This is a genomic window from Pseudomonas sp. RW3S2 (assembly GCF_014268955.1).
In the GTDB taxonomy this organism is placed as follows: domain Bacteria; phylum Pseudomonadota; class Gammaproteobacteria; order Pseudomonadales; family Pseudomonadaceae; genus Aquipseudomonas; species Aquipseudomonas wayambapalatensis.
Genome location: NZ_JABWRM010000017.1, coordinates 55,618 through 112,574 on the forward strand (window position 1 = coordinate 55,618; position 56,957 = coordinate 112,574).

The following is a 56,957-nucleotide window of genomic DNA, read 5'->3' on the forward strand; positions in this document are numbered from 1 at the left end:
TACCTTCCTGGCTTTGCTCGAGCAACTGCCGGGCGGCGTTGAATACCTGCAGGCACTGGCCGCAGCGCACCACCCCACGGGCCACGCTCAACTGGTGATACGTGACGCGAAAACGCGTCTGGCAATGCGGGCACTGGGTGACGAAACTGTCGGTCATGCGGCGATCCGGGGGTTGTGCAGGGTTTGAGTCTGGCGCTTTACGAACTGTAGCCTAGCGACGGCGGCCGCTGATGCGCACCCAGCCATCGCGCACGACGATCGGGTCGAGGTCGAAGTCGGCGGCATAGGCTGCGGCCACTTCCTCGCCTTGCTCGGCAAGAATACCCGACAGCGCCAGCAGGCCGCCGGGACGTACCAGGCCGGACAATTGCGGTGCCAGGGAGACCAGCGGGCCGGCCAGGATGTTTGCGACCAGCACGTCGGCTTGCATCGCCGGCATGTGCTCGGGCAGGTACAGCGCCAGCTTCTCGTCGGCGATGCCGTTGCGCTGGGCGTTGTCACGCGAGGCTTCGATGGCCTGTACGTCGATGTCGGTCCCCACCGCTTCGCGGGCGCCCAGCAGCAGGGCGGCAATGGCCAGGATGCCCGAGCCGCAGCCAAAGTCGAGCACCTGGGTGCCTTCGAGCGCCTGGCCATCGAGCCATTCCAGGCACAGGGCAGTGGTCGGGTGGGTGCCGGTGCCGAAGGCCAGGCCCGGGTCGAGCAGCAGGTTGACGGCGTCTTTCTCCGGGGCCTCGTGCCAGCTCGGCACGATCCACAGGCGCTGGCCGAAACGCATCGGCTGGAAACCGTCCATCCAGCTACGTTCCCAGTCCTGGTCCTCGATGACTTCGGCCTGGTGCTCGGGGAGGTCGGCACCGGTCAGCAGCTGCAGGTGGGCGAACACCGCTTCGGGTTCGGCATCGGCTTCGAACAAGGCCAGCAGATGCGTGTGCGACCACAGCGGGGTGGTGTTGAGGTCCGGTTCGAAGATTGGCTGGTCTTCGGCATCCATGAACGTGACCGAGACGGCGCCGACTTCGAGCAGGGCGTCTTCGTAGGTTTCGGCTTGTTCCGGGCTGATGGCCAGACGTACTTGCAGCCAGGGCATGGCGGGCACCTTTGGTAAATCGACAGGGGCAGCGGGAGCTGCGCGAAAGGGCGTCAGTTTACGCGAGTGCGGGGGGTTTGTGGATGTTTCACCGCCCCTGTCGCAGGGCAATGAAAAACCCCGGCACAGGGCCGGGGTTTCGTGCATCACGCTAACGCGATCACTCCTGGTTGGCCAGTTTGTGCTCGAGGTAGTGGATGTTGATGCCGCCCTTGCAGAAACCTTCATCACGCACCAGGTCGCGGTGCAGCGGGATGTTGGTCTTGATGCCGTCGACGACGATCTCGTCCAGGGCATTGCGCATGCGCGCCATGGCTTCGTCGCGGTCCTTGCCGTAGGTGATCAGCTTGCCGATCAGCGAGTCGTAGTTCGGCGGAACCGAATAGCCGCTGTACAGGTGCGAATCGACCCGCACGCCATTGCCACCCGGGGCATGGAAGTGCTTGACGGTGCCTGGACTTGGAATGAACTTCTTCGGGTCTTCGGCGTTGATCCGGCACTCCAGCGAGTGACCGCGGATCACCACGTCTTCCTGGCGGAACGACAGCTTGTTGCCAGCGGCGATGCTGAGCATCTCCTTGACGATGTCGATGCCGGTGACCATCTCCGAGACCGGGTGCTCGACCTGGACGCGGGTGTTCATCTCGATGAAGTAGAAGCGACCGTTCTCGTACAGGAACTCGAAAGTACCTGCACCGCGGTAGCCGATCTCGATGCACGCATCGACGCAACGCTTGAAGACTTCCTGACGGGCCTTCTCGTCGATGCCGGGGGCCGGCGCTTCTTCCAGTACCTTCTGGTGACGGCGCTGCAGCGAGCAGTCGCGGTCGCCCAGGTGCACGGCGTTGCCCTGGCCATCGGACAGTACCTGGACTTCCACGTGACGTGGGTTGGTCAGGAACTTCTCCAGATAGACCATCGGGTTGCCGAACGCAGCACCGGCTTCGGTGCGGGTCAGCTTGGCCGAGGCGATCAGGTCTTCTTCCTTGTGCACCACGCGCATGCCGCGACCACCACCGCCACCGGCGGCCTTGATGATCACCGGATAGCCGACTTCACGGGCGATGGCCAGTGCAGTTTCTTCGTCTTCCGGCAGCGGGCCGTCGGAGCCCGGTACGGTCGGTACGCCCGACTTGATCATCGCGTCCTTGGCCGAAACCTTGTCGCCCATCAGGCGGATGGTGTCGGCTTTAGGGCCGATGAAGGCGAAACCGGATTTCTCCACCTGCTCGGCGAAGTCGGCGTTCTCGGCGAGGAAGCCGTAGCCTGGGTGGATGGCGGTGGCGCCAGTCACTTCGGCGGCAGCGATGATCGCCGGGATGTGCAGGTAGGATTCTTTCGACGATGCAGGGCCGATGCAGACCGATTCGTCTGCCAGACCCAGGTGCATCAGTTCGCGGTCAGCGGTGGAGTGGACCGCGACGGTCTTGATGCCCAGCTCTTTGCAGGCACGCAGGATCCGCAGGGCAATTTCCCCACGGTTGGCGATCAGGACTTTTTCGAGCTTCCCAGACATCGTTGGCTCTCCGCGATTCAAACGATGGTGAACAGCGGCTGGTCGAACTCAACCGGCTGACCGTCTTCCACCAGGATGGCGTCGATGACACCGCCGATATCGGCTTCGATGTGGTTCATCATCTTCATGGCTTCGACGATGCACAGGGTGTCGCCTTTCTTCACCGCCTGACCGACTTCAGCGAAGTTCGGCGAGGTCGGCGATGGCTTGCGGTAGAAGGTGCCGACCATCGGCGAGCGGACCACGGTGCCTTTGAGGGCAGGTGCTGCAGCGGCTTCGGCAACCGGGGCCGCGGCGACAGGGGCGGCGGCAACGGGTGCGGCGACCGGAGCAGGCGCTGCGAAGTACTGGGCGCCGGCAGGTTGCTTGCTGTTACGGCTGATGCGAACGGACTCTTCGCCTTCCTTGATCTCCAGTTCGTCGATGCCGGACTCTTCCAGCAGTTCGATCAGCTTTTTGACTTTACGGATATCCATTAATCAGCAACTCCCAAGGTTCGGTCGGGGACGTAATTGTTAAAACGTATCGAAAACGTTTCTTCGTAGTGCTTCGAGGCCCCGGTCGAAGGACCGAGGCCTTGCGTCATCAGGGCTGTGCGTTGGCAGCCAGGTGTTCCAGTGCAGACTCCAGGGCCAGCCGGTAACCGGTGGCGCCCAGGCCGCAGATCACGCCCACTGCCACATCGGAGAAGTAGGAGTGATGACGGAACGGTTCACGCTTGTGCACGTTGGACAGGTGCACTTCGATGAATGGGATGCTCACTGCGAGCAATGCGTCACGTAATGCGACGCTGGTGTGGGTGAAAGCGGCCGGGTTGATCAGGATGAAGTCCACGCCTTCGTTGCGCGCAGCGTGAATGCGGTCGATCAGTTCGTACTCGGCATTGCTCTGCAGGTACTGCAAGTGGTGGCCGGCGGCGCGTGCGCGCTGCTCGAGGTCCTGGTTGATCTGGGCGAGGGTGACGGCGCCGTAGACTCCCGGCTCGCGGGTGCCGAGCAGGTTGAGGTTGGGGCCGTGCAGCACCAGTAGGGTGGCCATCTGCGGTTTCCTTGGTTTTGTAGGGCAATTCGACATAGCGCGGCGACTATGCCGCAAGAGACTAGCGAGTGTCCAGTTCCCTGCAATAGCCAGCACGATGACCGAGATTCGCGCAAAGTATGTGACCAGATGATGAGCTCTGGTCACTTCATCGGAGAAAGTTACCGGTGCGCGGGAAGTTATAGACCGAGTTTGCTGCGCGTGCCCGTGAGAATTTTCGCAAATTCGTCGGCGTTCACCTCGCCTACCACCCGATCAGCGGTCATTTCGCTGCCGTTTGCGGCAAAAAACAACAAGGCGGGTGGGCCGAACAGTTTGTAGCGGTCGAGCAGGGCGCGTTGTTCGGCGTTGCTCTCGGTGATGTCGAAGCGCAGCAGTTTGAACCCACTCAATCCTGGCTGGACCTGCGCCGCGTTGAGCACCTCATGCTCGATCACCTTGCAACTGATGCACCAGTCGGCGTACCAGTCCAGCAGCACCGGCTGGCCTGCGGCCTTGGCCTGGGCCAGTGCGGCGTCCAGGGCGGCAGGGGTGGTGAGGGTTTGCCACGCATCCGCCTGAGCGTTGGCGCTGGCGGGGGCCGAGGCGCTGACGCCGGGGCCTGGCAATGGACGCAGTGGATCGCCCTGACCGGCAAGTGCGCCATACCAGCACGCCAGTGCATAGACCAGGCAGAGCAGCCCCAGCAGTTGGGCCAGGCGTTGGCGCGGGGTCTTGACCACGAATTCCAGCGCCCCGAGGAACAGCGCCACGCCTGCCGACAACAGGCCGATCAGCAGCAGTGTCACCGGCCCCGGCAGCACGCGGCTGAGCAGGCCGAGCGCAACGCCCAGCAGCAGGACCCCGATCACGTTCTTCACCGTGTTCATCCACGCCCCGCTCTTGGGCAGCCAGGCGGCACCGCCGGTCGCCACCAGCAGCAGTGGCGCCCCCATGCCCAATCCGAGCGCGAACAGCTTTAGTGCGCCTCCCAGGGCATCGCCGCTGGCGCTGATATAGAGCAGGGCACCGGCCAGTGGCGCAGACACGCAGGGCGAGACCAGCAGGCTGGAAAGCACGCCCAGCACCGCAGCACCCAACAGCGAACCGCCGCGGGTATTGCTGGCGACGCGGTCCAGGCGCTGGCTCACGGCGTGCGGCAGCTTGAGTTCGAACAGGCCGAACATCGCCAGGGCGAACAGCACGAAGAACAGTGCGAAGGGCACCAGTACCCAGGCCGACTGCAAACGTGCCTGCAAGTTGAGGCTGGCACCGAACAGGCCCATCAGCGCACCGAGCGCGGCAAAGCTGGCAGCCATCGGCAGCACGTAGGCCAGCGACAGGCTGAAGCCACGCCAGCCACCCACCTGGCCGCGCAGCACCACGCCCGAGAGGATCGGCAGCATCGGCAGCACGCAGGGGGTGAAGGTCAGGCCCAGACCGGCCAGGAAGAACAGTAGCAAGGTCTGCCAGCTCCAGCGCTCGGCCGTGCTGGTGGACAGGGTGCTGCCTTCGCCGGGAATCGACAGTCGCGCAGTTTCCGGCGGATAGCACAAGCCCTTGTCGGCGCAGCCCTGGTAGCCGACCAGCAAGGTGAAGGCGCGCGAGTCGGTACGCGGCACCTCGATGTCGACGATGCCATGGTAGACCTCGACATCGCCGAAGAACTCGTCGTGCTTGGCTTCACCCTGGGGGATCCGTGCGTTGCCGAGGGCGATGTCGGCTGGCTCGCTGCGGAACTGGAAGCGATGGCGGTAGAGGTAGTAGCCCTCGGTGGCGACGAAGCGCAGCTTGATCGACTGGGCATCGGCGCTGATCAGGTCGAGCTTGAAGGCTTCGTGGACCGGCAGGAAGTCGGCGCTGTTGGACAGCGAGGCGGCACCGAGGGTGGCGCTGGGGCGGTTGTCGAGCAGGCCCGAGGCGAAGGCGGGGCTGGCCAGCAGCAGGAACAGCAGGAAGAACAGGCGGCGCATGGCGGACTCGCGAGGCGGAACGTGCCCGGCATGATAGCGGAGTTGGCTGGAGGCGGGGATGACAGGTGGTCGCAGGTTCGGCTGTTTGCAGGCCTGGCCCGGGTGGGAGCGGCCTGGCCCGCGAAGTGGCCAGGCCTGCCGATCACACCCTGAAGGCCCGCACCGCGGTATTCAGCTCACCCCCCAGTTGCAGCAACTGCTCACCCTGCTCGCGCCCTTCGCCGATGCGTTGCAGGTTGTCTTCCCCGAGCGCATGAATCCGCTCGCTGTGGTCGCGGATCTCGCTCACAGCACCGCTCTGCTGTGCGGTGACGTCGGCAATCCTCACCGCTGTATCGGAGATGGTGCGAATCGCGCTGACAATCTCATCCAGCGCACCGTCCGCCGCCTGGGCCTGGCTGGCGGTGGCCTCGGCGTGTTCGAGCTGGGTGCGCATGCCATTCACCGATTCGCGCGCCGCCTGCTGCAGGCGGTCGATCAGCGCCTGGATCTCGCCGGTGGCGCCGGTGGTGCGCTGGGCCAGCGAGCGCACTTCGTCGGCCACCACGGCAAAGCCGCGGCCCATTTCGCCGGCACGGGCCGCCTCGATCGCTGCGTTGAGGGCCAGCAGGTTGGTCTGCTCGGCGATCGAGCGGATCACCGTCAGTACGCCACCGATGGTCGCCGACTCCTCGGCCAGTTGTTCGATCAACTGCGCATTGCCCTGCACTTCATCGACCAACGCTCGCAGGCCGGAGAGGCTGTGGCCGATCACCGTCTGGCCGTGCTCCACGGCGCGCCCGGCGTCGCGGCTGGCATCCGCGGCCGAACTGGCATCGCCGGCCACTTGCTGGATGGTCGCCTCGAGCTCGCCCAGGGCATCGCGGATCTGTGCAGTATCGCCCGCCTGGCGCTCGGCACCGTCATGCAGCGCGCTGCTCATACCGGCCAGGGCATGGCTGCTGCCTGCGACCTGCTCGGCGTTGTGGCGGATCGTGCCGACCAGGGTCACCAGGTACTGGCGCAGCCGGTTGAGCGACTCCTGGATGTCGTGCAGTTCAAGGTTGGTCTTGCCAAGGGCGACGGGCTGGGCGAAATCGCCCTCGGCCCAACGCGACAAGGCTGGCGCAAGGCTGGTAAGGGTGCGCGTCAGGCGGCGCTGCAAGGTGTCGATGAGTAGGGCGATCAGCAGAATCAGGCCGATCATCAGGCCCTGGATGACCCGGACCTCGCCAGCGATCTTCGCGTGCTGACCGCGCACTTCAGGTTCCAGTCCGGCGATGGCCTTTTGCACAGCTTCGAGGCGCTCGCTGGTGCTGGCGGCCAACGCGGCGCGGCGTTCGATCTGTTCACGGGTGCGCCGCAGTTCGGCCGGATAGCGCCCGAGCAAGCTTTGCAGTTCACGCTTGAGGCCGACGGCAACGTCCTCCTTCTGCTCGCTGCCCTGGCTTTGCAGGCCCATCATCGCGGCGAAGTCGTCGGCGTTGGATTCGGCCGCGCGGGTCACCCCCAGCAACGGCAGGCTGTCGATGATCTGCGCCTGGGCGCGGATCTGCTGCAGTTCGCGCTCCACTTCGTCCGCCAGTTCCGCGCGACCGCTGCTGACCAGCTTGTCGCGGGCCAGTGCCAGGCGGCCCAGGTGCAGCGAGGCGTCCATCAGTGGGGCCAGGTAGCGACCCGCCTCGGCGTTGCCACTGTCGCGGGCATAGCCGGCCAGTTGCTCCAGGTTGGCGCCCAGTTCGCGCTCGGCCTGCAGCAGCAATGCCTGTGGGTCTCCGGCCAGCTTGCCGGCGGCCAGCAGTTCGTTGGCGGTAAAGCCCTGCAGGCTGTCCAGGCTCGGGCGCAGCTTGGCGGCCAATGCGTCTGGCCATTCTCCGAGGGCGCTGTGCAACTGCTTGTTGGCCTCCATGGCCGAGGCATGGCGCAGGGCGTCGCCGCTGGCCAGGTAGGCCTGGATATTGCCGGCGGTCTCGTTCTGGAACTGCTGGGACAGCCCCAGGTAGCGCTCCATCATCTGATAGGGACGCTCCAGCGCACGCTGCGACCACCACAGGGTTGCACCCAGGGCAAAGCACACGGTCACCAGCAAGAGGGTGTTGAAATTGGTCAGCCACTTCAGGCGCATAGCCGCGAACTTCCTGCGGGAATGGAGAGGTAGGTGCCTGAAGTTATTGCGATTTTGTGACCGGGTGATGACGACGACGGGGTGGCGCCATAAAAAAGTGGCAGAGTGCCAGTCTAGGGCTCGACCCTCACCACACAGTTGCGCCCCGCGTGCTTGGCCCGGTACAGCGCCTCGTCCGCCGCGCTGGCCATGGTCAGCGCATCCAGCGCGTCATCGAGTTGCACCACCCCGGCGCTGAAGGTGCACTGCAGGTCGTGCGGCTGGGCGGGATAGTGGATTTCGGCAAAGCGCCGGCGGATCTCGTCGAGCACCTTGTGCGCAGCTTCCAGGCCGGTGTTGGGCATGACGATGGCGAATTCCTCGCCGCCATAGCGGCCGATGAAATCGGTCTTGCGCAGGCGCTGCTTGAGGAACAACGCCAGGCTCTTGATCACCCGGTCGCCCATGGGATGGCCATGGCGGTCGTTGATCTTCTTGAAGTGGTCGATGTCCAGCATGGCGAAGCTCAGTGGTTGTTCCTCGCGGCGGGCGCGGAAACTGCAGTCTTCGAGCAGTTGCAGGATGTGGGTGTGGTTGTACAGCCCGGTCAGGCTGTCGCGCACCATGCGCGCCTTGAGATGACGGGCGCGGGCGGCGCGGTTGCGCACGGTGGTGACCAGGTGACGGGCGCGGATCGGCTTGGTGAGGAAGTCGTCGCCACCTTCGCTCATGGCATCGAGCTGCTTGTCCAGGTCGTCCTCGGCCGACAGGTAGATGATCGGTACGCTGACATAACGGTCGTTGTGGCGGATCACCTTGGCCAGTTCGGTGCCGGTGCAGTCGGGCATGTACATGTCGAGGATGATCAGGTCGGGCTGGAAGTCAGCGAGCTCGGCCATGGTGCGGATCGGCTCGGTGAGCGTGCGGGTGATGATGCCGGCGCCGTTGAGCATGCGCTCGGTGTGCATGGCCTGGGCGCGCGAGTCATCGATGATCAGCACCCGGAACGGGTCGTATTGGGTGGCGCTGGTCAGCAGTTCGACCTTCTCCAGCAGGCTGGATGCCTCCAGGGTGCCGGTGAGGAACTCCTGGCCTCCGGCGCGCACGGCGGCGAGGCGGGTCGGGGTGTCGGTCTCGTGGAGGCTGAAGAACAGCAGCGGGATGTGCAACTCCAGCCCTTGCTGGGCGTCGGCGGCCAGTTTGAGGCCCTGGCCGGGGCCACTGAAGTCGACATCCATGACGATGGCCGACGGCAGGCGTTCGCTCATCGAGGCACGGAAGGCTTCGGCGTTGCCCAGTGCCTGCACGCCCAACCCGAAGAACTCCAGCTGTTGCGCCAGGCGTTCGGCGCGGTCATGGTCCTGCAGCAGGATGTACACCGGCTTGCGCAAGGGTGGCAGAGGCACATGATCGAGCTGGTCGCCCTTGCGCAGGCCGGTGCGCGACAGGCGTTGCATCAGGCGATTGAGCTCGCCGATCAGCTCGGAGTTGAGCCGCGTGCTGTTCGCTTCGATGGTCCTCAGCGTCTGTCCGATGGCAATCGACAGGCTGCCGTGCTCGGGCTGCTCGAAACGGTCGGCGTAGCGTTGCAGGCGCAGATTGGCATCGCCCAGTTCGCTCAGCCCTGCGCTCGACCACTCGCCACGCTGCAGGCGCTGCCAGATTTCGAGAATCTGTCGGGCCTGGTGAATGACCCGCTGGGCGAAATGCTGCTTCAAGCGCTCGTGGCTGGGCTCGGCTGGCTGGGTCATGTCCTGACTGCTTGTTGGAGGTTGGTGTGCAGGTTCAATGATGGCTCTATGCTAGCAGGTCTTTTCCTGCTCGCGAGTGCTGTGGGTCAACAAAGCGTTCAGGCCCGATTATTCAGTTCCCGACCCATTGGTCGCTTATGCGTATGGCGGCGTCTGCTTTATAGTGCTGGGACGCGGGCTTGTCGTGGCACCCTGGCCGAGGCCTGTGGTCCAAGCCCCTGAACCGTCATGATTGATTAAGGACAACGCCATGCTGGACTGGAAAAACCGTGAGGCCAAGGCCGAGCGCCCCGAGCGCGTCGATGGCCGTGGCGCTGCCACCCGTAGCTACCTCGGCGGCCTCTGGAGCCGCGCCCTGGGCACCCTGATCGGCCTGTACCTGCTGGTGTGCATCGGCCTTGGCTGGTACTGGAGCGAAGAGCCTGATCTGTTCCCGGTGCAACAGAATGCCCAGGCTGCGGCCGAGCGTAACGGCCAGCAGATGGTGGTTGGCTATACCACCATCGAAACCCTCAAGACAGTGGCCGGCACCCTGCTCGACAAGCCGGGTGGGTATATCTCCAACGACCGCTTCCCGCCGGGGCTGTGGATGGACAACATGCCGAGCTGGGAATATGGCGTGTTGGTCCAGGTGCGCGACCTGTCGCGTGCGCTGCGCAAGGACTTCGCTCGCTCGCAGTCGCAATCGACCGAAGACGCCGACCTGGCCAAGGCCGAGCCGCGTTTCAACTTCGACAACAAGAGCTGGATCCTCCCTTCCAGCGAGTCGGAGTTCGAGGAGGGCATCAAGTCGCTCAACCGCTACCAGGTGCGCCTGGCCGCTGGCGACCAAGGCGCGATCTTCTATACCCGCGCCGACAACCTGAACAACTGGCTGGGCGACGTTGCCACGCGTCTGGGCTCGTTGTCCCAACGCCTGTCGGCCAGCGTCGGCCGGGTCAAGCTCAACAGCAACCTGAAGACTGAAACCGTCCAGGCCGGCCAGGCACCGCAGGTCGACGAGGAGATCGTCGAGACGCCATGGCTGCAGATCGACAACGTCTTCTACGAAGCCCGCGGCCAGGCCTGGGCGCTGTCGCATCTGCTGCGCGCCATCGAGGTCGACTTCGCCGACGTACTGGCCAAGAAGAACGCCACCGTCAGCGTGCGTCAGATCATTCGTGAGCTGGAAGCTTCGCAGGAGCCGCTATGGAGCCCGATGGTACTCAACGGCAGTGGCTTCGGCATGTGGGCCAACCACTCGCTGGTGATGGCCAACTACATCTCCCGGGCCAACGCCGCAGTCATCGACCTGCGTCAGTTGCTCTCGCAAGGATGACCATCAATCCCGCCGAGGTCGCGCACCGCGCGGCCTCCGATGCCGAGCTGGTGGCCTGGGTGGACGAACACGACCAGCCGCTTGGCGCCCTGGCGCGGGCCGAGTTGCGCGAGCGAGGGTTGATCGGGCGCTGTACCTTCATCCTGCTGTTCAACAGCCAGGGCGAGCTGTGCGTGCACCGGCGCACCTTGAGCAAGGCGCTGTATCCCGGGTATTGGGATGTGGCGGCCGGTGGCATGGTCGGGGTGCACGAGGAGTACGCCGAGTCTGCGGCCCGCGAGCTGGAAGAGGAACTGGGCATCGCTGGCGTCGCGTTGCGTTTTCACGAGAAGTTCTACTTCGATCAGTTGGGCAACCGCTTGTGGTGCGCGGTGTTCTCGGCGGTGTCCGACGCGCCGCTGCGGCTGCAGCCTGAAGAGGTGATCGAGGCGCGCTTCGTCACTGTGGAACAGGCAGAGGCCGAGAGCCGGGAGAAGGACTTCTGTCCGGACTCGCTGGAGGCGTTGCGCCGGTACAAGGCGAGCCTGTAGCCGTCAGCGCTCCCCCACGTCGCAAAACATTCGCAAAATGCCGCAATCCAGTACTTAGCAAGCCAGGAATTTATCGTTACACTGCGCGCCCTTTTCGGGCTGTCGCAACACCTGCGACAGTAGCGCCGCCCCTGCCAGAGTGGGGCTTCGCGGTCGGTCCAGTCCCCCTGTGGTCCGACCAGTTTTTGTCCTCAGCAAGAGGAACAAAAGTGGCCAAGAAAGCTTCTTCCTTCTCCGCCCTCGGCGGTCTCGTGTTTTCCACCGACGCTGGTCGGCACTGCCCCGACTGCAGCCAGCCGGTGGACGCGTGTGTCTGCAAGCAGCAACTGATCCCCGAAGGCGATGGCATTGCCCGGGTACGCCGTGAAAGCAAGGGGCGTGGCGGCAAGACCGTCACCACCATCACTGGCGTACCGCTGCCGCTCGAGCAGCTCAAGGACCTCGCCAGCACGCTCAAACGGCGATGCGGCACCGGTGGTGCCTTGAAAGACGGTGTCATCGAGATCCAGGGTGATCACGTCGAACTGCTGCTCGCCGAGCTGATCAAGCAGGGTTTCAAGGCGAAGAAGTCCGGCGGTTGAGTGTTGCCCGCAGGCATTTTTGCCGAGCGCTTTCTAAACTCGTTTCCGTTGCCGGGGTCTACCCGAGGACGGACGAATCGTCATTTTCAGCTTCTACACTGCGCCCGCACCCACCGCGGGGCAGTGTCTTGACTTATCTATAGGGGACTTGAATGTCCGTACGACGCACACGCAAAGACGATGGCAGCCAATGGACCGTGGCCGACAGCCGCAGTGTTTATGGTATCCGCCATTGGGGCGCTGGTTATTTCGCCATCAATGAAGCCGGGCGTGTCGAAGTGCGCCCCAACGGCCCCGACAGCGCGCCGATCGACCTCTTCGAGCAGGTCGACGAGCTGCGCCAGAGTGGCCTGTCGCTGCCACTGCTGGTCCGTTTCCCGGACATCCTGCAGGACCGCGTACGCCAACTGACCGGTGCCTTCGACGCCAACATCGCGCGCCTGGAGTACCAGAGCCAGTACACGGCCCTTTATCCGATCAAGGTCAACCAGCAGGAAGCGGTGGTCGAGAACATCATCGCCACGCAAAACGTCTCCATCGGCCTCGAAGCCGGCTCCAAGCCCGAGCTGCTGGCCGTGCTGGCGCTGGCGCCCAAGGGCGGTACCATCGTCTGCAACGGCTACAAGGACCGTGAGTTCATCCGCCTGGCACTGATGGGCCAGAAGCTGGGCCACAACGTGTTCATCGTCATCGAGAAGGAATCCGAGGTCGCCCTGGTGATCGAGGAAGCCGCCGAGCTCAAGGTCAAGCCACAGGTCGGCCTGCGCGTGCGCCTGTCGTCGCTGGCGTCGAGCAAGTGGGCCGACACCGGGGGCGAGAAATCCAAGTTCGGCCTGTCGGCTGCGCAATTGCTGTCGGTGGTCAGCCGCTTCCGTGATGCCGGGCTGGACCAGGGTATCCGCCTGCTGCACTTCCACATGGGCTCGCAGATCGCCAACCTCGCCGACTACCAGCACGGCTTCAAGGAAGCCATCCGCTATTACGGCGAGCTGCGCGGCCTGGGCCTGCCGGTCGATCACATCGACGTCGGTGGCGGGCTGGGCGTCGACTACGATGGCACCCACTCGCGCAACGCCAGCTCGATCAACTACGACATGGATGACTATGCCGGCGTGGTGGTGGGGATGCTCAAGGAGTTCTGCGACGCCCAGGGCTTGCCGCACCCGCATATCTTCTCCGAGAGCGGTCGCTCGCTGACTGCGCACCACGCCATGCTGGTGATCCAGGTCACCGACGTCGAAAGCCACAACGACGAAGTGCCGACCATCGAGAACAAGGAGGCGCTGCCCGAGACCGTGCAGTGGCTGGCCGACCTGCTCGGCCCGACCGACATCGAGATGGTCACCGAGACCTACTGGCGTGCCACCCACTACATGGGTGACGTGGCCGCGCAGTATGCCGATGGCAAGATCAGCCTCTCCGAGAAAGCCCTGGCCGAGCAATGCTACTTCGCTGTGTGCCGTCGCCTGCACAACTCGCTCAAGGCTCGCCAGCGTTCGCACCGCCAGGTGCTGGACGAGCTCAACGACAAGCTCGCCGACAAGTACATCTGCAATTTCTCGGTATTCCAGAGCCTGCCCGACACCTGGGCCATCGGCCAGGTGCTGCCGATCATCCCGCTGCACCGCCTGGACGAAGAACCCATGCGCCGCGCGGTGCTGCAGGACCTGACCTGCGACTCGGACGGCAAGATCAACCAGTACGTCGACGAGCAGAGCATCGAGACCAGCATGCCGGTGCATGCGGTACGCGAAGGTGAGGACTACCTGCTGGGCGTGTTCCTGGTCGGCGCCTACCAGGAAATCCTGGGGGACATGCACAACCTGTTCGGTGACACCGACTCGGTGAACATCTACCAGAACGCCGACGGCAGCGTGTACCACGCTGGCATCGAGACCCACGACACCATCGAGGACATGCTGCGCTACGTGCACCTGTCGCCGGAGGAGTTGATGACCCACTACCGCGACAAGGTCGCCAGCGCCAAGATCAGCGCCCGTGAGCGGACCCAGTTCCTCGACGCGCTGCGCCTGGGCCTGACTCGGTCTTCGTACCTGTCGTCGTGATCGGCGGGCCGCTCCTGCAAGGTTTGCGGGAGCGGCCCTGCTTCAATCGATCCACGCTCCCCGCTGCTGCAACCGCCACCCCACCCACCCCAGCGTCACCGCGCGCAATCCCATGAACCCGAGAAACGCCAGCCACAATCCATGGTTGCCGAACCCTCGCAGGGCGAATGCCAGCGGCAACGCGATCGCCACCGATACCAGCATCGCGTTGCGCATCTCGCGCGCTCGAGTAGCGCCGATGAACAGTCCATCCAGCAGATAGCTCCACACCGCTACCAGCGGCAGCAGCGCCAGGTAAGGCAGGTAAGGGTAGGCTGCGTCACGCACGCTCTGGATGTCGGTCTGCAGGTCGATGAACAAGTGCCCACCCAGCAGAAACAGCCCGGCAAAGACCAGACTGACGATCAGTGACCAACCACAGGCGACCACCAGCGAGCGGCGCAGGGTGTCGCGCTCACGTGCGCCGATGGCGTGGCCGCACAGGGCCTCGACCGCATGCGCCAGGCCGTCCAGGGCATAGGCAGTCAGCAGCAGGCCGTTGAGCAGCAGCGCGTTGGCCGCGACCGTCGCTTCACCCAGGCGCGCGCCCTGCACGGTGATCAGCAGGAACACCAGTTGCAGCGCTAGGCTGCGCAGGAAGATATCGCGGTTGACCGCCAGCAGCGGGCGCCAAGCCTGCCAGCGTTTCAGCGCAGCCCAGGCGATGCGCCCTGGATAGGCAAGCAGTGCAGGGCGGGTCAGGGCAAGGCCCAGCAGCGCCGCGCTCCATTCGGCGATCACCGAGGCCCGCGCCGAACCGAGTACGCCCCAGTCCAGTCCGAGCACGAACCACAGGTTGAGGACGATGTTCAGCAGGTTGGTGGTCAGCAGGATCGCCAGCGGCGCACGAGCATTCTGGGTGCCGAGGAACCAGCCGACCAGGGCATAGCTGGCCAGTGCCGCCGGCAGGCCGAGCAGGCGGGTATGGAAGAAGGCTTCGGTCGAGGCTTGCAGGGCCTCGCTGGGCTGCATCGCCTGTAGGGCCAACTGGCTGAGGGGCAGGGCGAGCAGGCCGATCAGCACGGCGAACGCCAGCGCCAGCAGCAGCCCCTGAACCAGCACCTGGCGTAGTGCGGCGCCGTCGGCGCGACCGGCGGCCTGGGCTGCAAAACCGGTCGAACCCATGCGCAGGAACCCCATCAGGCCGACCATGAAGGTGAACAACGTCGCGCCAACGGCGACGGCACCGAGCTGGTGGGCGTGGGGCAGATGGCCGATGACCGTGCTGTCGACCAGTGCCACCAACGGCACCGAGATGTTCGAAAGAATCATCGGCGCGGCCAAGGCCCAGACCTTGCGGTGGGTGAGGCGGTGCTGCCAGTCGTTGAGCAGTGAGGGCATGCGATTGCGCTTATCCTGTGGGAGCGGGCTTGCCCGCGAAGGGGCGCACGGCGGCCCCGGTTTTCGGCTGCTGGCCATTGTACCGGCCAGGCAACCAATCCGTGCGAACGCGGTCTCAATTGCCACTGCAGCGCAGGTAGCCTGCCTGACGTTGCGCTATAGTTTCTGCCCTCACCACCCTGCTGCCGAAGAGTCCTCTCTCCTATGCTCAACAAAGGATTGTTGCTGGCCTGCGCGCTGGCCCTGCTCAGTGCCTGTGATTCCTCTTCCAAGGACACCCCCGCGCCGGCTGAAAAGCCCGCGGCCAGCGTGCCTGCCGAAGCCAAGCCCGCCAAGCGCGAGGACCCGGCAGCGCTCGCCAAGCGCTACGCCGACCGTGAACTCAACGTGCTGGACGTCTCGGAGGTCCAGCTCGACGGTGCCAGTACCCTGTCGATCAGCTTCTCGGTGCCGCTCGATGCCAACCAGGACTTCGCCGCCAAGGTGCACCTGGTCGATACCGTCAAGGGCAAGCTCGACGGCGCCTGGGAGCTGTCCGACAACCAGATGGAACTGCGTCTGCGCCACCTCGAGCCGCAGCGCAAGCTGGTGCTGACCGTCGACAAGGGCCTGCTCGCGGTCAACGGCAAGACGCTTCAGGGTGAGTCGGTCAGCCGCCTGGAAACCCGCGACATGCAGCCGACCATCGGTTTTGCCAGCCGTGGCTCCCTGTTGCCCACCCGCCTGGCCGAAGGCCTGCCGGTGATCGCCCTGAACGTCGACAAGGTCGATGTCGAGTTCTTCCGGGTCAAACCGGAAATGCTCTCGACCTTCCTGGTCAACTGGGGCCGAAACAGCAGCCTGTACTACTACCAGTCCAAGGAAACCCTGGACATGGCCGAGCTGGTCTACAGCGGCCGCTTCGACCTGAACCCTGCACGCAATACTCGCGAAACCGTACTGCTGCCGATCGCCGGGATCAAGCCGTTGCAGGAGCCGGGCGTCTACCTGGCGGTGATGCGCGCCTCCGGCACCTACGACTATTCGCAACCGGCGACCCTGTTCACCCTCAGTGATATCGGCGTGTCCGCGCACCGCTACCGTGACCGCCTGGACGTGTTCGCCCAGGCCCTCGAGGGCGGCAAGGCCCTGAGCGACGTGACCCTCGAGCTGCACGACGACAAGGGCAAGCTGCTGGCCCAGGCCAAGACCGATGGCAAGGGCCATGCCGAGTTGCCGATTACGGCCAAGGCCGACACCCTGATCGCCACCCAGGGCGTGCACACCACGCTGCTGCGCCTGAACACCGCCGCACTGGACCTGGCCGAATTCGACATCACCGGCCCGCAAGCCAATCCGCTGCAGTTCTTCATCTTTGGCCCGCGTGACCTGTATCGCCCCGGCGAAACCGTACTGCTCAACGGCCTGCTGCGCGACCAGGACGGCAAGCCGGTCAAGGCTCAGCCGGTGACGGTCGAAGTGCGTCGCCCTGATGAGCAGGTCAGCCGCAAGTTCGTCTGGGAGGCCGACCAGAACGGCCTGTTCCAATATCAGCTGCAATTGGCTACCGAGGCGCCGACCGGGCGCTGGCAACTGCTGCTCGACCTCGGCGGGGGCCGCAAGCAGGTCTACGAATTCCTCGTCGAAGACTTCCTGCCCGAGCGCCTGGCGCTGGAGCTCAAGGGCAGCAAGACCCCCCTCAGCCCCGAACAAACCGCACGCATCCAGGTCAATGGCCGCTATCTCTATGGCGCGCCAGCTGCCGGCAACCGCCTGAGCGGCCAGGCCTACATCCGCCCGCTGCGTGAAGCCGTACCGGCGCTGCCGGGTTATCAGTTCGGCTCGGTCACCGAGAGCGAACTGACCCAGGACCTGGAACTCGATGAAGTCACCCTCGACCAGGCCGGCAAGGCCACCGTCGATATCGAGAGCCGCTGGGCCGAGGCCCGCTCGCCGCTGCAATTGACCGTGCAGGCCAGCCTGCAGGAGTCTGGCGGTCGCCCGATCACCCGTCGCCTGGAGCAGCCGATCTGGCCGGCTGATCGCCTGCCGGGCCTGCGCGGCCTGTTCGATGGCGAAGAGACCGACAGCGATGCCCCGGTGCAGTTCGAGGTGCTGGTCGCCGACCGCGACGGCAACAAGCTCGCCGCCGACGACCTCAAGGTGCGGTTGATCCGCGAGCGTCGCGACTACTACTGGAACTACTCGCAAAGCGATGGCTGGAGCTACAACTACAACGAGAAATTCCTCACCCAGAGCGAGGAAACCGTCAGCGTCAAGGCCGGCTCCACCGCCAAGTTGACCTTCCCGGTGGAGTGGGGGCCTTACCGCGTCGAGGTCGAAGATCCCGAAACCGGGCTGGTATCCAGCGAGCGCTTCTGGGCCGGTTACCGCGCCCAGGACAACGCCGAAGGTGGGGCAGTACGCCCTGACCAGGTCAAGCTGGCGCTGGACAAACCTTCCTACGCCGACGGTGCCACCGCCAAGGTTACCGTCACGCCACCTGCGGCCGGCAGCGGCTACCTGATGATCGAGTCCAGCGACGGTCCGCTGTGGTGGCAGGAGATCGACGTACCTGCCGAAGGCAAGACTTTCGAGGTCGAGCTGGACAAGAAATGGGCCCGCCACGACCTCTATATCAGCGCCCTGGTGATTCGTCCGGGTGAGCGCAAGGTCAATGCCACGCCCAAACGCGCCGTCGGTGTGCTGCACCTGCCGCTGGACCGCGCCGAGCGCAAGCTGGCGGTCAGCCTGCAGGCGCCGGAGAAGATGCGCCCCAAGCAGCCCCTGACCGTGAAGTTCAAGGCCGTCAATGCCGACGGCAGTGTGCCGAAGCAGGTGCATGTGCTGTTGTCTGCGGTGGATGTGGGCATCCTCAACATCACCGACTTCAAGACCCCCGACCCCTTTGCCAGCCTGTTCGGTCGCAAGGCCTACGGCGCCGACCAGTTGGATATCTACGGCCAGTTGATCGAAGCCGGCCAGGGCCGCCTGGCGAGCCTGGCCTTCGGGGGTGACGCCGCCATGGCCAAGGGCGGCAAGCGCCCGAACACCACGGTCACCATCGTCGCCCAGCAGAGCCTGCCGGTGACGCTCGACGAGAAGGGCGAAGGGCAGGCCACAGTCGATATCCCCGACTTCAACGGCGAACTGCGCCTGATGGCGCAGGCCTGGACCGACGAGCACTTCGGCATGGCCGAAGGCAAGACGGTCGTCGCTGCGCCGCTGATCGCCGAGCTGTCGGCGCCGCGCTTCCTCGCCGGTGGCGACCAGACTCGCCTGGCCCTGGACCTGGCCAACCTGTCTGGCCGTGCCCAGCAGCTCAACGTGCAGGTGACCACCGACGGGCAACTCGACCTCGCCGGTGCCGCCCAGCAGAGCATCAACCTTGCCGAAGGCCAGCGCAGCACGCTGATGATTCCGGTGCAGGCCCGCGGTGGCCTGGGGCAGGGCAAGGTGCACGTGCGTGTCGATGGCCTGCAGTTGCCTGGCGAGACGGCCACCGGCTTCGAGCGCGAATGGACCCTGGGTGTGCGCCCGGCGTATCCGGCGATGCTCAAGCACTACCGCGTGGCGCTCAAGGACCAACCCTGGACCCTGCCCGAGAACGAGCTGGCCGAGTTCGAACCGGCAGGCCTTGAAGCCAGCCTTGCGCTGTCGAGCCGCCCACCGCTGAACCTGGCCGAGCAGATCCGTGCCCTCGAAGCCTATCCCTACGGCTGCCTGGAGCAGACCACCAGTGGCCTCTATCCCTCGCTCTATGCCGATGCCGACAGCCTCAAGCGTCTGGGTATCAAGGGTGAGCCGACCGATGTGCGCAAGCGCAAGATCGAAATGGGCATCGAGCACTTGCTGGGCATGCAGCGCTACAACGGCAGCTTCGGCCTGTGGAGTTCGGACAGCGAGGAAGAGTACTGGCTGACCGCCTACGTCACCGACTTCCTTCTGCGTGCGCGTGAGCAAGGCTACGGCGTGCCTGCCGAGGCCTTGAAGAAGGCCAACGAGCGCCTGCTGCGCTATCTGCAGGAGCGCAACCTGATCGAGGTCGACTACAGCCAGGACGCCGAACACACCCGCTTTGCCGTGCAGGCCTACGCCGCGCTGGTGCTTGCCCGCAGTCAGCAAGCGCCGCTGGGTGCGCTGCGCAGCCTGTTCGAACGCCGCAGCGATGCCCGCTCCGGCCTGCCGCTGGTGCAACTGGCGGTGGCGCTGGACAAGATGGGCGACAAGCCGCGCTCGCAGCAGGCGTTGCAGGCAGGCCTGGCGATAGGCCGTGGCAAGGGTTGGCTGGCCGACTACGGCAGCGCCGTGCGTGACCAGGCACTGATCCTGGCGCTGCTTCAGGAGAACAACCTGGCCAGCAACCAGGTCGATCAACGCCTGTTCGCGTTGTCCGACGAACTGGCCTCCAACCGCTGGCTGTCGACCCAGGAGCGTAATGCGCTGTTCCTCGCCGGTCGCGGCCTGCTGGGCAAGCCCGAAGGCAACTGGCAGGCGCGTCTGGACAGCGCTGGTGAGGTTCGCGAGTTCAACAACACCGAATCGGGCATGAAGCTCGAAGGCCCGTTGCTGGCATCGCCGCTGAGCATCCAGAACCAGGGCAGCGATACGCTGTACCAGCAGTTGACCCTGTCCGGCTATCCGCGGCAGGCGCCTGCGGCCAGCAGCAATGGTATGGAGATCCGTCGCGAGTACCTGGGCATGAACGGCCAGGCCCTGGACCTGCGCAACCTGCGTAGTGGCGACCTGGTGCTGGTGCACCTGGCGCTCAAGGCCCAGAGCCAGGTGCCGGATGCGCTGGTGGTCGACCTGCTGCCGGCGGGTCTGGAGCTGGAAAACCAGAACCTGGCCCAGAGCGCCGCCAGCCTCGACAACGCCAGCAGTGCCGTCAAGCAGTGGCGCGAATCGATGCAGAACGCCAGCGTGGTGCACCAGGAGTACCGCGACGACCGTTATGTGGCCGCCCTCAAGCTCGACAGCTACGGCACCACGCACCTGTTGTACCTGGCGCGTGCGGTAACACCGGGCAGCTATCGCATTCCGCCGCCGCAGGTAGAGTCGATGTACCGGCCGAACCTGCAGGCAGTGGGGGATAGTCAGGGCGAGATGGTGGTGCGTAGCCGTTGATGCGACTGTGGGAGCGGGTGACTCCGCTCCCACAGGTTCATGGATGGCGGGCCTCGGGTCAGTGAATGATCCAGCTCAACACCCACAAGCCCAGCACCAGCCAGATGATGCCCATCACGATCGACGCCCGCATGAACGCCCGGATCGCCGAGTACAGCAGCATCAGCCCGACGATCAGCGCAAGGATGCTGACCAGCGAGGTGTCCATGCCCAAGGTGCGCGCCAGCCCGTCGATGAAATTGCCGCCGGCATTGGCCAGCAGATTGAACAGCCCGCTCATGATATCGACGATGAACTTGATCACCGCGCCCAGCGCCTGGCCCAACCACTCGAAAAACCCTTCTACATGCATAGCTGCTTCCTGATGATCATCCCAAGCCTTTGGCCATCGTTCGATGGGGTCGGTTCCCGATGCCAGGCGCAAGCATAGTTCGCCCGCGTACGCGCAGCGCAAGGATCTTGCGTGGTGTCGGCATTACTGTGCTGTCGAGCGTCGTCTTGCTGTGGCTGGCGGATCGCCTGTGGCCATTGCCGATGCCTGGTGACGACCTGGCGCGGGTGGTGCTCGCCGAGGACGGCACGCCGCTGTGGCGCTTCGCCGATGCCGACGGCGTGTGGCGCTATCCGGTCAGCCCCGATGAGGTATCGCCCTTGTATCTGGAGGCGCTGCTCACCTACGAAGATCGCTGGTTCTACGACCATCCCGGGGTCAACCCGCTGGCCCTGGCGCGTGCGGCCTGGCTGAACCTGCGTGGCGGGCGTGTGGTGTCCGGTGGCAGCACGCTGTCGATGCAGGTAGCACGTTTGCTCGATCCCCACGACCGCACCCTGGCCGGAAAACTGCGTCAGCTGTGGCGCACCGCTCAGCTGGAATGGCACCTGTCAAAGCGCGAGATCCTGCAGATCTACCTCGATCGCGCGCCCTTCGGCGGCACCCTGCAGGGCGTCGCCGCCGCCAGTTGGGCTTACCTGGGCAAGTCGCCCAAGCACCTCACGCCTGCCGAGGCGGCATTGCTGGCCGTACTGCCCCAGGCGCCCAGCCGCCTGCGCCCGGATCGCCATCCCGAGCGTGCGCAGCGTGCCCGCGACAAGGTGCTGCAACGCCTGGCCGATTACCAGGTGTGGCCTGAGCAGCGGATTGCCGAGGCCCGCGAAGAGCCCTTGCTGCTCGCCCCGCGCCAGGAGCCGGCGCTGGCGCCACTGCTGGCTCGGCGTCTGAACACGGCGGACAGCCCACCGCTGATCCGCACCACGCTCGATGCGTCGTTGCAGCGCCGTCTCGAAGACTTGCTGCTCGGTTGGCGTGCACGCTTGCCCGAGCGCACCTCGGCGGCAATCCTGGTGGTCGAGGCTCAGACCATGGCCGTGCGTGCCTACCTGGGGTCCATCGACCTGGGCGATGAGCGCCGCTTCGGCCATGTCGACATGGTGCATGCCCTGCGTTCGCCCGGCTCGACCCTCAAGCCGTTTCTCTATGGCATGGCCCTGGACGATGGGCTGATCCACTCCGAATCGCTGCTGCAGGACGTACCGCGCCGCTATGGCGACTACCGTCCGGGCAACTTCTCGATGGGCTTCAGCGGGCCGGTGTCGGCCAGTTCGGCGCTGGCGTTGTCGCTCAACCTACCAGCGGTTCAGTTGCTCGAAGCCTACGGGCCCAAGCGCTTCGCCGCGCAGATGCGCATCGGTGGCGTGCCCTTGGTACTGCCGCCGCTGGCCGAACCGAACCTATCGCTGATTCTCGGCGGTGCAGGCAGCCGTCTGGAGGACCTGGTCGGCGGTTATGCGGCGTTGGCCCGCGAGGGCAAGAGCGCGAAGATCCGCCTGCAGCCCCAGGATCCGCTGCTGGAGCGGCACCTGTTGTCGCCGGGGTCGGCGTGGATTGTTCGGCGTATTCTCAGCGGCCAGGCGCGCCCGGACCGCGACCCGCACGCCGAGCTTGTGCAGCGCCCGCAACTGGCCTGGAAAACCGGCACCAGCTATGGCTTTCGCGATGCCTGGTCGGTGGGGGTCGGGCCGCGGTACATCATTGGTGTGTGGATAGGCCGACCCGATGGCACGCCGGTGCCGGGCCAGTTCGGCCTGGCTTCGGCAGCGCCGCTGATGCTGCAGGTGCACGACCTGTTGAGCAACCGCGACAGCCAGCGCGGCATTGCCGTGCCGGTGGAAAACGTGCCGGGCAGTGTCGGCGTCGCAGCGATCTGCTGGCCGCTGGGGCAGCCGATGAGTCGTCAGGATCCGCAGTGCCGCCGCCAGCGTTTTGCCTGGACCCTCGACGGCACCACGCCGCCGACCTTGCAGGCTGCCGACCAGCCGCTGGGGTTGGGCCTGCGCGAAACGGTGTGGGTCAATGAGCGCGGTTTGCGGGTCGATGCCAACTGTCCTGGGGCGAAAACGCAGGAAATTGCCCTCTGGCCTGCCCCTCTGGAACCTTGGCTGCCGCGGGTAGAGCGGCGTAGTGCGCGGCTGCCGATGGTCGATCCTGGCTGTCCACCGCAGGCGGCGCCCAGCGCGCCGCCGCTGTCGATCGTCGGTGTTCGAGCAGGCGACAACTTGCGCCGGCCGCTCACCAGTCACGATCCATTGCAACTGCACGTATCGGCGCTGGGTGGGGCAGGGCGGCGCTGGTGGTTCCTCAATGGCCGGCCGCTGGGCGAGACCGAAGGGCAGGACAGCCTGCTGGTGCGTTTCGAGCAGTCAGGACGCATCGAGTTGAGCGCCTTGGATGAGAGCGGCGAGACGGCACGGGTCGAGTTCCAGGTGGCGGAGTAGCCTCTCTCAGCCAGCGTTTCCTTGTACTAATGACATGGTATTAAACCTTTCGGTCAGCCATTCGGGCGAATATTTCAACTTGCTGAATTTCATGGATTTTTTATCGGCGTCAGCACCTTATCCCGCCGTATTAATACCAACTTACGACCTACCGCCGTCGAACCGCCAGAGCTTCACTGCTGACTGAAGGCATAACGCTGGCCAGCCTGGCCAGCGCGCCTATCCAACAACAAAGCAGTGCGGGAGTCGCCCATGAAAACTCAGGTTTGGATGAAAGCGAGTACGGCATTGGCGCTGGTCATGGCCCTTGGGCTTGCCGGGTGCAGCAGCGGTGGTGGTGGTCATCACAGCGAGGTTGATGGCTCGTCCGCCGATGGTGGCGCTGGTGCAGGTGCAGGCGGCGGCTCCGACGGAACGGGCGGCAGCGGTGGTGATGGCGGCGGTATGGCGGGTGGTGGCAACGGCGCAGGCAGCGGTGGCACTGGTGGTGGCACTGGTGGTGGAGGAGATGGTACGGGAGGCGGTGGTACCAATCCTGGTAACGGTGGCGGAACGCCAGGCGGTGGTGATGGTGGTACCGGTGGAGGTAATACGCCGACTCCGCTGGTCACCGGTCAGGTCGTCGGCCAGGTCGGCAATACCGTTTCCGGCCTGGGCGATGGTGTCAGCAACCTGGGTGAGGTGATCGGCTCGCTGCCTGTGGCGGGGAACACTTCGTTGACCGGCGGCGTGGGTTCGCTGGTGTCGTCCACGGGTGATGCAGTCAGCAGTGTCGGCTCCGGCCTGAGCGAGGGCCTTGGGCAACTGGGCACCGGAAACAATGCCGTCGGTACCACGCTGGGCGTGGTGGGTGCGGCCACCTCCAACCTGGGGACCGGCGTATCCGGCCTGGGGCAGGGCGTAGGTGGGCTGGCAACGAACTCACCGGTCGAGCAGATTCCGTTGGTCAATCAAGTGGTGGCAGGCGCCGGGCAAGGTGTAGACCGTGTCGGCCAGGCCGTCACCATGTTGGGCAACACGCTGACCCCCATCGGCACCAACGGGCCGCTGGCTGGTGCCACCCAAGGGGTGAGCAATGCGTTGGTACCGGTGGTATCGCTGGTGGAAAACACCACCGCCAACGTCACCCGACAAACCGGGCTCGCAGGCCCGCTGAACCAGACCCTCAACCAGGTCGGCGGTGCACTCGACCAGGCCGGGCAACAGGTTGCAGGTGCCGGCAACGGTAATCCATTGACCAGTACGCTCGGGCAAGCGGTGAGCAACGTAGGCAGCACTGTCAGCACCACCAGCGGCCTGGCCCCGACAACCGGCGGTGCACGCACGGGCCTGCTGGAAACCGTCGGCGGCGTGGTGGCTGGCGCAGGCAGCGGGCTGGCGGCGGGCACTGGCAATCCGGCAGTGGTGTCGGCAGGTGGCAGCACGGGGCAGGTTGGCAATACCGTTGCTGCGCTCGGCACCGTGCTCGGTGGCAATGGCGTCACCAATACTGCAGCAGGTGCTCCGGTGGCAGCGGTAACGCAACAGGTGAGCGCCGGTGTGGCGCCGGTCGTCAGTGGCGTGGCCAGTGTCACCCAGCAGGTTGGCGCTGCGACGGGCGTCGGTGCGCCGGTCGCCGGGTTGCTCAATCAGGTGGGTGGTGCGGTGGCCAGTGCAGGCAGCCAGCTCGGCGCGGCCACTGGCAACCCGGTAGTCAGCCAGGTGGGCGCGACGGTCAGCGCAGTCGGTGGCACCGTTGGCCAGGCCGGCACGCTGGTCAATGGCGGTGCTGGCCAGGGTGGTGGGCTCGGCGGCGTACTCGGTGGTGTGACCGGGGCCTTGGGTGGCGCGCAGCGTTGATCCACTGCCCGGCGGATCTTTTTCGCGGATCCGCCGGGCGCCTGGTTAGACGACAGCCTGCTCAGCACCTACGCTTGCATTGACAAGGGGCGCTCGAACCGGGCGCCCTGGGTTCCACAGGATCATGGAGTGTCCGAATGCGTCCACTGCTGGTGACGATGCTGGCGCTGTCCTGGGCCTGCGTGGCCCGCGCCGAACCCCTGCCGAGTTTTCTCAACAGCAACGAAACCGAACGCCGCCTGCCCACGCCGAACCTGCCGGTGGACGCCTACCGTCCCGGTAAGCCCGGGCTGAATGTGCCGGCGCCCGCCGCACCCCAGCAGGCGCCCTTGCAGATGAACACCCAGGTCCTGGTGCGCAAGGTGCGTTTCGAGGGCGGGACCGTCTACCCCTTGGCGGATCTGCGCGAGCACTACCAATCGATACTCGACCGCAGCGTGACCCTCGCTGAACTGATCGAGGTCACCCGACGCCTGACTCAGCGCTATCAGCAGGACGGCTACCTGTTGTCCTACGCCTATCTTCCGCCGCAAGACTTCGCCGATGGCCGCGTGCGGGTCGTGCTGGTGGAAGGTTACATCCGCGACTATGAGGTTCAGGGCGATATCGGTTCCGCGTCGGGCTATGTCGAGCGCCTGGTGAACAAGCTCAAGGCCGAGCGGCCGCTGACGCGCAAGACCTTCGAGCGCTACACCAGCCTGATCAGCCGTATCCCCGGCGTCACCTTCCAGGCCCAGGTGCCGCCGCCGGGCACCACCGACGGCGCCACGCGCCTGATCGCCCAGGCTTCGCGCAAGCCCTTCACCACGACCCTCAACCTCAGCGATGGCAACCGTGACGACCTGCAGGCGCTGCTGGGGGCCAGCAGCAATGCCCAGACCCGCTTCGCCGAGCAATTGAGCGCCAGCGTGCTGGTGCCGCCGGGCGAGGACAAGGAACACTATTACCGCCTCGACTACAGCCAGTTCGTGGATGACGAAGGCACGCAACTGCTGTTGTCGGCATCGCGCTATCGCAGCGACCCGAAGGCGCGCATTCGCCTGGGCAACGGCATCGACCTGACCCAGCACCGCGAGAACGAGCGTTACTCGATCGGGCTCAGCCAGGCGCTGATCGCCTCGCCGACCGAATGGCTGGATGTGGTCGGGCGCTTCTATGCGGTCAATGACCAGATCGACTACCAGGTCGTGGGTTTCCCGCTAAAGCTCGACAGCCACACCGACATTCGCGCGCTGTCGTTCGAGGGCGATTGGCGCAAGGCCGAGGCCAGGCGCCTGCGCATCCTCAGCGCTGGGGTCTACCAGGGCCTCGACCATTTTGGCGCACGCACCAATGCAGGCTATGACCTGGATTTCCTGCGCCTGCGCCTGTCCGGCGTGCAGAGCGACAATTTCCTCGAGCACTGGCAGGGGGTCGTGTCCGCTGCCGGGTACTGGAGCAACGACAGTTTGCCCGACAGCGAACGGGCGGTGTTCGGCGGGCAGAACTTCGGTCGTGGCTACCCCAGTGACCAGGCCTCCGGCGACAAGGGTTGGGGCCTGGCCTACGAGCTGAACTACAGCATCCAGCGTGAGGGCCAGTGGCTGAAGGTGCTGCAGCCCTATGTGGTGCTCGATACCGCGCGGGCCTGGTTCAACGAACTGGAGGTGCAGAAGGCGAAGATGTCGTCTGCGGCGGTAGGGCTGCGGTTTGGCGATGCGCGCTATTACAACATCGCGCTGGAGGTGGCCAAGCCCATGTCGGACATCGCCCTCGACAGCCTGAACCGGCGGCCGAGGTTCACGGTGAGTTTCAGTTATCAGTTGTAGGGAGGGCCGCTAGCGCCCTCGCGTACCCAAAGGCTACCGCCCCACCACCTGCATCACCGCCTTGGGAAACAGGTTGTCGAGTGTCTCCAGCAAGCGGGCGTGGTAGATCGGTTTGCGAAACAGGTCGAGCACATGCAGGCGTAGCAGGTCGCTGACGTCGTCCATGTCGGCATGGCCGGACATGACGATCACCGGCAGGTGCTGGCGGGCGGTGTGATCGCGCAGGCGCTTGATCAGGCCGATGCCGCTTTCTTCGGGCATGCGCAGGTCGGTAATCACCAGGGCCACATCAGGGTAGCGGGTGAGCTGTTGCAGGGCGGCCTTCACCGAGTTTGCGGTGTGGCACTTGAAACCTTCGTTCTCCAGCAGTTCAGCCAGCTCCTGCAATGCCTCTTCCTCGTCGTCCACCAAAAGAATCTGCTGGCGCGAGGAAGAGTTCGACATGCTTGGCTCCTGTTCGCCTGGCGTTATGCTGCGGCGTGCTGCTCAAGGTCATAGCGCCCCGGAGATGGCGGTGAACATCGTGGTGATCTTGCCGGAGATCGCGGGTACGAACGGCACCAGCACCACCGCGACCATTGCGGCAATCAACGCGTACTCGATACCGGAAGCGCCGTCTTTGCGAGTAATGAAGTTCTTGCAGTGCTGAAGGATCTGCTGCAGTTGCATGGCACATCTCCTTGCGCCGAGGGCGCGGGTAAGGACGCGGCTAAGTAACGTCCATTTGCCATCATAGAATTGCCAAGCTGGCGAAGCCTGCAAATGTAAAAAGGCATTAACCCTAAAGTATTGGAAGCCAAAGCTTTTTCTAAGTGCCTGTTTTCCCTGCAAGTCCGCGTGCCAGACGAAAAAATCCCGTTTCCGCTCATGGCGAACGGTGAGGTCTGCGCTACCGTTCAATAGCGAAATAGTTACCTTTTGCCATCACGGCAATAGCGCAGGGAGGCGGAGATGAGCAGTCGCTTGACCATGGCCCTGGCTGTCCTGTTTCTTCTCGGCGCAGTACTCGCAGGTTACTGGGGGCTGGTGCTCAGCCGTCCGTCCACACCCCCCGTCAGTCCTGCTCCCACAGTCGCCGAAGCGCCTGCCGAGGTGATCGTCGCACCTCCCCAACCGCCTGAACCGGCACGCACCTCCATCGTCGTATTGCGCAGGGCGCTCCCGGCCAACACGCCCCTGACCGAGGACGATGTGTTGCTCGAGCGCCTGCAGGTGGTGCCTGCCGGTTCGTTCCAGCGCATCGACCAGGTGCTCGGTCGCTCCAGCGCGCGTCCGTTGTCGGCAGGCAGTTGGCTGGACGAGGCGAGCTTCCAAGCGGGCGGGCCACTGGCGCGGATGATTCGTGCCCATGAGCGCGCGGTGGCCGTGGGCGTCGATGATGTGGTGGGGGCTGCCGGGCAACTGCGCCCGGGCGACTACGTGGATGTGTTGCTGTTTCTTCGCGAGGAGAACAACAACCCGCAGTCTTCAGCCCAGGTGGTGTTGCCGGCCCTGCGCGTGCTGAGTGTCGGCGAGCAGATGGGGTTGGCCAACGATGGTCGCCCGGCACAAACCGTCGAGGAAGAAACGGCTCGGCGCGAACAGCACGGGAGCCAAGGCAGCGCCGGCGGCACCCGCACCGTGACCTTGGCCGTGCCCGAGGCGCTGGCCAGCCGCCTGATGCTCGCTGCCCAGGCCGGCACCCTGCGCCTGGCCGTACGCAGCGCCGATGAACAGCGCCTGGCGCGTTACTGGGCCGAACCTGAGACCCGGCCGCAGATCGAGAGCGCCGGACGCGAGCTCTATCGCTTCAGCCAATTGTCCCAGTCTCCCGTGGCCAGTGCTGCTCCTGCCACCGCTGCGCCTAGCATGCAGATCATTCGTGGCGCCAAGGCTGCCGACACCGACAAGACCCCCTGACCAGGCAAGGATGCAGCGATGCGACGTTCCGAGCGTAGTTTCCGAGATGCGTGCTGTGCACTGCTTCTGGCGGCATGGCTGCCCCACGCCCAGGCGGCGGTGAAAGGGTGCGAGGCTTTCGGCCAGTTGCCCTCGGTGATCGAGATGGACCAGGGCCTGCAGCAGGAACTGCGCCTGCCGCTGGCGATCAGCCGGGTGGCGGTGGGTGAGCCCAAAGTCGCCGACGTGCAGGCCAGCGGCGATCGTGCGGTGCTGTTGACCGCCGTGGGGCCGGGCAATACCACGTTGATGCTGTGGACCGCCTGTGCGTCGGCGCCGCACCGGGCCATGCTGTTCGTCAAGGGGCGCGCCAGTGCCGACATGACGGAAGGCAGCCTGCTGCCGTCCCAGGATGCGCAGTTGCCAAGCCAGGTGCAGGCCGATATCCGCTTCGTCGAAGTGCGCCGCAACAAGTACAAGGAGGCGGGGGCGCGTTTGTTCTTCAAAGGCTCTAACAACAGCCTGTTCGGTTCGCCTGGCACCGTGCCGAACACCACCGTGCGACCTGACTACGTGCCCGGTGTGCAGACCGGCACCACGCCCAACTCGGTGACCTACGCCGATGTGCGCCCCGGTATCCCGCTGGACAACGGCGTCTTCAACATCGTCTGGGGCGGTGGCAGCAGCAAGTTCCTGGCGGCGATCAACGCTTTGGAGAACAGCGGATTCGCCTACACCCTGGCGCGTCCCAGCCTCACCGTGCTCAGTGGCCTGACTGCCAGTTTCCTGGCCGGTGGCGAGATTCCGGTCCCGGTGCCCAGCTCCGGCAGCGACAACGTGTCGATCGAATACAAGGAGTTCGGTGTGCGCCTGGCGCTGACACCGACCGTGGTGAGCCGCGACCGCATCACCCTGAAGGTTGCCCCCGAGGTCAGCGAGCTGGACTACAACAACGCGGTAAACATCGCCGGCACCTTGGTGCCAGGGCTGAGCGTGCGCCGCACCGACACCAGCATTTCCCTGGCCGATGGCGAGAGCTTCATCATCAGCGGCCTGGTCAGCAACAACACCCGCTCCTCGGTAGACAAGCTCCCCGGCCTGGGCAACCTGCCGATCCTCGGCGCGTTCTTCCGCCAGTCGGCGCTGGTGCGTGAAGAGACCGAGCTGCTGATGATCGTCACCCCGCACCTGGTCCAGCCGCTGGCGGCCAATGCGCGCCTGCCGCAGTTGCCGGGTGAGGCGCTGCGCACCTATGACCCGAGCTGGGGCCAGCTGTTCTTCCTGGAAAACGGCAACTTCGAAGGCCATGGGGGGTTATCACGATGAACGACAGCCTCAACCAGACCTACCTGGCCATCACCCGCAACGAAGATGACCTGCAATGGTTGCAGGACGCCTTGGCGCCGCAGGGGCAGGTGATCGGCGCCAGCGCTGGCACCCTCGACGAATTGCTGGCGCTGGTGGATGTGACGTTCAGCAACCTGGTGTTCATCGGCCTCGACCGCGAGCAGTTGGTCAGCCAGTGTGCGCTGATCGAAGGGGTGCTGGAGGCCAAGCCGATGCTGGCCATCGTCGCGTTGGGCGATGGCATGGACAATCAATTGGTGTTGCACGCCATGCGCGCCGGCGCGCGGGATTTCGTCGCCTACGGCTCGCGTGCCAGCGAGGTGGCCGGGCTGGTGCGCAGGCTCGGCAAGCGCCTGCCGACGGTCACCAGCAACCCCAGCCTGGGTGGCCTGACCGTGCTCTATGGCGCCCAGCGCGGCGCCGATGGTGCGCTGCTGACCACCCACCTGGCGCGGGTGGTGCAGGAAAGCGGCCAGCAGACCTTGCTGCTCGACCTGGGCTTGCCACGTGGCGACAGCCTGGCTCTGCTCGGGCTGGAGGCATCATTTTATTTCGGCGATGCCTTGCGCCACCTGCGCCGCCTCGACACCACGTTGATCGACAGTGCCTTTACCCGCGACAAGGGCGGCCTGCGCCTGCTGAGCTATGCCGAGAACGATGATCCGCTGCGCCAGACCAGCGCCGCCGAGCTGTACATGCTGCTCAGTGCTTTGCGCCAGCACTTCCAGCACATCGTCGTGAACCTGACCGGGCACGCCGACAGCGAAGCGCTGCGCACCATCGTCAGCCATTGCGACAAGCTGATCGTCTACACCGACCAGAACATCCTGGACTGCCGGCGCAACCTGGAAGTCCTCGAACTGTGGCGCGACCGCGGCATCAAGCTTGAGCATGCCAGCTTGTTGGTGGACCGCTTCCTGCGCAATGTCGCCCCGGATGCCGAGGCGCTCGCCAAACGCTATGGCCTGCCGCTGCTCAAGGTGATGCCGGACTGCCCCGAAGTGCGCCTGAACGTTAAGAACCAGGGCCTGAGCCTGTTCGAGCTGGCCCCGCGCGAAGGCCTGACCCAGGCCCTGCGTGCCCTCGGCGAACGCCTGGCGCGGCGCTCGGAAAACCTCGCTCCACCGAGCTTCCCCTGGCTGCGTCGGCTGTGGGGTAGCAAATGAGTGGCGACGAGCCCTTTGGCGGTCAGCGCCACGCGTCGGGCGACCCCCACGCGCTCAAGCGAGCGCTGCACCGCTTTGCGATCGATGCCATCGAGGACAGCGGACGCAACCTGCTCGAAGGCGCACGCCCGGCCTTGACCCAGTTCGTCCTCGAGCAGGTGGGAGACTACGTCGGGCGCTTGCGCCTGGCGCTGTCGCGCTACGAAATGGAGCGCCTGGCCGAGGAACTGGTCGATGAACTCACCGGCTTCGGCCCGCTGGAAGTGCTGCTGCGCGATGCCAGCGTCACCGAGATCCTGGTCAACGGCCCGCACCGGGTGTTCGTCGAGCGGGCCGGGTTGTTGCAGCAGACCGACCTGCGCTTCATCGATGCGCACCATGTCGAGCGGGTCATGCAGCGTATCCTCGCGCCCCTGGGGCGACGCCTGGACGAATCTTCACCGATGGTCGATGCGCGCCTGCCCGATGGCAGCCGGGTCAACGCAATCATCCCGCCAGTGGCGCTGGACGGGCCGTGCCTGTCGATCCGCAAGTTCCGCCAGGACATGCTCAAGAGTGCCGACCTGCTGGCTACCCGCGCGATCGATCAAGCCATCTTCGATTTCTTCGAACGCGCCGTGGGCCGTCGTTGCAACATCCTGGTCAGCGGCGGCACCGGCACCGGCAAGACCACGCTGCTCAACATCCTTAGCCAGATGATCGCGCCGCGCGAGCGCCTGGTGACCATCGAGGATGTTGCCGAGCTGCAACTGCATCATCCCCACGTGGTGCGCCTGGAAACCCGCCCACCGAACGCCGAGGGCCATGGCGAGATCAAGCCCAGCGAGCTGATCCGCAACGCCCTGCGCATGCGTCCTGACCGCATCATCCTTGGCGAGATCCGCGGCGCCGAGGTGCTCGATGTACTCACCGCGATGAACACCGGCCACGACGGCTCGATGAGCACCGTGCACGCCAACACCGCGCAGGATGCCTTGCTGCGCCTGGAAACCCTGGTCGGCCTCAGTGGCCGGCAGATCGCCGAGAAGACCTTGCGCCAGATGATCTGCGCGGCACTGGATGTGGTGATCCAGTTGACGCGTTTGCCGGATGGTCGGCGTTGCGTCAGCGAAGTGCTGGAGGTGGTCGGCATACGTGAGGATGTGTATGTGACCAACACCCTGTTCCGCTTCGACCGGCGCGGTGGTGAGACCTTCCTGCGCGAGGCGCCGAACCCGGCAGGCAGCAAGCTGCGCCAGGACGGTGTGGCGTGATCGGGCCGTTGCTGCTGGCGCTGGCACCGCTGCTTCTGGGGTGCGCCCTGCTGCTGTTTCGCCTGGGGCTGTACAAGCGCGGCGAGGAGCGCGTCCTGCAGCGTCTGGGGCGCGCTTACCAGGCGATTCGAACGGGCAGCGCCCGGCGCGACTGGCTCGACCCGCTGCTGCTGCGGGCCGGCCTGGTCAGCGCTGATGTGCGTTTGCAGCGCTGGTTGCTGATGTGGGGCGCGCTGGCATTGCTGGCGATGCTGCTGGCCGGTTGGCTGGCCGGCCTGATGGTGCTGCTCGGTGCGCCGCTGTCGGGCTATCTGTACTTGAGTTGGCGATGCCGCCGGCGCATGCGTCAGCTCGTCGAGCAACTGCCGGGTCTGCTCGACTACAGCGTGCGCAGCCTCAAGGCCGGTCGGACCCTGAGCGATGCGGTGCTCGGCGGCATCGACGGCACGCGCGAACCGTTGCATTCGACCATGGGCCGTGTGCGCCGCAATGTGCAGATGGGCGTGCCATTGGAGGATGCGCTGAGCGAGCTGGCCGAGCTGTACGACCAGGACGAGTTGCGCCTGTTCGCCCTGGGCCTGCGCATCAACCAGCGCTACGGCGGCAATGCCAGCGAGCTGATGGAAAACCTGATCAAGCTGATCCGCGAACGCGAGCAGGGCGCGCGCCAGCTCAAGGCCATGACCGGCGAAACCCGCGTCACCGCCTGGGTGCTGGGGGCCTTGCCGCTGTTCATGGTCGGCTACTTCCTGACGGTCAACCCTAACTACCTGATGAGCCTGTGGCGCGACAGCAGCGGGCAGTGGCTGCTGTTCCTGGCCTTTGCCCTGCAGGCGCTCGGCTGCCTGGTGTTGTGGCGCATGATGAGGAGTCTTTGACATGGCCCTGCTGATTTGCGCGCTGTGCCTGCTTGTCGCCGCCCTGTTGCTGGGGCTGCAGGCCTCGCGCCAGTTACGTGCGCGCTACCTGGTTGCGCGGCGCCTGCAAGGGCGCCTGGCCCGCGAGGAACGCCTGGGCGACATGCTCCACTGGCTGGGCAGCAGCCCGCTGGGGCAACGCTTGCAGACGCTCGACGGGGAAACCCATGGCCTGCTCGAGCGGATTGGCTGGCGTCGCAGTCGCCAGCGCGCGCTGTTCGCCGCCGTGCAACTGGGATTGCCGTTGCTGGCCATGGGGCTGGCGTTGCTGCTGCAGCATGCCTTCATCGGCGTCGATGCCCTGCATTGGCTGGTGCTGCCGGTGTGCGCACTGGTGATCGGCTACCTTTTGCCCAAGCGCCTGTTGGCGCTGGCAGCCACGCGCCGGCAACAGCGTATCGCGCAGGAGGTCAGCCTGATGATTCCGCTGCTGCGCATCCTCTTCGAGACGGGGCTGGCCGTGGAGCAGGCGTTACGTGTGCTCAGCCAGGAAGGGCGGACACTGGTGCCCGAGATCAGCGAGGAGCTGCGTCAGGTGTTGCAGCGGGTGGATTCAGGGCTGTCGCTCGGCCCGGAGCTGGAGAAAGCTGCGCAGGTGCTGGCAGTGGATGAGTTCTCCGACACCTGCGTGATCCTTCAGCAGTTGCTGGTGCAGGGGAGTGGCGGGATGAAGTCGCTGCTGGCGCTCAAGGCGCTGCTCGATGATCGACGCCTCACGCACTTGCAGGAGCGGGTGTCGAAGATGTCGGCAAAGATGTCGGCGGTGATGATGGTGTTCCTGTTCCCGGCCTTGCTCATCGTCCTGGCCGGGCCAGGTTTTACTGCGTTGGCACGGGCTTTGGGCGTCTAGGAGGAGAAGGATGAAAAAGATCCTGTTGTTCACCGGCATGCTGCTGCTGGGCGGTTGTGCCGGGCAGTCGACGCAGGGGCTGGGGGCATTGTTCGGCGGCCCGGGCTGCAGCAAGCCGGATGCCGACCAGCAACTGGCGTTGAACCTGGCGGACGAGATGCTCAACGAGGGACGACCGCACGCCAGCCTGGCTCACCTCGAGCAGCTGCCCAACACCCTCGACCAGGTGCGTCTGCGCAAGGCCAGGGTCTCGCGCCTGCTGGGACGCAGCGAGGCCGAGCCCTTGTACCGCAGCCTGCTGGGTGGCTGCCTGGCGGCCGAAGGTGAACATGGGCTGGGCCAGCTCGCCTCGGCGCGTGGCGACGATGCGCAGGCCTTGCAGAACCTGCAGCGCGCGGTGCGCCTGGCGCCCACTGACGAGCGCGTGCGCAACGATCTTGGCGTGGTGCTGATGAACCTGGGGCGCTACGAGCAGGCACGCTTCGAGTTTCTCACGGCCATCGAGCTGAAGGATGACAACACCTTGGCGGCGGTCAACCTGGTGACCCTGTCGTTGGTACAGGACAACTGGCAACAGGCGACCGATCTGGTCGGCCGCCTGCACTTGCGCCCCGAGCAGTTCGCCGATGCCCAGGCGCGGGCCAGGCAGGTGAAATCCACCGGGCGTGGACCCATTGCCTTGGCCAATGGTGCCGAGGCGGTGGTCAATTGAGCGGGAGGAGGGTGGTCATGTTCAGGTATCTGATGGTGCTTGCCGGGTGTGCCGGCGTGTCATTGGCGATGGCCCAGGAGCCACCTCGCCAGCCAGAGGCGCAGACGGCCACCGAGGCGTTGCTGCGAGTGCAGTCCAGCGGTGAGCAGGCGTCGAACCGTTTGCAGGTGCAGACGGCCCGGGAGCGTGACCAGTCGATGCAACGCTGGCTGGACACCTACAAGTACGTGATCCCGGACTTCTATCGCTGGACCAAGGTGACGTCTTCGAACAACTGAGCGCGAGACCTGCAGGCGCGGCGGACCACCGCGCCTGCAGCTGTGAACGGCCTAGTGGGTAGTGAACCGCTGGTGCAGCGCCGATGAGCGCGGCGTCAGGGCCAGGGCCAGTTGGGTGCGGTTGTGCATGTGGGTCAGGCGCAGCACCTGCGACACATAGAGTTTCACCGTGTTCTCGGTGATCCCCAGCTCGCAGGCGATCTGGTAGTTGGTCTTGCCCTTGCTGACCAGCTTGGCCACTTCCAGTTGGCGCGGCGAGAGCTTTTCGAACACCGGTGGCAGCTCGCCCTCGAGTTCTTCCACGTCACCGGCCCGGCGATGGGTGCCCTGGCCGCGGGCCTTTTCCAGGTCGTGGTAGAGGTCGTCGATGGATTCGGCCAGCTCCTGCAGGCGCTGGTTCAGGCTGCCCAGCTCGCGGAAGTTGCGGCGCCGCTCCATCAGCGCTGCTTCCTGGCGGCGCAGGCCTTCGAGCAGCTCTGGCAGGTCCATGGGCTTCTGGTAGTAATCGGAAAATCCTTCGCGCAGGGCGCGTATGACATCCTGCTTGTCGGCGCGGCCGGTCAGCATGATCGCCTCGAACAGCCGCTGCTGCCCGGCGATGTTCTTCAGTGCGCGCATCAGCGCGATGCCGTCCTGTTCGGGCATGTGCAGGTCGCACAGCACCAGGCCGATGGACTCGTCCGCGCCGTAGCGCTCGATGGCCTGCGCGGTGGAGTGCGCCGGCACACAGTGGTAGCCCGCACTTTCGAGATATTCGCAAAGCTCTTCGACGATCAACGGCTGATCGTCCACAACCAGTACTTTCACCTCACTAGCAGACTTGTTCACGTTCAACTCCCTGTTGGTACGGGCCCCGCTCCGTTGGCCAGACAGCCTGGCCGTTTAGAAAAGTAGTCGCACTTTGCAATTATGTACAAGGTCTATACACGCGGAATCGATCCACTGGTCATTCATTGGATCCAGACAGCGGTCAGGAGAAACCCGGCCAGCACGTAGGGTGCGAACGGTTGCTTGTCGCCCACCTGTTCGGCCAGGCGCTGCAGGCGCTTCTTCACCTTGGGGTTGGCCAGGGTCCACAGGCGGCGTCGGCCAAGCATCCACACCAGCACTGTCACGCCTGCACCGATGAAGGTGCCGAGCACGTACTGGTGGCTGGTGGCCAGAGCCAGGGCGCCGAGCAGTTTCACATCACCGGCGCCGAAGCGGCCGAGCATGTAGCCGGGAAGGGTCAGCAGCATGACGATGGCCAAGGCCCAGCCCGCATCGCTGGCATCGGCACCGATCCAGCTGTGCCCGGTGGCGAACAGCCAGGCCAGGGCGCAGGCTGCGACACCCAGGGTCAGGGTGTTGGAGATCTGTCGTTCACGGACATCTTGTTCGGTGCACAAGGCAAGCCACATCAGGAGAACAATGCTTTGCATTGGCAAATGGCCATCCCTATTCGTTGAGCGGGTTCTATGCTGTCACTCAGGACTTCTAGTCAGGGTAGACGTGATCATGCGAGCAAGCCCGGCAGTACGGCAAAAAGGCGCGGCAGCCATCGAGTTTGTCGCAGTCTTCATGATCTTCTTCGCGGTGTTCTATGGCTTGGTCAGCTACAGCCTGCCGATGCTCATGCTGCAGTCGTTCAACCAGGCCAGCAGCGAGGCGGTGCGCCGCTGCGTGGCGCTGGACCCGAACAGCGCCACCTATGCCACCGATGTGCAGAACCTGGCGCGCCAGGTGATCACCCAGCAACTGAGCTGGATGCCCGCTGCACTGGACTTTCAGCCCGCCACCGATGCGCGGATCGTACTGGCGCCCGGTAACCTGCTGACCGTGACCATCGATTACCCGAAAAACAAACTGACCAATGTCATGCCGGTGCTGGTGCTGCCGCTGATCGGCGAAGTGCCGCGGCTGCCCCAGCGCCTGCAGGCCCAAGCGAGCCTGCAGCTGTGAGTGGCGTGTTCGATCGCTGGTTGGGGGGCCAGGCAGCGGTGGCCGAGGCGCCGTTGGCGCTTGGCCTGCAAGTGTGGCTCGACGAGCGGGGCCAGGTGCTGCGTCTGTCCGGACCGCTGCGCACCCTGCTGGCCATGCCGACCCACCACGCCACACGGGTGCAGGACTACCTGCAGCACCATAGCTGGCTGGTACTCGAAGGCGATCCTGCCGATTGGCAGGGGCAGCCGTTGGATCTGGATTTTCGTACCGTGCACGGCCATACGCTGCACACTCGCGGTTGGCTGCAGCGTCAGGCCGAGGGCTGGTTGCTGCAGTTGTTCGATATCGGCGACCTGTTGCGCGCGCATGACCACGAAGCGCAACGCTTGAGCCTGCAGCGCCTGGCTGGCGACATCGGCCGTGCGGTGCGCGAGTGTGGCGAGGAGCGCCTGGCACAGGTGACCGGCGAGCAGTTGCGGCGCCTGGTCGAGCACTGGCAGGTCGATTCGGTGCGCCTGATGCTGCTTGAGGCCGGCGTCTGGCGCAGTCATGCCGACAGTGGCGATGACTGGCCCTGGGCCGACGACGGGCAGCTGCGTCCGTGGCTTGAGAGGTTCGCGCTACGGGGTGAACTAGATGCGTCCGAGCGCTCCGAGTTGCAAGTTTTGTGTGGCGGTTTGCCGGTGTCGCTGCTGCCCTACCGGCTGGGGCCGGATATCCAGGCCTGCCTGCTGTGTGTGGCGAGCGGGACGCCGCCTGTGCACGAGGCGCAGGAGTGGCTCTTGCAGGCGTTGCTGGACCCGTTGCTGGCGCGCCTTCGGCAGCGCCAGTTGCAGCGCAGCGACCAGCACCTCGACGCGCTGCAGCGGCAATTGGGCGCCGGTTGGTGGGAGTGGCCACTGCAGGGGCCGCTGCAGTTGGACCCAGCCTTGGCGGCCAGTGTCGACCTGCCACGTGAAATCACCGTCGAGCAATGGCTGGCGCGGGTGCACCCGGCAGATCGCGAGGCCGCGCAACTGGCGCTCGAGCAACTGCTCGAAGGCCGTGCCCTGAGCCTCAGTCTGCGCCTGCAGGAGCACGCCCCTCAGATCAGCCCGCGCTGGCTGCACTGGGTGGGGCAACTGCAGGGTCGCCAGGTGCGCGGCTTTCTGCTCGACATCAGCGCGCTCAAGGCCCAGGAGCTGCAGGCGGGCGCCGCCCGTGCACGGCTGGAGAACCTGATCGCCAGCTCACCGGCAGTGATCTACATCCAGCGCTATGCCGAGGGTGCGCTGCACAGCGAGTTCTTCAGTGCCAGCCTGGCGCCGATGCTGGGCTGGCCCAGCGACAGCGAGCTGGCCCGTCAGCCGGGGTTGGCAGTGCATCCCGATGACCGCAGCCTGTGGCTGGAGCGCACGCGTACGCTGCTGCGCGATGGCCAGGCGCGCTGTCGCTATCGTCTGCGCGACCAGGCGGGCGGCTATCACTGGGTACTCGATGAAGCCCGTCTGCTGCGCGACGACCTCGGTCAGCCTGTGGAGGTGGTCGGGCTGTGGCTGGATGTCAGCGAGGCGACCGAGGCCGCCGAGCGCGTGCGCCACAGCGAGGAGCGCTACCGGGTGCTGGTGGAGGATTCGCCGGCGATGATCTGCCGCTATCGTCCCGACCTCGAACTGCTGTTCGGTAACCGTCCGCTGGCCGACCATCTGGAGTGTGCGCCGCAGCAGCTTGCCGGCATGAACCTTGGCCAGTGGATGTCCGACGCTCAACGCAGCGCGTTCCTGCAGCGTCTGGCAACGCTGACCCCGGAGCGCCCCTTGAGCAATGCAGAAGTCTGCCTGCAGCTGCCGGGGCGGGAAAACGCCTGGTGGGTGTGGGCTGACCGCGGCCTGTTCGACGCGCAGGGGCAGCTCCTGGAAATCCAGGCGGTGGGGCGTGACAACACCGAGGTGCGCCGCAGCCAGCGCCAGTTGCTGCAGGGTGCGAAGATGGCGACCCTCGGCGAGCTGGCGACCGGGTTGGTGCACGAGATCAACCAGCCGCTGAACGTGATGCGCATGGCTGTGGCCAATACCTTGAAGCGCCTGGAGAACGGCGCAGCGGACACCGATTACCTGACCGACAAGCTGCACCGTATCGAGGCCCAGGTGGAGCGGGCGGCGCGGCTGGTGGAGCACATGCGTGTCTATGGCCGTCGCTCTGAACCGGAGCGTCAGGTGTTCGTGGCCTGGGACGCGGTGGAGGGTGCGGTCGCGTTGCTGGCCGAGGGGCTTCGGGGCAAGGGTGTGGCCGTGCATATCGCGTCGCCCGAGTCGTCGTTGGCGGTGCAGGGGCATCAGGACCAGCTCGAGCAGGTGTTGATCAACCTGATGATCAATGCCCGCGACGCGTTGCTCGAACGCCAAGCCCTGGCACCGGCCATCCGGGTCAGCCAACAGCAGGTCGAGGGGCGCGTTTGCCTGCGGGTCGAGGACAACGCGGGCGGCATCGATCCGCGCCTGCTCGGACGCATCTTCGAGCCATTCTTCACCACCAAGCCCGCGGGTGTCGGCACGGGCCTGGGACTGTCGGTGAGCCATGGCATCGTCGAGGCCATGGGTGGCAGCCTCGAGGCACTCAACGGCCCCGAGGGTGCGTGCTTTTGCATACTGCTGCCGCTCTACAGTGCCAGTTGAGCACGGCCTGTCGAGCAACTGAGGTTGGCGCCGACCTCGGCGTTGACCAGGTCGATGCCCAGCACTTTCAGCAGCACGTTCAGCAAGGGGTCGAGCAGCGGGCTGAGCAGGCCTTTGATCAGCGGCTCCAGTATGGCCTTGACGCCATCGAGTACCCCACCCACCAGCACCAGCACCTGGCCCAGGCCGCTGTTGTTGGCGGTCGGTCGGTAGGCTTCCAGGTGAATGCCCAGCAGGGTGTCGCTGAGGCTGCCAACCACGTTGTCGTTGGCGGTTCTCATGGGCAGGTAGGCAGGCTTGAGGCCGATGTTCGGCGGCACGCTGGTAGGGGCCTGGAAGGTCAGTGCGCGCTCCTGGGCGCCGCTGCCCAGCACCTTGCTGTCCACACGCAGGCCTATGCCGCCGCCGACGAAGGGAATGCGCGGCGCGCAGTCCCCCAGCGGCAGGATCAACAACCTGGTACAGCGCTTGGTGCCGATGTCGATCAGCGGCAGCGCCTTCACGGCGGTGGTGCCGTTGGTGAAGAACTCGTCCGGGGAAGCGAACTGGCCCACCGCGATCTTGACCGCCGAGCTCTGGTTGCGGGTGGTCAGGCGCTTGGGTGAGCAACTGAAGGTATCGGGGGCTGCAGGATTGAGGCGGGTGCTGGCTTCGGCGACTTCCAGGCCGATGTCCAGGTGCAGCTTGCCGGGCACCAGGACGATATCGCTGACCGTACAGGGCACGCCGAGCAGGCAGAGCACTGATTGCACGGTGGCTGCCAGGTTCAGGCTGAGCAGGTTGTTGATCACGTTGGTCAGCGGTGCGGCGAGGTCGAGCACGGCGTTGAGCAGGCCGAAGATGCCATCGAGCAAGGGCAGGTCGAGGGAGATCATCGCCCGCACCTGGGCAGTGTGTACGCGCAGCTCGTCGGTACGCGGGTCGCCGACCGAGGAGATCTGCTGCGGTTCGATGACCTTCAGGCGCACCCGTCCGTTGACCAGGCCGAGCACGTTGAGCGGCAGGTCGACGTTGGCGGCGCTTTCGCTGGCGGCCAGCTGGATCACGCCTTGGACCAGTTGCAGCAACTGGATGCTGGCATCCAGGCCAGCCTGGGCGGTGCCGTTCTGGATGTCGAGGATATCGCCCAGGCGCACCAGCGTGCCGTTGCCGGCCCCCAGGGCGACCTTGCCCAGGTTGGTCACCACCTCCAGCGCCGCGCCGCTTTGTTGCAGCACCTTGACCGCCGCCTGCAGCAGTTGGGTGGCGGTGGCGTTGGCGTTGAGCAACTGCTTGTAGTCGCCGACCGTGAGGTTGAGATCGACTGCCAATTGGTCGAGGTAGCTGAGCAGCTTGATGTCGGTGGCGGCGATGCCTTTCCAGCCGGCAAGGTCCAGTTGCACGCCACCGCCGAGGGCGCCAAGCAGGGCATTGAGCAACACCGACTGACGCGAATCGACCGTGGCGAGAGTGGTGCGGATACTCAGCATTGCCTGCGGCGGCAGCGGCGCTGAAGCGACAGCGTGGGCTTGCAGGGTGGTGGTCAGCGGCACGCCATTGCCCTGGATCAGGGCATACACCCCCGCCGCGACGCTGGTGGTGACGGTGTTGCTGACATCGACCCGGATCGCCTCGTTGCGGTTGTCGTCGCGGGTGAAGCTGCGCAGGCTGTTGGCGCCGGTCTGCACGTAGCCGCAAGTGGCCTGCAGTGGGTTGCCGGGGGCGTGTCCGTTGCGGGTGGCGGCAGTGCGGGCAATCGCAGTGGCCTGTGGGCCGGTGCCGATGCACACGGCGAACTGCCCGGCGGCTTCCAGCGCCGCCATGTCGGCGATGCGCTGCAGCTTGCGTTGTTCGAGGTAGAGCCGCCCACTGTCGATTGCCAGCAGCAGGAACAGCAGGGCCATACCGAGGGTGATCACGGCCATCAGGCCGATCGCGCCGCGTTGGCGCGCAGCGGAAGAGGAAACCACGGGCACTCCTTTGCAGGCCGAAGGCCGGCATCGCGATTGCGATTACAGGAGTGTAGTCACGGTGATGGCATCTTGCCTCTTCTCAGGCTTCACACCGCCGGTTGTAGGAGCGGGCTTGCCCGCGAAAAAGACACCGCGCTGCCTGGCATAGGCTACGCCCGTGTTCGCGGGCAAGTCGCAGCGGCGAACCGCCGCTCCTACAAATAGGCGTTGGGTCTCAACGCGGTGGATAGTTGCTCATCACCTGGGTCACCGTCTTCTGGATCGCCGCATTGCGCTCCTGCGGGCTCGGCGGGTAGTTGTTCATGACCTGTTCGGCGCTGCCACGCCAGACCAGCTTGCCGTCCCGGCCATCGAACAGGTCCACCTGGATGGTCGCCACCTTGTAGTCGACGCTACGGGTCTCGTTGTACATCGGCCCACCCCAGTAACCGCCCCAGTAGCCACCCCAGGCCCCGCCATAGTTGGTGGTGACCTGCTGCTGGCGGTCTTCGACGATCAGGTAGGCGCGCACTTTCACATCGGGCCGGGCGCTGCCTTGTGCCGGGCGCAGGCCGCGCTGGTCGAGCTGGTCGGCCACAGCCTGGCGGATGCGCTGCTCGGTGAGGTCGCTCTTGATCCGCGGATCGTCCGGGCGATATTGCAGCGCCGGTTCCTGCCAGGCCCAGCTGCGGTAGGCGGCGAAGTCGCGGCTGGCATCGAAATCCTGGGTGACGTTGTTGCTGGAGCAGGCAGCGACCAGCAACGCGAAGGACAGCAGAACGAGACGGCGCAACATGATGATTCTCCTGACGCGTTAACTGGGAGGGTAGCCACTGAGGGCCTTGCGCACCGACTCGCGCAGGGCGTTTTCACGGTCCCGTGGCGAGGCCTTGTCGCTGCCGCTTTCGGCGCTGGCACTCCACACCGGCTGGCCGTTGCGGGCATCGAACAGGTCGATGCGCACCACCATCACCTCGACTTCGTAGGTGCGCACGATCGGTACGCTGCCGTAGGCACCATAGCCGTTGCGGTAGCCGCCATAGCCGATGCCGCCGTAGGGAGCAGGGCCATAGTAGGGGTCGTAGTCGTAATCGCGGACCTGGCGCAGGCGGCGTTCCAGGCGCAGGTTGGCGCTGACCAGCAGGTCGCCGCTGGCGCCGCGTGCCGGGCGCAGGCCGTGCTGGTCGAGCGCACCGCTGATGGCATCGGCCAGTTGCGCAGGGTCGGCATTGGCGCTGCCGCTGGGTAACTGGCCGTTGCGCCAGCTCCAGCTGCGGTAGCGGCCATAGTCGCGTGGCGCGGCCGGGTAGGCGCTGGCGTCGAATGTGGTCGCGGCCTGGGGCGGAGCCGGTGGCAGTGGCCGGGAACTGGCGACATAGGGATTGCTGCTCTGGCACGCCGCCAGGGCGAAGGGGAGCAAGGCCAGGCACAACAGACGGTACGGCATGTATTCCTCCCGGCAGGCGAGATCAGCGTGGGCGACAGGTCCAGTGCAGGTAACGGCCGAGCCCGGCGAAGCTTGGGTGACGGCGGTGGGCCAGTTCCATTTCCAGCAGGTCGAGCAGTTCGGCCTTGTCCTGGAACTCCTTGGGCATGTAGTCGTGGAACACTCTCACGCCACTCTCGCTTTCGACCTGCCACAAGGGTTCAAGTTGCGCTCGCAGTTCTCGCGGATCAAGGGGTTTTTGCGGGGTGAGACTCTGTTTTTCCCCGGCCAGACGGTCGCTGCGCAGCTTGCGGAAGTGACCCTTGAGCAAGTTGCGGTAGACCAGCGCGTCGCGGTTGTAGAACGCCAGCGACAGCCAGCCACCCGGCGCGGTCAGTTGGTGCAGCACCGGCAGGATGCTGTGCGGTTCGGCCAGCCATTCGAGCACCGCGTGGCACAGCACCACATCGAAGGGCTCGGTGAGCTGACCGAGCAGGTCCTGCCAGGGGGCCTGGATGAAGGTGGCGGGTTGGTTGGCCTCGGCGAAGCGCGCGCGGGCGCCGTCGAGCATCGGCGCGGCGGGCTCGGCCAGGGTCACCTGGTGCCCGCGCTGCGCCAGCCACAACGCCATGTGTCCCAGGCCTGCGCCAATGTCGAGGATGCGCAGGGGGCGGTCGGGCAGGCTTTCGGCCAGGTCGGCCTGCAACACCGCCAGGCGGATCGCGCCTTTGGCCCCGCCGTAGATCTTCTCGGCGAAGCGGCTGGCCAGCTCATCGAAATGACGGTCGTTCATCGGGCGAAGCGCCTCTCGCTGTCGGCGAGCTTGGCCCGCACCACGCTTTCCATGTCCAGCCCCAGCTCGCTGCACAGCAGCAACAGATAGAGCACCACATCGCCGACTTCCTGGCCGGCGTGGGCGAGCTGCTCGGGGGCAAGCTGGCGTGACTGGTCTTCGCTCAGCCACTGGAAGATTTCCACCAGCTCGGCCATCTCGACGCTGGCGGCCATGGCCAGGTTCTTAGGGCTGTGGAAGCCGCGCCAGTCGTTGTTGTCGCGGATCTGGTGCAGGCGATCGGTCAGTTCTTGCAGGTTCATCGAGGGCTCTCCTTCTGGCGCATAGCTTCAGGTGCGCCAGGGAGCAAATCAAGTGAATTGGAGGCCATTGTTGGGGGCCAAGGGGGAGGGCTCAGCGCGCGCTTGACCGGTTACAGGGCGCTCCATTTGCCGGTCATGTGCAGCAGGCCCCCGTGTCCCGTCAGATTGAGTTGCCCTTGTGGCCCTGCGGCACTTGCGCCGAGCACCACCTCCGACGGCAGGCGCACCGGCTTGTGGAAATCCACCGCGAACCCATAACCCGCCACCGGCAGATGCCCGCGCAGCGCCGCCAGCGCCATGGCCTTGTTCCACATGCCATGGGCAATGGCCTTGGGGAAACCGAACAGCCGGGCACTCGCCGCGCTCAGGTGGATGGGGTTGTAGTCGCCGCAGACCTTGGCGTAGCGTCGGCCGATATCGCTGTCTGCGTACCAGCGCGTCACTTCCGGCGCTTCGCTGGTCGGCTCATCGTTGCTCTGGTGCGTTTCGCCTTCGAGCTTCAGCCCTCGCACAAGCATGCGGCTGGTTTCGCGCCAGAGCAGCCCCAGCCCGTCGTGGGCCTCGGTGATCAGGTCGAAGGTGCCACCCTTTGCATGTGCCTGCAGGTTGTCGGCATGCACGGCAAAGCGCAGGCCCTCGATGGCGCCCAGTGGGCGCAGCACCTGGATCTCGTTGTGCAGGTGCACCAGCCCGAGTAGCGGGAAGGGAAAGTCGCTGGCGGTCAGCAGCTGCAATTGCAGGTTGAACGCGACCACGTGCGGATAGGTAGGCGGCAGGCGACCCTCGTCGCTGAAGTGGCACAGGCGACGATAAGCCGCAAGGTTCGTTGGGTCGACCCGCAGGAAGCAGCGCAGGCCACCTGTGGGCAGGCGGTCGCCACTGATCTTGCGCTTGCCGAGCGCTCGCAGATAAAGCCTGGTGCGGGTCTCGGGGGTGTGCAGGTCCTGCCATGTCCGGTTCATGTTCATGCCCCCATCAGTGCTTGCCCGCAGACGCGCAGGTACTGGCCGCTGACCGCACCAGTGCCGGGCTGGGCGAGCCAGGCGACAGCCTCGGCGACGTCTTGTGGGCGCCCACCCTGGCCCAATGAACTCAGGCGACGGCCAGCCTCGCGCAGACCCATGGGCATGGCGGCGGTCATGTGGGTTTCGATGAAACCGGGGGCCACGGCATTGATGCTGGCGCCCTGCTCGGCAAGCCTCGGCGCCCAGGCCTGGGCGAAGCCGATCAGGCCGGCCTTGCTCGCGGCGTAGTTGGCCTGGCCACGGTTACCGGCGATGCCACTGACCGAGGCGAGCAGCACGATGCGCGCATTGTCGTGCAACTGGCCGGCGTCGAGCAGGGCCTGGGTCAGCACTTGAGGGGCCTTGAGGTTGACGGCCATGACCGCGTCCCAGTACTCCGGAGTCATGTTGGCGAGGGTCTTGTCGCGGGTGATACCGGCATTGTGCACGACGATGTCGATGCCCGTCGGCAGGCCTTCCAGCAATTGGGTTGCGGCGTCGCTGGCGCAGATATCCAGCGCCAGGGCCTGGCCGCCGATACGTGCGGCAAGGGCATCGAGGTCTTTCTGTGTCGGCGGCACGTCCAGCAGGACCACCTCGGCGCCGTCACGGGCCAGGGTCTCGGCGATGGACGCACCGATGCCACGGGCGGCGCCGGTGACCAGCGCACGCTTGCCGGCCAGGGGCCGAGTCCAGTCCTGTACCTGGCTTGTACAGGCTTCGAGGCGCAGGACCTGCCCGGACACGAACGCGCTCTTGGGTGAAAGGAAGAAGCGCAGCGCACCTTCGAGCTGATCCTCCGCGCCGGAAGCGACATACAGCAATTGGGCCGTTGCGCCGTTGCGCAGCTCCTTGGCCAGCGAGCGGCTGAAGCCTTCGAGGGCACGCTGGGCGACGCTGGCCTGGGGCGCTTCGACCTGTTCGGGAGGGCGTCCGAGGATCACTACATGGGCGCAGGGCGCCAAGCTGCGCAGCAGCGGCTGGAAGAATTCGCGCAACTGCCGAAGCTCATCGCTGTCGGACAGATGACTGGCATCGAACACCACTGCCTTGAGTTTCGGGCCGAGCCCGGCGACCCAGGCGGGGGCTGCGAGGTTTTCGCCAGCAAAGCTGTAGCACTCGTCGGTGAGTGCCGGGGCGATGGCTTCGACCTTGCGCACCAGCGGCCCGCCGCCCAGCACCAGTGCGCCTTCGATCGGGCGCAGGCGCCCGGCCTGCCAGCGCTCCAGCGGCGCCGGACGCGGCAGGCCGAGGGCGTCGACCAGGCGGCGGCCGAGGTTGGAGTTGGCAAAGCCGAGATAGCGGTCGCTCATGGTGCGGGTCTCCCTTAAGGCAAGCATGCAAGTGTGGACCATGTTTGTGGCAAGGTCGTTCGAATGTGGCAAAAACGCCTAGGCTGTAGCCAACCTAGCCGAAGTGACGGGCTTTGAGACCGTCATCCAATCGGATCAAATTGTTTCAGGAGGAATCAGCGCATGCACTCACCTCGACGGGTCGCGATCCTGGGGGGCAACCGTATCCCCTTCGCCCGCTCCAATGGCGCCTACGCCACTGCCAGCAACCAGGCAATGCTCACCGCCACCCTGGAAGGCCTGGTGGAGCGCTACCGCCTGCATGGCCAGCGCCTGGGCGAGGTGGTGGCGGGCGCGGTGCTCAAGCATTCGCGCGACATGAACCTGACCCGCGAATGTGTGCTGGGTTCGCGTCTGTCGCCGCAAACACCCGCCTACGACATCCAGCAAGCCTGCGGCACCGGCCTTGAGGCGGCGCTGCTGGTGGCCAACAAGATCGCCCTCGGGCAGATCGACAGCGGCATAGCTGGTGGCGTCGATACCACTTCGGACGCGCCGATCGCCATCAATGAAGGGCTGCGCCGGGTCTTGCTGCAGGCGAACCGGGGCAAGACCCTGAGCGAGCGCCTGAGGCCCTTCCTGAATGTACGTCCGAGTTTTCTGAAGCCTGAGTTCCCACGCAATGGCGAGCCACGTACCGGGCTGTCGATGGGCGAGCACTGCGAACGCATGGCTCAGACCTGGCAGATCGGACGCGCCGAGCAGGACGAACTGGCACTGCTCAGTCATCGCCATCTGGCCGCGTCCTACACCGAAGGCTGGCATGACGACCTGCTCACGCCCTACCTCGGCCTGACCCGCGACAACAACTTGCGTGCGGACCTCACCCCAGAGCAGTTGGCCAAGCTCAGACCGGTGTTCGACAAAGGTGCCCAGGGCACCCTGACTGCCGGAAACTCCACGCCGCTGACTGATGGCGCCTCGTTGGTGTTGCTGGGCAGCGAGGCCTGGGCCGAGGCGCGCGGTTTGCCCGTACTCGCCTATCTGGTCGATGGCGAGACCGCGGCGGTGGACTTCGTCAAAGGCCAGGAGGGGCTGCTGATGGCGCCGGTTCATGCCGTGCCACGGCTGTTGGCGCGCAATGGCCTGAGCCTGCAGGACTTCGACTACTACGAAATCCACGAGGCCTTCGCGGCCCAGGTGCTCTGCACGCTGAAGGCCTGGGAGGACGATCGGTACTGCCGAGAGACATTGGGGCTGGAGGGGGCATTGGGGGCGATCGATCGCAGCAAACTCAACGTCAAGGGCAGCTCGTTGGCCGCCGGGCACCCCTTCGCCGCCACCGGCGGGCGGATCCTGGCCAACATGGCCAAGCTGCTGGCCACGGCGGGCAAGGGACGCGGGCTGATCTCGATCTGTGCGGCGAGCGGGCAGGGGGTGACGGCGATCGTCGAGCGCTGAGGTGTTAACCTTGTCCGATCCAAGACAAAAAACAGTGCCATGCAGACCCTCGGACAGATTTCCGCCCCCCGCGCCATCCCCGACCTCGAGCAACTGCCCAGGCCACTCTACGCCCGTGCCGAAAGCCTCGGCGCGGGCTCCTGGACCACGCGCCACCGGCACGATTGGGTGCAGTTTTCCTACGCGATCAGCGGTGTGCTGGGGGTCTACACCAGCGATGGCAGCTACTTCGCGCCACCGCAGTGGGGGGTGTGGATTCCGGCTGGCCTCGAACACGAAGTGGTGACTTCGATGCAGGCCGAGATGCGCAGCCTGTACGTGCGTCGCGATGCCTGTACCTGGGCCGCCGACGAATGCCGGGTACTCGAAGTGACGCCGCTGGCGCGGGAGCTGATCAAGCAGTTCTGCCAGATGCCCGCGTCGTATCCCGAAGGCGACAGCGCCGAGGCGCGTCTGGTAGCCGTCTTGCTCGACCAGTTGCAGGCGTTGCCGCAGGTGGGGTTTTCGCTGCCGCTGCCGCGCCATGCCGGGTTGCTCGCGCTGTGCAATCAGTTGATCGCCGCGCCCGACCAGGCGCAGACCCTGCAGCAATGGGCGCTGCAACTGGGGTGCTCGGAGAAGACGCTGATGCGCCTGTTCCAGCGTGAGACGGGGCTGAGCTTCCGTAACTGGCGCCAGCGCATGCGGCTGTTGTCGTCGCTGGCGTTGCTGGAGGCGGGGGAGAGCGTGACCGATGCAGCACTAGGCTGCGGGTATGACTCGACATCGGCCTATATCGCGGCGTTCAAGCAACTGTTCGGTGCGACGCCTGGGGAGCTTCGTTTCTAACGACGACCGACCAAGTCTTATCCGACGTTATTTCGAACGGTCAATGCGAACAACTCGCTTCTCACGATCAATACGGAACTGTCTGACCGATCTTCCTTTTGCTCCAACGTAACGTCCGCCTCTCGAGCCAATATCCTGAGAGGCATTTCCATGACTGGATCACTAATTTTACTGCGGCGCCATCCGCTGGCGGCAACCCTGACGTTCACTTTGGGCGCAAGTCTGGCTGCCAATGCCGCGGACTTGGGGCCTGGCGAGTTTGCGCTGGTCTCCCCTGGAGACCCTGTCGAGGATTGGCACCTGGGCAGCGGGGCGCGTCTTGACGTGCGCCCGGGCGCCGAGACCGGACGTATCACTGGATTCGACGGCGGTCAGGTCAACGTCGAGGGAGCCAAGGTGATTTCGACCGACAGGGCTGCGATCAGCATCGTGGATGGTGCGGTCAACCTGACCAATGCCACGGTAGTCAGCACAGGCTCCATCGGGATGGCCCTTGGAACGCTGGGCGATGACACTTTGACGTCTACGGCGATCTTGAGCGGCAGCAGTGTGCGCGGTGCCACCACTGGGGTGGAGTTGGACTCGGCTGATCTGCACGCGCGCAGTTCGCGCATCCACGGTGACAGAGCAGGTGTTGTACTCAAGGGCGGAACACTTGCTTTGCATGAAGGGACCGTGGTGTCGGGGGACGTCGGTCTGGAAGTCGGTACACCGGAGTTCTGGCAAAAGGATCTGCCCAATCAGGTCGTTGTTCAGGCCAGTCTGATCGAGGGGCAGCAGGGTAGTGCGGTAGTGGTTCGTGACGCACAGGTGGACATCCGGGTCGCCGACGGAGGCCAACTCAAAGGCGCCAACGGCGTGCTGCTTGAGGTCATCGAGGGCGGCGAGGCCTCGCTTCACGTGAGCAACAGTCGCCTGGAAGGCGACATCCGCGTCGAGCAGGGTGCCAGTGCTGATATCACCCTGGACAATGCGGCGCACTTACGAGGCCAGCTACATAATGTCCAGCAGTTGCAGATTGGCGCGCAGTCCAGGTGGGAGACGATGGCGGACGCTCAGGTCGGGACTCTCGACTTGCGCCAGGGTTCGGTAGTCGTGCAGTCAGGCAGTATTCTGCGAGCCGACACCTTGCAAGGAGAGGGTACGTTCTGGCTCGACCATAGCCGCTTGCAGATAGACAGTCATGCCAGCGGCAGCTTTGCCTTGCACCTGGCAAGTTCTGGCCATGAGCCACAGGGGCCGGTGGTCGGAATCGGCAGTGGTGATGCGACGTTCGATCTGGCATCCGGCCCGGTCGATGCAGGGGCCTTTGCTCACGAGTTGGTCCGCGAAGGCGACCAGTGGAGTTTGCGGCCACAGGTCGACATGCGGGGCAAGGCGAGACTGAGCAATGCCGGTGAGACGGCGATGGCGTTCGACAGTTCGCTTGAAGCCGCGTCGCAGGTCGAGTCCCGATGGGTTGTCGGACGCCTCGAAAAAATGCGGACCAATGCTGGTTCAGCCGGGTTGTGGATGCATACCGGCACGACCGGCTTTGATGTCGACAGTGCAGTCGGCACCCGCTATACCCAGCGCGTTGGTGGCTTTGCCCTGGGCGCTGATACTTTGCTCGATGATACCTGGCGGGTCGGTGCGGCAGTGGGGCTCAGTCGTTCGGCGATTGGCCTGCAGCGCGGCTCATCTGCAACACTGAACAGCTACTTCTCCGCGTTGTATGCCGGTTGGGGCGACAACTCCGGTTACTACGCCGATGCTGCGCTCAAGCTCAACCTGTTTGACGGCACCATCGATGCCCGGGCTCACGATGGACGCAAGGTGTCCGGCAATCGCCGTCAGGGGGGGTATGGGCTCACGCTGGAGACTGGTCGTCGCTTGAGCCTTGATCAAGGTTGGTATGTGCAGCCTTTTGTACAACTGAGTGCCGCGATCGTGCAGGGGCAGCGCAGCAGCTTGAGTAATGGGCTTGAGGTCGAGTCATCCAACCAACACCTGAACATGGGGACGCTCGGTATCAAGGGGGGGGCGCGTCATCGTCTTGAACAATGGTCTGGAAATGTCGACCCACGGCCGCATCGCGGTGATGGACAACCTGGGCGGCACGCGCAGGGTCAGCCTCAACGGTCATGAACTCGACAACAGGTTCAGCAGCGGGCGCACCGAGATGGCATTGGGGGTATCGTCCGAGGTGCTGCCAGGCTGGACAATCAGCACGGAGGTCGAGGCTGCCCGCGGGCGCAATGTTGATCAGCGTTATGGAATCAACCTCGGCCTGAGCCACTCGTTCTGAGTGTGGCGCGCCACACCGAGGTTTGCAGTGTGGCGCGTGAACTTCAGGTCCTGAACCGCCGCACCAACGCATCCAGCTCGTTGGACAACCCTTCCAGGCTCTGGGAGTCCTGCCGCGCCGCTTGCGCAAGCTCGGCCACCAACTGCGCATCGCCGTGAATCTGGCTGATATGCCGATTGATGTCCTCGGCCACCTGGTGCTGCTCTTCGGCGGCGGTGGCGATCTGGGTGTTCATGTCGCGGATGATGTCCACTGACTCGCGGATCTGCCCGAAGCTGTCGCGCGCCAGGCCGATGCGGTTGACAGACTGCTGCGACACTTCAAGGCTGGCATGCATCTGTTCGGCCACCTCGGCGGTGCGGTTGGCGAGGTTGCCCAGCAGCCCGTCGATCTCGGCGGTGGAGTCGGCGGTGCGCTTGGCCAGGGCGCGGACTTCGTCGGCTACCACGGCAAAGCCACGGCCCTGCTCACCGGCGCGAGCCGCTTCGATGGCCGCGTTGAGGGCTAGCAGGTTGGTCTGTTCGGCGATCGAGCGGATGGTGCCGAGGATCGACTGGATCGCGTTGCTGTCACGCTCCAGTTGCTGGATCGACTGCGCCGACTGCTCGATCTCCTGGCTCAGGCGGTCGACGCTCTGCACCGCCGCATCGATCTGCTGCTGCCCCTCGCGTGCCTGTTGCTGGCCGCTGTCGGCCGACTGTGCGGCCTGGCTGCAGGAGCGCGCCACTTCGTTGGCGGTGGCGACCATTTCGTGGAAGGCGGTGGATACCATGTCCACCGCCTCGCGCTGACGGCCAGCGGCTTCGGCCATGTCGCCGGACACCCGGGTGGAACTGGCCGAGGTGCTGAGGATCTTGCCGGCCGCGCCGCCGATGTGCTGGATCAGGCTGCGGATCGCCCCCAGGAACTGGTTGAACCAGTTGGCCAGTTGCGCGGTTTCGTCGCTGCCTCGTACCTCGAGGTTGCGGGTCAGGTCGCCCTCGCCCTGGGCGATGTCTTCCAGGCCACTGGTGACGCTGTTGATCGGCCGTACGATGAGCTTGGCGAAGGCGGCGCCAGCCACGGCGAAGACGGCCGCCAGCACCAGTGCGAGCGTGCCGATCAGCCAGGTCAGGCGGGTGGTGGTCTGCATCACTTCGTCCTGGCGGATCAGGCCGATGAAGGTCCAGCCCAGGCGCTCGTCCGGGTAGATGTTGGCCATGTAGCGTTCGCCATCGAGGGTCACTTCGGCCAGGCCCTTGCCGGCCTTGGCCAGTTCGGCGTAGCCGCCACCGAAACTCTCCAGCTGCTTGAAGTTGTGGCTCGCGTCACGCGGGTCGACCATGACGTTGCCGTTGTTCTCCATCAGGATCAGGTAGCCGCTGTCACCCAGCTTGATCTGCTTGACGATCTCGGTCAGCCCCTTGAGCGAGACGTCGATGTTGACCACCCCGCCCGGGCTACCGAGCTGGTTGGCCACGGTGCGCACGGTACTGACCAGCACGGCGTCGTCGCCGGCCCAGTAGTAGGGCGCGGTGCGCAGGGTCTTGCCGGGGCTGGCCATGGCGGCCTGGAACCAGGGGCGGGTGCGCGGGTCGTAGCTGGCCATCTTCGGGTCACCGGGCCAGAACGCATAGCCGCCGTCTTTCATACCGTAGGACACGTAGGCGTAGTCGGGGTGGCTCTGGGCCAGGCGGGTGAACTGGTCGTACAGCGCCTTGTCCTGCTCGCCCAGGGGAATCTGCGCGGCGTCGGCGGCAATGTACTTCTTGAGGTTGTCGGCGCTGGCCGTGACCAAGGGCTGGCTGGCGAGGTACTCGACGTTCTGCGCAATGCCCTGGAAGAAGATGTTCATCGCGTTGCCGACCTGGCGGATTTCCCGGCTGCTGCCATCCAGGAAGTCGTCCTGCGCTTCTTCTCGCAGGTTCAGCACCACCACGGTGGCGACCAAGACGATGGGTAGGCCCGCAATGAAGGCGAAGGCCCAGGTCAATTTTTGCTTGATGTTCATCCACGCTCCCGGATTTTTTCTTGTCGACGCATGAAACTGGTATGCAGGTCATCGGCAGAGCGCAGGAATATCTGAGTGAAACTCCCGTATTTATTGGATGAAACTTCATTTTAAGGTCGGTTTGGCCAGGTATGGCTAATATGGCATACCAAAATGCTGGCGTGGGTTGTCAGGCAGCCCACGCCAGCGTTCAGTGACAGCATCCACCTTCGTTCGCCAGGTCCCTGAGAATCGGGCAGTCTGGGCGATCATCGCCCTGGCAGTGGGCGACCAGCTCGCTCAAGGTGTCGCGCAGGCTCACCATCTCTTCGATCCGTCGGTTCAGTTCGTCGATATGCTGTGTCGCCAGTGCCTTGACGTCGGCGCTGGCGCGCTGGCGGTCCTGCCAGAGCGTCAGCAGCCGGGAGACTTCTTCCAGTGAGAACCCCAGGTCGCGCGAGCGCTTGATGAACGCCAGGCTGTGCAGGTCTTCCTGCTGGTACAGCCGATAGCCGCTGTCGCTGCGCAGCGCCGGCTTGAGCAGGCCGATGGACTCGTAGTAGCGGATCATCTTGGCGCTGAGCCCACTGCGCCGGGCGGCTTGGCCGATGTTCATGGCGTCTCCTTCGAAGCGATGCCGGTGGGCTTCCAGGTCTTGAGCCACAGGGCGTTGCTCACCACGCTGACGCTGGAGAGCGCCATGGCGGCGCCAGCCAGGACCGGGTTGAGGAAGCCAAAGGCGGCGAGCGGGATACCGATCAGGTTGTAGATGAACGCCCAGAACAGATTCTGACGGATCTTGGCGTAGGTCTTGTTGCTGATTTCCAGGGCTGCCGGCACCAGGCGAGGGTCGCCGCGCATCAGGGTGATGCCAGCGGCCTGCATGGCCACGTCCGTACCACCTCCCATGGCGATGCCGATGTCGGCTGCAGCCAGGGCCGGGGCATCGTTGATGCCGTCGCCGACCATGGCCACCACGCCGTTCTGCTTGAGTGCATTGACGGTGGCGGCCTTGTCGGCTGGCAAGACTTCGGCGTGCACATCGTCGATGCCCAGCGCCTCGGCGACCACCTTGGCGCTGCCGCGGTTGTCGCCGGTCAGCAGGTGGCTGCTGATGCCCTGTGCGTGCAGTGCCGCGATCGCCTGCTCGGCACCGGGCTTGAGGCTGTCACCGAAGGCGAACAGTCCGAGCACCCGGGCATGTGGTGCGCGCTCGATCAACCACGACAGGGTGCGACCTTCGCTTTCCCAGGTCTGGGCCCTGTCGAGCAGATTGCCTGGCTCAAGGCCGCTTTCGTCGAGCAGGCGCCGGTTGCCCAGGGCCAATACCCGGCCTTCGACCGTACCGGCGATGCCGCGCCCGGTGAGCGACTGGCTATCGCTCACCAGGGGAATCTCCAGCCCTTGCTCAGCGCCGGCATCCAGCACGGCCTTGGCCAGCGGATGTTCGCTGCCGCGTTGCAGGGCTCCGGCCAGGCGCAGCAGGTCGTGTGCGTCGCCGACGACGGCCTCGCTGTGGACGATGCGCGGGCTGCCGGAGGTCAGGGTGCCGGTCTTGTCGAAGACCACGCGATTGACCGCATGGGCTCGCTCCAATGCTTCGGCGTCCTTGATCAGGATGCCATGGCTGGCTGCCACACCGGTGCCGGCCATGATCGCTGCCGGTGTGGCCAGGCCCAGAGCGCAAGGGCAGGCGATCACCAGCACGGCCACGGCGTTGATCAGTGCGTTTTCCAGCGGTGCACCGGCCAGCCACCAGCCGACCAGGGTGATCAATGCGAGCACCAGCACCGCCGGGACGAACACCTGGCTGACCCGGTCGACCAGCTTCTGGATCGGTGCCTTGGCCGCCTGGGCGTCTTCGACCAGGCGGATGATCCGCGCGAGTACGGTTTCGGTGCCCAGGGCCAGGGTGCGCACCAGCAGACGGCCTTCACCGTTGATCGCACCGCCGGTGACCTTGTCGCCGGGCTGTTTGGGCACTGGCAGGCTTTCGCCGCTGATCAGCGCTTCGTCGGCGTGACTGCTGCCTTCGATCACCTCGCCGTCGACCGGGAAGCGCTCGCCGGGCTTGACCAGTACCAGGTCGTCCAGGCGCAGCTGGCTGATCGCTACATCTTCCTCGCGGCCGTCGATCACGCGCAAGGCGCGCTCGGGGCGCAGGGCTTCGAGTGCGCGAATGGCGCTGGCGGTCTGGCGTTTGGCGCGGCTTTCCAGGTATTTGCCCAGCAGCACCAGGGCGATTACCACGGCCGAGGCTTCGAAGTAGAGGTGAGGTTCCATGCCCGCATGGGCCTGGGACCATTCGTACAGACTCAGGCCATAGCCGGCGCTGGTGCCAAGGGCGACCAGCAGGTCCATGTTGCCTGCGCCGGCACGCACGGCTTTCCAGGCGGCCTTGTAGAACCGTGCCCCGAGGATGAACTGCACCGGGGTTGCCAGCACGAATTGCGCCCAGGCCGGTAACATCCAGTGCAAGCCGAACGGCTGCACCAGCATTGGCAGAACCAGGGGCAGGGCCAGCAGCAGGGCGGCGATCACCGCCAGGCGTTCGTTGCGCAGGCGTCGCTGCGCATCGTGGCGATCGTCATGGGCGGTACGTGGCAGGCTGGCGCTGTAGCCGGCCTTTTCCACGGCGCCGATCAAGGCGTCGTCGCTGACGCCTTCGAGTACCCTGAGGTGCGCGCGTTCGCTGGCCAGGTTCACGCTGACCTGCTCGACCCCGGACACCTTGCCCAGGGCGCGTTCGACGCGGCCGACACAACTGGCGCAGGTCATGCCGCCTACCTGAAGTTCAAGGGTGCGGCTCGGCACGCTGTAGCCGGCCTTGCGCACCGCTTCGAGCAGCTCCGGCAGGCTTTCGGCCGGGGCCTGGACCCTGGCCTGTTCGGTAGCAAGGTTGACGCTGACCTGTTCGGCGCCGTTGACTTTACGCAGCGCGCGCTCGACGCGACCGACGCAACTGGCGCAGGTCATGCCGGCGATCGGCAGGTCGAAGGTGGTTGATGCGGGCATGGGCTTTCCTCCGTGATCGAGCCTGCAGCATCAAGCTTGCCATGTTGGTAAGGTCAATACCCCAGGCCGGCTCGCTTCAATTCCAGCCCATTCTGGCCCACGGCGATCCGGTATTTGTTAATCTGGCCCGCCTGCAGGTTGAGGCGGGTGCTGCGTTGGTCCTCCACGCCGGGTGCACAACCGGGCACCTGCCCGGGCAGCAGGCGCAGGCGCACGTCCACCGGCCCTGGCGGCAGGTTGAACGAGGTCGATTGTTCCTGGAACACCCGCCCGGAGAGCTGGTCGTTGAGGTAGACACCGATTTCGCAGTTGGTGGCTACCTCCAGGCGCTCCCGGGAAATGATCAGCACGCTGTAGTCCGAATTGCCCTCGGCGCTGACCGGTGGCACGACGGCCACGGCACTCAGCAGTCCGACGAGGCCCAATGCTGCCCTGATCATGAAACTTCTCCTGGTTGGCGAGTCGTCAAAAGCGCAGCTTGGCCGAGCCGCACGCGGATTTCCAGCCCGGCCGTTTTGTGCAGAACTTGACCTTGCCATGATGGCAAGCTTGAAACTCTCTGCAAAACCCAGATGGAGGTAGTTCCGATGCAAGTCTTCAATGTGCAGGGCATGAGCTGCGGTCATTGCGTCAAGGCGGTGACCCGTGCGGTTCAGGAGCAGGATGCGACAGCGCAGGTGGAGGTCGACCTGGGGGCCAGGCAGGTGCGGGTTCAGAGCCAGCTCGGGGTGCAGCAGATCCTGGAGGCGATCCGTGAAGAGGGTTACCAGGCCGAGCCGGCCTGACGACTAGCGGTGGTGCCTGCTCCAGGGACCACCGTTTTCAGGTGTAACTGTTACAA

48 protein-coding genes (1 of these 48 running past the window's edge) are annotated in these 56,957 nt (G+C 65.3%); 23 read left to right on the forward strand and 25 right to left on the reverse strand.

Annotated features, from left to right (window positions below):
• The 8 genes from HU748_RS21410 to HU748_RS21445 all read right to left on the reverse strand — a co-directional run.
• Positions 1–157, reverse strand: the beginning of a protein-coding gene (locus HU748_RS21410; protein ID WP_186710796.1) for a DUF3426 domain-containing protein. The gene continues 1,157 nt to the left of window position 1, outside the view; only the first 157 of its 1,314 coding nucleotides appear in the window; the start codon lies at positions 155–157; its stop codon lies off the left edge, out of view.
• Positions 158–211: 54 nt separating this feature from the next.
• Complete coding sequence (prmA, locus tag HU748_RS21415) at positions 212–1,090, reverse strand: 50S ribosomal protein L11 methyltransferase (protein WP_186710798.1); 879 nt, start codon at positions 1,088–1,090, stop codon at positions 212–214.
• A 160-nt stretch (positions 1,091–1,250) separates the two neighbouring features.
• Positions 1,251–2,606, reverse strand: a complete 1,356-nt coding sequence (accC, locus tag HU748_RS21420) for an acetyl-CoA carboxylase biotin carboxylase subunit (protein ID WP_186666012.1) — start codon at positions 2,604–2,606, stop codon at positions 1,251–1,253.
• Between the two features lie 17 nt (positions 2,607–2,623).
• Positions 2,624–3,082, reverse strand: a complete 459-nt coding sequence (gene accB / locus HU748_RS21425) for an acetyl-CoA carboxylase biotin carboxyl carrier protein (RefSeq protein ID WP_186666013.1) — start codon at positions 3,080–3,082, stop codon at positions 2,624–2,626.
• A 109-nt stretch (positions 3,083–3,191) separates the two neighbouring features.
• Positions 3,192–3,644: a type II 3-dehydroquinate dehydratase gene (gene aroQ / locus HU748_RS21430; RefSeq protein WP_186666014.1), complete on the reverse strand. Its 453-nt coding sequence runs from the start codon at positions 3,642–3,644 to the stop codon at positions 3,192–3,194.
• Positions 3,645–3,823: 179 nt separating this feature from the next.
• The gene (locus HU748_RS21435; RefSeq protein WP_186721859.1) at positions 3,824–5,596 is read right to left on the reverse strand and encodes a protein-disulfide reductase DsbD; all 1,773 of its coding nucleotides are present in this window, start codon (positions 5,594–5,596) and stop codon (positions 3,824–3,826) included.
• Between the two features lie 142 nt (positions 5,597–5,738).
• On the reverse strand, positions 5,739–7,700 hold the full coding sequence (locus HU748_RS21440) for a methyl-accepting chemotaxis protein (RefSeq protein ID WP_186721860.1): 1,962 nt from the start codon (positions 7,698–7,700) through the stop codon (positions 5,739–5,741).
• Positions 7,701–7,813: 113 nt separating this feature from the next.
• Positions 7,814–9,430 (reverse strand): PleD family two-component system response regulator, encoded by a 1,617-nt coding sequence (locus HU748_RS21445; RefSeq protein ID WP_186721861.1) that lies wholly within the window; start codon positions 9,428–9,430, stop codon positions 7,814–7,816.
• 250 nt (positions 9,431–9,680) lie between these two features.
• On the opposite strand from HU748_RS21445, the gene HU748_RS21450 reads away from it, so the two are divergent.
• The 4 genes from HU748_RS21450 to speA all read left to right on the forward strand — a co-directional run bounded on the left by HU748_RS21450 (position 9,681) and on the right by speA (position 13,925).
• Positions 9,681–10,748 (forward strand): DUF2333 family protein, encoded by a 1,068-nt coding sequence (locus HU748_RS21450; RefSeq protein WP_186666022.1) that lies wholly within the window; start codon positions 9,681–9,683, stop codon positions 10,746–10,748.
• Positions 10,745–11,278: an NUDIX hydrolase gene (locus HU748_RS21455; protein ID WP_186666024.1), complete on the forward strand. Its 534-nt coding sequence runs from the start codon at positions 10,745–10,747 to the stop codon at positions 11,276–11,278. The genes HU748_RS21450 and HU748_RS21455 overlap by 4 nt, the downstream gene beginning before the upstream one ends.
• Positions 11,279–11,487: 209 nt before the next feature.
• Positions 11,488–11,859: a translation initiation factor Sui1 gene (locus tag HU748_RS21460; protein ID WP_186666026.1), complete on the forward strand. Its 372-nt coding sequence runs from the start codon at positions 11,488–11,490 to the stop codon at positions 11,857–11,859.
• 152 nt (positions 11,860–12,011) lie between these two features.
• Positions 12,012–13,925, forward strand: coding sequence for an arginine decarboxylase (gene speA, locus HU748_RS21465; RefSeq protein ID WP_153774079.1), 1,914 nt, complete (start codon positions 12,012–12,014; stop codon positions 13,923–13,925).
• Positions 13,926–13,967: 42 nt separating this feature from the next.
• Here the strand turns inward: speA and HU748_RS21470 are convergent, their stop codons facing one another.
• A complete protein-coding gene (locus HU748_RS21470; protein WP_186666028.1) occupies positions 13,968–15,305 on the reverse strand; it encodes an MATE family efflux transporter in 1,338 nt (445 codons plus the stop codon).
• Positions 15,306–15,509: 204 nt separating this feature from the next.
• Between HU748_RS21470 and HU748_RS21475 the strand changes: the two genes are divergently transcribed.
• The gene (locus HU748_RS21475) at positions 15,510–20,411 is read left to right on the forward strand and encodes an alpha-2-macroglobulin (RefSeq protein ID WP_186721862.1); all 4,902 of its coding nucleotides are present in this window, start codon (positions 15,510–15,512) and stop codon (positions 20,409–20,411) included.
• Between the two features lie 58 nt (positions 20,412–20,469).
• Here HU748_RS21475 and HU748_RS21480 read toward each other — a convergent pair whose 3' ends face one another.
• Positions 20,470–20,763, reverse strand: a complete 294-nt coding sequence (locus HU748_RS21480; RefSeq protein WP_054894193.1) for a hypothetical protein — start codon at positions 20,761–20,763, stop codon at positions 20,470–20,472.
• Positions 20,764–20,822: 59 nt separating this feature from the next.
• Between HU748_RS21480 and pbpC the strand changes: the two genes are divergently transcribed.
• From pbpC to HU748_RS21495, 3 genes are all read left to right on the forward strand, one after another.
• A complete protein-coding gene (gene pbpC, locus HU748_RS21485; protein ID WP_186721863.1) occupies positions 20,823–23,183 on the forward strand; it encodes a peptidoglycan glycosyltransferase PbpC in 2,361 nt (786 codons plus the stop codon).
• 252 nt (positions 23,184–23,435) lie between these two features.
• Positions 23,436–25,022 (forward strand): collagen-like triple helix repeat-containing protein, encoded by a 1,587-nt coding sequence (locus tag HU748_RS21490; protein ID WP_186721864.1) that lies wholly within the window; start codon positions 23,436–23,438, stop codon positions 25,020–25,022.
• 137 nt (positions 25,023–25,159) lie between these two features.
• Entirely contained in the window at positions 25,160–26,830 is a 1,671-nt protein-coding gene (locus HU748_RS21495) for a ShlB/FhaC/HecB family hemolysin secretion/activation protein (RefSeq protein ID WP_186721865.1), read from the forward strand.
• Between the two features lie 33 nt (positions 26,831–26,863).
• Here HU748_RS21495 and HU748_RS21500 read toward each other — a convergent pair whose 3' ends face one another.
• Both HU748_RS21500 and HU748_RS21505 read right to left on the reverse strand, forming a co-directional pair.
• On the reverse strand, positions 26,864–27,274 hold the full coding sequence (locus HU748_RS21500) for a response regulator (protein ID WP_186708547.1): 411 nt from the start codon (positions 27,272–27,274) through the stop codon (positions 26,864–26,866).
• Positions 27,275–27,322: 48 nt separating this feature from the next.
• Positions 27,323–27,499, reverse strand: coding sequence for a Flp family type IVb pilin (locus HU748_RS21505; RefSeq protein ID WP_065861672.1), 177 nt, complete (start codon positions 27,497–27,499; stop codon positions 27,323–27,325).
• 282 nt (positions 27,500–27,781) lie between these two features.
• Between HU748_RS21505 and cpaB the strand changes: the two genes are divergently transcribed.
• The 8 genes from cpaB to HU748_RS21545 are packed head-to-tail and all read left to right on the forward strand — an operon-like array spanning position 27,782 to position 35,231.
• The gene (gene cpaB, locus HU748_RS21510; protein WP_186721867.1) at positions 27,782–28,729 is read left to right on the forward strand and encodes a Flp pilus assembly protein CpaB; all 948 of its coding nucleotides are present in this window, start codon (positions 27,782–27,784) and stop codon (positions 28,727–28,729) included.
• Positions 28,730–28,747: 18 nt separating this feature from the next.
• Complete coding sequence (locus HU748_RS21515; RefSeq protein ID WP_186721868.1) at positions 28,748–30,034, forward strand: type II and III secretion system protein family protein; 1,287 nt, start codon at positions 28,748–28,750, stop codon at positions 30,032–30,034.
• Entirely contained in the window at positions 30,031–31,221 is a 1,191-nt protein-coding gene (locus HU748_RS21520) for a pilus assembly protein (protein WP_186666039.1), read from the forward strand. The genes HU748_RS21515 and HU748_RS21520 overlap by 4 nt, the downstream gene beginning before the upstream one ends.
• Positions 31,218–32,474 (forward strand): CpaF family protein, encoded by a 1,257-nt coding sequence (locus HU748_RS21525; protein WP_186708551.1) that lies wholly within the window; start codon positions 31,218–31,220, stop codon positions 32,472–32,474. Before HU748_RS21520 ends, HU748_RS21525 begins: the two co-directional genes overlap by 4 nt.
• Positions 32,471–33,352, forward strand: a complete 882-nt coding sequence (locus tag HU748_RS21530; protein WP_186721870.1) for a type II secretion system F family protein — start codon at positions 32,471–32,473, stop codon at positions 33,350–33,352. Before HU748_RS21525 ends, HU748_RS21530 begins: the two co-directional genes overlap by 4 nt.
• Position 33,353: 1 nt before the next feature.
• The gene (locus HU748_RS21535) at positions 33,354–34,241 is read left to right on the forward strand and encodes a type II secretion system F family protein (RefSeq protein ID WP_186721872.1); all 888 of its coding nucleotides are present in this window, start codon (positions 33,354–33,356) and stop codon (positions 34,239–34,241) included.
• A gap of 10 nt (positions 34,242–34,251) precedes the next feature.
• A complete protein-coding gene (locus HU748_RS21540) occupies positions 34,252–34,953 on the forward strand; it encodes a tetratricopeptide repeat protein (RefSeq protein WP_186721874.1) in 702 nt (233 codons plus the stop codon).
• 17 nt (positions 34,954–34,970) lie between these two features.
• On the forward strand, positions 34,971–35,231 hold the full coding sequence (locus HU748_RS21545) for a DUF3613 domain-containing protein (RefSeq protein WP_186666045.1): 261 nt from the start codon (positions 34,971–34,973) through the stop codon (positions 35,229–35,231).
• 51 nt (positions 35,232–35,282) lie between these two features.
• Here the strand turns inward: HU748_RS21545 and HU748_RS21550 are convergent, their stop codons facing one another.
• Positions 35,283–36,059 carry a response regulator transcription factor gene (locus HU748_RS21550; protein ID WP_186708557.1) on the reverse strand — a complete coding sequence of 259 codons (777 nt, stop codon included), beginning with the start codon at positions 36,057–36,059 and terminating at the stop codon, positions 35,283–35,285.
• A 122-nt stretch (positions 36,060–36,181) separates the two neighbouring features.
• The gene (locus tag HU748_RS21555; RefSeq protein WP_054895204.1) at positions 36,182–36,652 is read right to left on the reverse strand and encodes an A24 family peptidase; all 471 of its coding nucleotides are present in this window, start codon (positions 36,650–36,652) and stop codon (positions 36,182–36,184) included.
• Positions 36,653–36,728: 76 nt separating this feature from the next.
• Here HU748_RS21555 and HU748_RS21560 point away from each other — a divergent pair, with 76 nt between their 5' ends.
• Together HU748_RS21560 and HU748_RS21565 are read left to right on the forward strand one after the other, a co-directional pair.
• Entirely contained in the window at positions 36,729–37,172 is a 444-nt protein-coding gene (locus tag HU748_RS21560; RefSeq protein WP_186708559.1) for a TadE/TadG family type IV pilus assembly protein, read from the forward strand.
• Positions 37,169–39,808 carry an ATP-binding protein gene (locus tag HU748_RS21565; RefSeq protein WP_186721876.1) on the forward strand — a complete coding sequence of 880 codons (2,640 nt, stop codon included), beginning with the start codon at positions 37,169–37,171 and terminating at the stop codon, positions 39,806–39,808. Before HU748_RS21560 ends, HU748_RS21565 begins: the two co-directional genes overlap by 4 nt.
• Here the strand turns inward: HU748_RS21565 and HU748_RS21570 are convergent.
• From HU748_RS21570 to HU748_RS21600, 7 genes are all read right to left on the reverse strand, one after another.
• Positions 39,793–41,757 carry a pilus assembly protein TadG-related protein gene (locus HU748_RS21570; RefSeq protein WP_346655481.1) on the reverse strand — a complete coding sequence of 655 codons (1,965 nt, stop codon included), beginning with the start codon at positions 41,755–41,757 and terminating at the stop codon, positions 39,793–39,795. The genes HU748_RS21565 and HU748_RS21570 overlap by 16 nt on opposite strands.
• 217 nt (positions 41,758–41,974) lie before the next feature.
• Positions 41,975–42,535: a DUF4136 domain-containing protein gene (locus HU748_RS21575; RefSeq protein WP_186721878.1), complete on the reverse strand. Its 561-nt coding sequence runs from the start codon at positions 42,533–42,535 to the stop codon at positions 41,975–41,977.
• Between the two features lie 18 nt (positions 42,536–42,553).
• The gene (locus HU748_RS21580; protein WP_186721880.1) at positions 42,554–43,186 is read right to left on the reverse strand and encodes a DUF4136 domain-containing protein; all 633 of its coding nucleotides are present in this window, start codon (positions 43,184–43,186) and stop codon (positions 42,554–42,556) included.
• 22 nt (positions 43,187–43,208) lie between these two features.
• Positions 43,209–43,958, reverse strand: a complete 750-nt coding sequence (locus HU748_RS21585) for a methyltransferase domain-containing protein (protein ID WP_186666053.1) — start codon at positions 43,956–43,958, stop codon at positions 43,209–43,211.
• A complete protein-coding gene (locus HU748_RS21590; RefSeq protein ID WP_186666055.1) occupies positions 43,955–44,260 on the reverse strand; it encodes a MazG-like family protein in 306 nt (101 codons plus the stop codon). The genes HU748_RS21585 and HU748_RS21590 overlap by 4 nt, the downstream gene beginning before the upstream one ends.
• Positions 44,261–44,370: 110 nt before the next feature.
• On the reverse strand, positions 44,371–45,222 hold the full coding sequence (locus HU748_RS21595; protein WP_186721882.1) for a MaoC family dehydratase: 852 nt from the start codon (positions 45,220–45,222) through the stop codon (positions 44,371–44,373).
• A 2-nt stretch (positions 45,223–45,224) separates the two neighbouring features.
• Positions 45,225–46,577, reverse strand: a complete 1,353-nt coding sequence (locus HU748_RS21600; RefSeq protein WP_186721884.1) for a 3-oxoacyl-ACP reductase — start codon at positions 46,575–46,577, stop codon at positions 45,225–45,227.
• A gap of 162 nt (positions 46,578–46,739) precedes the next feature.
• On the opposite strand from HU748_RS21600, the gene HU748_RS21605 reads away from it, so the two are divergent.
• The 4 genes from HU748_RS21605 to HU748_RS26645 all read left to right on the forward strand — a co-directional run bounded on the left by HU748_RS21605 (position 46,740) and on the right by HU748_RS26645 (position 51,132).
• The gene (locus tag HU748_RS21605; protein WP_186721886.1) at positions 46,740–48,017 is read left to right on the forward strand and encodes an acetyl-CoA C-acetyltransferase; all 1,278 of its coding nucleotides are present in this window, start codon (positions 46,740–46,742) and stop codon (positions 48,015–48,017) included.
• A gap of 39 nt (positions 48,018–48,056) precedes the next feature.
• Positions 48,057–48,845, forward strand: coding sequence for a helix-turn-helix transcriptional regulator (locus HU748_RS21610; RefSeq protein WP_153774057.1), 789 nt, complete (start codon positions 48,057–48,059; stop codon positions 48,843–48,845).
• A gap of 150 nt (positions 48,846–48,995) precedes the next feature.
• Complete coding sequence (locus HU748_RS26640) at positions 48,996–50,972, forward strand: autotransporter outer membrane beta-barrel domain-containing protein (RefSeq protein WP_186721888.1); 1,977 nt, start codon at positions 48,996–48,998, stop codon at positions 50,970–50,972.
• Entirely contained in the window at positions 50,899–51,132 is a 234-nt protein-coding gene (locus HU748_RS26645) for an autotransporter outer membrane beta-barrel domain-containing protein (protein WP_186721890.1), read from the forward strand. The genes HU748_RS26640 and HU748_RS26645 overlap by 74 nt, the downstream gene beginning before the upstream one ends.
• Positions 51,133–51,175: 43 nt before the next feature.
• Here HU748_RS26645 and HU748_RS21625 read toward each other — a convergent pair whose 3' ends face one another.
• From HU748_RS21625 to HU748_RS21640, 4 genes are all read right to left on the reverse strand, one after another.
• Positions 51,176–53,122 (reverse strand): methyl-accepting chemotaxis protein, encoded by a 1,947-nt coding sequence (locus tag HU748_RS21625; protein WP_186721892.1) that lies wholly within the window; start codon positions 53,120–53,122, stop codon positions 51,176–51,178.
• Between the two features lie 190 nt (positions 53,123–53,312).
• Positions 53,313–53,717 carry a Cu(I)-responsive transcriptional regulator gene (cueR, locus tag HU748_RS21630; RefSeq protein ID WP_186666067.1) on the reverse strand — a complete coding sequence of 135 codons (405 nt, stop codon included), beginning with the start codon at positions 53,715–53,717 and terminating at the stop codon, positions 53,313–53,315.
• Entirely contained in the window at positions 53,714–56,116 is a 2,403-nt protein-coding gene (locus HU748_RS21635) for a heavy metal translocating P-type ATPase (protein WP_186721894.1), read from the reverse strand. Before HU748_RS21635 ends, cueR begins: the two co-directional genes overlap by 4 nt.
• Positions 56,117–56,169: 53 nt before the next feature.
• Positions 56,170–56,556 (reverse strand): hypothetical protein, encoded by a 387-nt coding sequence (locus HU748_RS21640; RefSeq protein WP_186666071.1) that lies wholly within the window; start codon positions 56,554–56,556, stop codon positions 56,170–56,172.
• Positions 56,557–56,703: 147 nt separating this feature from the next.
• Between HU748_RS21640 and HU748_RS21645 the strand changes: the two genes are divergently transcribed.
• Positions 56,704–56,901 (forward strand): cation transporter, encoded by a 198-nt coding sequence (locus HU748_RS21645; protein ID WP_186666072.1) that lies wholly within the window; start codon positions 56,704–56,706, stop codon positions 56,899–56,901.
• The last annotated feature ends 56 nt before the right edge of the window (positions 56,902–56,957 follow it).

Bases quoted from the DNA above. Each gene is read 5' to 3' on its own strand.
- HU748_RS21520 (WP_186666039.1), top strand. From the start codon at position 30,031: ATGAACGACAGCCTCAACCAGACCTACCTGGCCATCACCCGCAACGAA.
- HU748_RS21590 (WP_186666055.1), bottom strand. From the start codon at position 44,260: ATGAACCTGCAAGAACTGACCGATCGCCTGCACCAGATCCGCGACAAC.
- HU748_RS26645 (WP_186721890.1), top strand. From the start codon at position 50,899: ATGTCGACCCACGGCCGCATCGCGGTGATGGACAACCTGGGCGGCACG.
- HU748_RS21535 (WP_186721872.1), top strand. From the start codon at position 33,354: ATGGCCCTGCTGATTTGCGCGCTGTGCCTGCTTGTCGCCGCCCTGTTG.
- HU748_RS21635 (WP_186721894.1), bottom strand. From the start codon at position 56,116: ATGCCCGCATCAACCACCTTCGACCTGCCGATCGCCGGCATGACCTGC.
- HU748_RS21605 (WP_186721886.1), top strand. From the start codon at position 46,740: ATGCACTCACCTCGACGGGTCGCGATCCTGGGGGGCAACCGTATCCCC.
- cueR (WP_186666067.1), bottom strand. From the start codon at position 53,717: ATGAACATCGGCCAAGCCGCCCGGCGCAGTGGGCTCAGCGCCAAGATG.
- HU748_RS21440 (WP_186721860.1), bottom strand. From the start codon at position 7,700: ATGCGCCTGAAGTGGCTGACCAATTTCAACACCCTCTTGCTGGTGACC.
- HU748_RS21575 (WP_186721878.1), bottom strand. From the start codon at position 42,535: ATGTTGCGCCGTCTCGTTCTGCTGTCCTTCGCGTTGCTGGTCGCTGCC.
- speA (WP_153774079.1), top strand. From the start codon at position 12,012: ATGTCCGTACGACGCACACGCAAAGACGATGGCAGCCAATGGACCGTG.
- HU748_RS21455 (WP_186666024.1), top strand. From the start codon at position 10,745: ATGACCATCAATCCCGCCGAGGTCGCGCACCGCGCGGCCTCCGATGCC.
- HU748_RS21610 (WP_153774057.1), top strand. From the start codon at position 48,057: ATGCAGACCCTCGGACAGATTTCCGCCCCCCGCGCCATCCCCGACCTC.
- HU748_RS21475 (WP_186721862.1), top strand. From the start codon at position 15,510: ATGCTCAACAAAGGATTGTTGCTGGCCTGCGCGCTGGCCCTGCTCAGT.
- HU748_RS21540 (WP_186721874.1), top strand. From the start codon at position 34,252: ATGAAAAAGATCCTGTTGTTCACCGGCATGCTGCTGCTGGGCGGTTGT.
- HU748_RS21545 (WP_186666045.1), top strand. From the start codon at position 34,971: ATGTTCAGGTATCTGATGGTGCTTGCCGGGTGTGCCGGCGTGTCATTG.
- aroQ (WP_186666014.1), bottom strand. From the start codon at position 3,644: ATGGCCACCCTACTGGTGCTGCACGGCCCCAACCTCAACCTGCTCGGC.
- HU748_RS21645 (WP_186666072.1), top strand. From the start codon at position 56,704: ATGCAAGTCTTCAATGTGCAGGGCATGAGCTGCGGTCATTGCGTCAAG.
- pbpC (WP_186721863.1), top strand. From the start codon at position 20,823: ATGCCAGGCGCAAGCATAGTTCGCCCGCGTACGCGCAGCGCAAGGATC.
- HU748_RS21515 (WP_186721868.1), top strand. From the start codon at position 28,748: ATGCGACGTTCCGAGCGTAGTTTCCGAGATGCGTGCTGTGCACTGCTT.
- HU748_RS21495 (WP_186721865.1), top strand. From the start codon at position 25,160: ATGCGTCCACTGCTGGTGACGATGCTGGCGCTGTCCTGGGCCTGCGTG.
- HU748_RS21450 (WP_186666022.1), top strand. From the start codon at position 9,681: ATGCTGGACTGGAAAAACCGTGAGGCCAAGGCCGAGCGCCCCGAGCGC.
- HU748_RS21595 (WP_186721882.1), bottom strand. From the start codon at position 45,222: ATGAACCGGACATGGCAGGACCTGCACACCCCCGAGACCCGCACCAGG.
- HU748_RS21500 (WP_186708547.1), bottom strand. From the start codon at position 27,274: ATGTCGAACTCTTCCTCGCGCCAGCAGATTCTTTTGGTGGACGACGAG.
- HU748_RS26640 (WP_186721888.1), top strand. From the start codon at position 48,996: ATGACTGGATCACTAATTTTACTGCGGCGCCATCCGCTGGCGGCAACC.
- HU748_RS21640 (WP_186666071.1), bottom strand. From the start codon at position 56,556: ATGATCAGGGCAGCATTGGGCCTCGTCGGACTGCTGAGTGCCGTGGCC.
- HU748_RS21525 (WP_186708551.1), top strand. From the start codon at position 31,218: ATGAGTGGCGACGAGCCCTTTGGCGGTCAGCGCCACGCGTCGGGCGAC.
- HU748_RS21580 (WP_186721880.1), bottom strand. From the start codon at position 43,186: ATGCCGTACCGTCTGTTGTGCCTGGCCTTGCTCCCCTTCGCCCTGGCG.
- HU748_RS21470 (WP_186666028.1), bottom strand. From the start codon at position 15,305: ATGCCCTCACTGCTCAACGACTGGCAGCACCGCCTCACCCACCGCAAG.
- HU748_RS21560 (WP_186708559.1), top strand. From the start codon at position 36,729: ATGCGAGCAAGCCCGGCAGTACGGCAAAAAGGCGCGGCAGCCATCGAG.
- HU748_RS21435 (WP_186721859.1), bottom strand. From the start codon at position 5,596: ATGCGCCGCCTGTTCTTCCTGCTGTTCCTGCTGCTGGCCAGCCCCGCC.
- HU748_RS21585 (WP_186666053.1), bottom strand. From the start codon at position 43,958: ATGAACGACCGTCATTTCGATGAGCTGGCCAGCCGCTTCGCCGAGAAG.
- accB (WP_186666013.1), bottom strand. From the start codon at position 3,082: ATGGATATCCGTAAAGTCAAAAAGCTGATCGAACTGCTGGAAGAGTCC.
- HU748_RS21480 (WP_054894193.1), bottom strand. From the start codon at position 20,763: ATGCATGTAGAAGGGTTTTTCGAGTGGTTGGGCCAGGCGCTGGGCGCG.
- cpaB (WP_186721867.1), top strand. From the start codon at position 27,782: ATGAGCAGTCGCTTGACCATGGCCCTGGCTGTCCTGTTTCTTCTCGGC.
- HU748_RS21505 (WP_065861672.1), bottom strand. From the start codon at position 27,499: ATGCAACTGCAGCAGATCCTTCAGCACTGCAAGAACTTCATTACTCGC.
- accC (WP_186666012.1), bottom strand. From the start codon at position 2,606: ATGTCTGGGAAGCTCGAAAAAGTCCTGATCGCCAACCGTGGGGAAATT.
- HU748_RS21555 (WP_054895204.1), bottom strand. From the start codon at position 36,652: ATGCAAAGCATTGTTCTCCTGATGTGGCTTGCCTTGTGCACCGAACAA.
- HU748_RS21490 (WP_186721864.1), top strand. From the start codon at position 23,436: ATGAAAACTCAGGTTTGGATGAAAGCGAGTACGGCATTGGCGCTGGTC.
- prmA (WP_186710798.1), bottom strand. From the start codon at position 1,090: ATGCCCTGGCTGCAAGTACGTCTGGCCATCAGCCCGGAACAAGCCGAA.
- HU748_RS21625 (WP_186721892.1), bottom strand. From the start codon at position 53,122: ATGAACATCAAGCAAAAATTGACCTGGGCCTTCGCCTTCATTGCGGGC.
- HU748_RS21445 (WP_186721861.1), bottom strand. From the start codon at position 9,430: ATGACCCAGCCAGCCGAGCCCAGCCACGAGCGCTTGAAGCAGCATTTC.
- HU748_RS21600 (WP_186721884.1), bottom strand. From the start codon at position 46,577: ATGAGCGACCGCTATCTCGGCTTTGCCAACTCCAACCTCGGCCGCCGC.